The organism is Sulfurimonas sp., assembly GCF_041563035.1.
Classification (GTDB): Bacteria; Campylobacterota; Campylobacteria; order Campylobacterales; family Sulfurimonadaceae; genus Sulfurimonas.
The window spans coordinates 57,672-115,342 of sequence record NZ_JBFFNS010000006.1; the positions used below are offsets into that span (position 1 = coordinate 57,672).

Here is a 57,671-nt window from a genome sequence, read left to right on the forward strand (position 1 = left end):
GCAGAGAAGGCTGTGGAGTATCTTACCTTGGTTCTTCAAGAGAACATATCTCTTCGCCATTCAATAAAAAAGCAAAGAGAGTATCTAAAGTAAATACAGAGTTTTCCAATTTTAAGACTGTATTTATACAGGGTGCAAACCCACTATCTCAGATGCCGGACTCTTTAAGGGTTAAAAAATCTATATCAGATACTCAAAATGTAATCTATTTTGGGCTATATGAAAATGAGACAAGTGAAATCGCTGACTTGATTATTCCGGCCAAGAGCTTCTTGTCAAAATATGATGTTAGAACATCATATTCTCATAATGCCATGATGTTTATGGATAAAGTTACTGAGAGCGAGACAGGGATAAGCGAATATGACTTAAGTGCTTATCTTTGTAAGTATTTCAACATTGACATAGAGAGTGAAGAGTTTTATCTAAATCATTTTAAAGATTGTTCAGTTGAAAAAGATGATGGCATCTGGCATGTAAAGCAAAGAGAAGAAGTTCCGTATCAAGATGGTTTTGATACTGATGATGGGGAGTTCTTATTTTTGGATGAGTTTGAAAATAACTTAGAAAAAACTGATATGCTTCACCTTATAACTATGAAGAGTGATACAAGTCTTAACTCCCAGTTTAAGCGTCAAGAGAGCGTCTATATAAACAGTTCGCATGGACTTAAAGAGGATGAAGTAGTAACTATATCTTCTGCAAATGGAAGCGTAGAGCTGAAAGTAAAAATAAATGATGATTTAAGAGATGATTGTGTGCTTATATTTAGTGGGACAAAAGGTGTTAACAACTTAACATCTTCTAAACACTCTTACGAAGGCAAGAGTGCGATCTATCAAGAAAACAGGGTAGAACTTACTAAAGTCTAGTTTCTACTCACCATCTTCACGTGAGTAACTGAAAGTTGTTTCACCTTCAGCTTCTTTCTCTACAACTGGAGTTTCTTCTTTTACAGTATCAACATTTTTCACAACTGCTGTCTCTTGTGTTTTTGACTCTGCTCTTATCATATCTTCTTGAGGCTTTTGTTGCTCTTTTTCAATACTTGGCTGCTCCTTCTTCTCTTCAACTACAGGAGTATTTTCTTTTTTAACAGCTTCTTCCGGTTGAACATTTTTTTCCGATGGAGGAGTATAAAATGGGCTGTCCTCTTCAAACCCGATTTGCATGTTTGAACAAGCAGTAAAGAATATAATTGTAAGTATTAGAGTTAGTTTGTATGCTAGTGATTTCAAGAAATGCCTTTTTATTTGTTTACGCCATAGTATAAGATTATATATTAAAAATTGATTATATAAGATTGTTAATCATTTATACTATAATACATAAATAATTTTAGAGGTATAAATAATGAGTAATATAAAAGAATTAGATAAAAAATATGTTTTACCTACATACGCGAGAGCAGATGTAGAGTTTGTTAGTGGAAAAAATGCAAGATTAGTAGATTCTGATGGTAAAGAGTATATAGATTTTACTTCAGGTATCGGTGTTGTAAGTGTAGGTCATGCAAATGAAAGAGTTAACAATGCTATCTGCGAGCAGTTATCTAAAATCACTCATGTTTCAAACCTTTATAACATCGCGCCTCAGGCAGTTGCTGCACAAAAAATAGTTGAGACAAGTGGCTATGATATGCAGTGTTTCTTCGGCAACAGTGGAGCTGAAGCAAATGAAGGCGCAATCAAGATCGCTAGAAAGTTCGGTGAGAGAGACGGTGAAGTTAAGAGATATAAAGTAATTACTCTTCAAAACTCATTTCACGGTAGAACTATTACTACAGTTAAAGCTACGGGTCAAGAGGCTATGCACAACTACTTCGGACCATTTCCTGACGGTTTTGTATATGCTGATAATATAGATCAGGTAGAGAGCCTTATAGATGATCATACTACTGCAGTAATGATAGAACTTGTTCAAGGTGAAGGTGGGGTTCAACCACAAGACAAAGCCGAAGTTCAAGCTCTAGCGAAGATGCTAAAGTCTAAAAATGTACTTCTTATAGTTGATGAAGTTCAAACGGGTGTTTACAGAACTGGGGAGTTCTTGGCATCTAATCTTTATGAGATAGAGCCTGATATCATCACTTTAGCAAAAGGTCTTGGCGGTGGAGTTCCTATAGGTGTTGTTATGACGTCTTTAAAAGGCGTGCTTAGTGCCGGTGATCATGGTTCTACTTTTGGTGGAAACTATTTAAGCACAACAGCTGCTTGTGCTGTTATAGATGTTTTAAAAGAGTATGCAGAGAGCGGTGAGCTTGCAAAGACTACAGACTACTTCCAACAAGAGTTAGAGAAGTTCTATAGTGCACACAGAAGAATGTTTACATCTAAGGTAGGTATCGGTATGATGTGTGGATTACGTGTAAAAAATGCAGATACTTTGGCTCAAATAATCTCAAATGCAAGGGATGAGGGTGTTATGGTTTTAAAAGCCGGTAGAAACACTCTAAGATTTTTACCACCATTAACTATTACAAAAGAGGAAATAGATGAAGGTTTCAACTCTCTTAATCGCGCTGTCGCTTCTTTGTAGCACAGCTTTCGCGGCAGATGAAAAAGATCAGCCGCTAGATGCATATATCTCTAAAAACAAAAAAGATCAGTTCAAGTATGACTATGACAAAGTAGAGGCTGACAGTTCTAAACTTCGTGACTCATGGATAGCACCGCTAAACCTGCAGTACAGCTACTCAAAAAGTAATCCTTATACTGATGAGCAGACTTCTGAAAATGCCGCTTTGAAAATGGATCAGCCCATCTTTCAAAGTGGAGGTATCTATTACGGCATCAAGTTTGCGGAAGCTTCAAGGGTCTATTCAAACTACTCTGTAGAAGTTGCAAAAAGAAAGCTGGTAAAAGATGCTATCTCTCTTTTGATGCAGATAAAGCAGATGGACTTAAAGATAGAGCGTCAAAAGCTTCAAATAAAAAACTCTACTATAAGTTTAGAGCAGAAAAAAGAGCAGTATCTAAGCGGTCAACTAGACTCTGGCTTTTTAGATAATGCTATTATCGAGAGAAACTTTGTCATCCAAGCTTTGTATGACATAGAGACAAATAAAGAGAGACTTATCTCAAAGTTCAATGCTATTAGTGACTTGTCTTATACAGAGGCAAAAATTCCGCACCTAGATATGTTAAATGAAGAGCAGTTCTTAAAGTACAACATAGTGCTGAATATGTCTGAGAGTGACATAGAAAAAACTAAGTACAACAAAAATGTAACTACTGCCAAGTACCTTCCTCGTGTAAGTCTGACAGGTGGTTATAACTGGAGTAAAAGTGACAGTGCGTTTCAGTTTGGATCACATGAGAAAGATTATTATGACTACGGTGTAAGGGCATCTGTGCCACTTGACATAAACACTTTTAGAGACATAGAATCTTCAAGAATAGATTACTTAAAGTCAAAACTTGTTATTGAGGATAGAAAAAGAGAACTTCGTGCACTGTTTGAACAGGTAATGCAAAATATCGAGAACTTTGAGAAAAAGAGACTGCTTAGTATAGAGAACAGAGAGCTGTATGAAAAACTTTTATCAGAGACAAAAGATATGTATAGTGCGGGATATAAAACGAGTTATGATGTTGACTTGCTAGAGAATTCAGTTTCTATACAGATGATGGACTTGTCTATCTTTGAGATAGACAAACAGCTAGAACTCTTAACCTTGTATGAGATGTATAAACATGAAATTTAGCGAGTATATGGGTGAATGGCTATATGGAAAAAACGGCTACTACGCAACTTATAAAAACATAGGAAAAGAGGGTGACTTCTACACTGCTGTAAGTACGAGTAAGTTCTTTGGCGGAAGTGTGGCAAGACACATCATCTCTTTAGTAGATGAGGGCTTTTTAGCAAAAGATGGAGTCATCTGTGAGATTGGTGCTCACCATGGTTACTTTCTTGCTGACGTAATCGAGTTTATATACACTCTGAGACCAAAACTACTAAGCACTCTGAAGTTTGTCATCATAGAGAGGTTTGATGACCTTCAAGAGCAGCAGAGAAACTATTTCCAAGAGTCATTTGGAGATGTGGTGAGTCTAACTCACCATAATTCCCTAAGTGAGTTAAAGTGTAAAAACGCCTTTTTCATTGCAAATGAGATATTTGATGCATTTCCTTGTGAGCTTTACTACAAAGGTAAAACAGGAAGAGTCGAAGGTCATGACGTGAAGTTTGACGTAGACAATGACTGGGTAGATGCGAAAGCCAAGAAGTACAACAAAGACAGAGGCGAGATAGCCATAGGCTATGAAGAGTTCGCAAAAGAGATGGCTGACTCATGTGAGAAGTTTGAGTTTATGAGTTTTGACTATGGTGAGATGGTAGCTCGTCCTGACTTTTCTGTAAGAGTATATGCAAAACACAAAGTCATTCCATTTTTTGAAGAAGACATAAACCGCGAAGAACTGTTTGGAAAGTCTGACATAACTTACGATGTTACCTTTGAGCATGTAAAAGATGCATACGCAGATGCAGGAGTAGAGTTTGTAGAGTTAAAAGCTCAGATGGTAGCACTTGTAGATATGGGCATACTAAACCTGCTAGAGATGCTAAAAGATAACGCAGATGAAAAAATCTACGAACAAGAACTTCAAAAGGCGAAGATGCTGATAATGCCGAACTTCTTGGGTGAGAGATTTAAGATGATACGGTTTAGGAAAAATAGAAACTAATATCAATATACTATGCATTCCAACTTAGGAGAGTTGGAACGAGAAATATAAACTCTAAGTATGATTTTTAAAGAGTATAAGATAATTGTAAATTTATTACAGTATACTTCCACTTCTTTTATTGATAGGGAACACTTTGCTATAAATAAAGAACTAATATAGCCGATTTATGTATTATTAATTTTAGTATAGGTAACATGTATATAAGTGTATGACACTTAGAGTTTATTTTTAGTGAATTCTGAGTGACATATTTTGTTGGTATGTCCATATTACGTTTCAAAAACCATCGGAGTCCGTTTCAAGGCGTCAGGCTGGGGTTTGTTCATCAGTCCACACCCGTAAATTACAGTAGTTTTTGGTCTACTGTACTACTTCATCCATAACAAATAACGTTTTTAGATTTATTGTTTTGTCTTTGTGAACTCTTAATTTTACTAGTTTTACTAGATTCCTATTATATTTTTTATAAAATTTATAAACAACCTGTGACCCACCAGTTCTTCTTTCCGGAACAACTTCTTTTTCTATAGAATCAAAATTTTTTAGTATGTCAGGAATATAACATAAATAATGATGAGCTTCAGGATGCCTATTATATACATGACGAATATCATTACAATGAATGTAGCAGCTATAACCTTCTAGACTTAATCCTACATGTTGATTAACTCTTTTAATACATCTATTATGTACTGGAAATGTAATATAGTCGCTAGAATATTTATCTGCTAATGCTATTTTCATTAAATCACAAATTAACTCTTTTGGCATTTTCTGCATTTCCCTTCTAGTCTGGACTATATATATTTTTTCTATTCATAGTTTGTCTTTAAATATATAAGAAGATTATATCTTTATGAATATTTTGTTTTCATAAATTTATAAAATGTATAAATAATTTGATTTTGATGGAGAAAATCAAAGAATATCCCTATAATACGTTGTTTAGTGCATATTATTTCAGGTGTAATTTAGCATAAATTTCTTTTGAAATGTTTCACGATGTTTCACAGGATGTTGATTTAATCTTTTAAGAGTTATTATTTAAAAATTACACCCCATGGGTTGAATCTCCATTTCCGATACAAGCCCTTACTATCCTTAGTGGGAATGAATACTATTAGTTGATTTGGTTTTCATTAACTCCTAGATGTTGAGATAATTTACAGCCTTATTCCTACCATTTTCTTTGGCATTGTAAAGTGCTAAGTCAGCATCCTTATAAACACTGTCAAAGTTGTCATTTTCAAAATCATCTAATATTTTCATTCCAATTGAGACAGTTAAAATAGGCTGATTTTTATTTCCCATATGTTCTATATTCATATTTGTAATTTCTATACAAAGTTTAGCTATAAAATTTTCAACTTCATCTACATTTTGACCTGTAATCAATCCTCCAAACTCTTCCCCACCTAAACGAAATACTAGGTCTTCATGTCTTTTAAAGTATGTTTTCATTACTTGGGATATTTTGACTAAAACATCATCTCCTGCTTTATGTCCATATGTATCATTATATTGCTTGAAAAAATCAATATCAAGGATATAAAATGCGAGAATATGTTTATGTCTTTTTGCATGGTGAAATTCACGTATATATACTTTATCAAGATGACGTCTGTTATAAAGTGAAGTAAGAGGATCCGTTATTGTGAGTCTCTCAAGTTCGCTCATATACTCTAGTTCATTATCATGAAGTTGTTTGAGTTCCTTATGAACCTCTTCTTGTGATGTCTCAACCGAATAAATAGTGTAAACAAGAATAGTAGATGCTATTGCAAAATGAAAGAATGAAGCCATATTCCATTTTCCGTTTTGCCAACTTCCTACACCAGAATATGCTAGATAAAATACAAAAATATAATAAATAACGATAAGAAAAAAACCTTTTTTATGTCCCATTGTCAACATAATAAAAAGTGGAAAAAAAATACTCCAAATCAAACCATAGTTACTGTTTTTATCCATAACAATAAAGAGAATTGTAAAAATAAAGAGTGTAAGTGCACTTATGCTTACGGCACTGTTAAAGTCATTATATTTTCGTAAAGAGATAAACGCTAAAATAAATGCACCTAAGGCTGTTGTATCAATAATTACATTGGAGGGTTCTTGACTTATAAAAAAGTGATAAACAGCCAATAAAGAAAATATCGCTAATGTTATAAGAAGTAATTTACTTAGTAAAACTTGTTTTCTAATTATTGGAATATCAGTCTCATAACTAATCTCTTGTGTAAACAATGACCTCAAATAGTTGTTTTTCATAATAATAATCCTCAATTAGATTAGATACATTTTACAAATATACATCTTAGTATAATAACATTATTCTTTCCATCTAATAAGATATCTTTAATGCAAGTAGTTATAGAATGGATATAGACTATTTTAGTATTGAGGAAATAATGGAAGCATCTAAAGAGTTGTTAAGATTGTGCGGTTATGCGCAAAACTCGAGTTCACTTCATAGGGTTGAACAGATAAAGAAAAATTATTCTGAATTTGATAAGATTGTAGTAGCACTGCTTGACCTTGAACCTTATTTGAAACATAGTGACTTTTATATATCGCTAAAAGATGATTTTGATTTCATAGAGATTAGAAATGATTCATATGATGAAGATGAGTTACTTATGTTAGATGGAGATATCGTTGTTTGGGCGAACCAGCACAATATTGAGTTTTTAGAAAACCCTGATAATGTGTCTATCTTAGGATTTAAACATAGTGCGTAAAAATATGCAAGATAATAGATAAGGAAACATATGAATGAAATAAAGCTTTCAGTAGAAGATAAAAATCTCGAAACAGTGTTAACTGTATTAAATAGTTTTAATGATAAGCTGATAAGTAAAATAGAGACTACACCTAAAGAATCTGTTCGTGCATGTGATATACCTAACAATGCTAAGGTGACTGAGAATTATTACACACCTGCTTCTATTTTAGATGGGATAAATGTTGATGAAAAAAGGAAGAAGCTTTTTTCATTTGCATTTATTACATTGATCTTGTTATCTATAACCGCTGTATATTTTGAAGTTTACGATCAAACTCCTGTACCTCCTTTTTTAAGAGTTATCTTAGCCACTTATTGGTCCTATTCATTAGTTGGAATCATCGTATCAAAACGAGGAAGCGATTATTGGGTATCTAAACTATATTTTAATGTTTCAAAGTAAAATACTGTAGATGCACTACGTCATAGGTGATGTTCACGGAAACTACAAAACACTCTTAGCCTTAGTACAGAAGCTTCCCTCAGATGCTACTATTGTCTTTGTCGGTGATCTTGTTGACAGAGCCGGGGAGAGTGCTGAAGTTGTAAAGTTTATCCGTGATAATGCTCACCTGTGTGTTATGGGAAATCATGAAGAGATGATGGTTACTTTTGGAAAGCTTTTTATAAACAACTATGAAAACGATAGATCACTGCCATCTCACAGCATTTGGTTCTCAAACGGTGGGATAGATACTCTTTTGTCTTATGGACTTATATCTTTAGTAGATACTGGATGTAATATGCACACATACGGCTATAGTCAGTTAAGTGCTTACTGTGTAGAGAGCGGTGAGACTGTAAGTGTGCAAAGAGTGCAAGATGGATATAAGAAGGTAGTGAAAAAAGACACCTCTTTTAGATAAAAGAGCTATTTATACTTTTCTGTACTTATGAAAGAAGTTGTACATTGTCGGAAGGTAGAAAAGGTTTAGTATAGTCCCCCACAAAAGACCAAATCCTATGGTAACTGCCAAAGGCTGAAATGTCACGGCTTGTGCTGTTGCAAAAAATATCAAAGATGATAGACCTATAATAGTCGTAATCGATGTTAGTATGATAGGTCTTAACCTTCTTGGAGCAAGGTCAAATATATCATCTTTGGTCTTTGCATTTTTTATAGTTGCCATCATAATAATCCCATCATTGACAATAACTCCGGCAAGTCCTAATGCACCGATTAGAGATGGAAGTGATATATTCAAGCCCATGATAAAATGTCCTGCATAGACACCAAGAAGAGAAAAAGGAATAACAGACATAACTATAATAGTCTCTCTTATGGAGTTAAAAAGGTAAAGTATAGATATAAAAATAAGTATGATCGCAAGTCCAGATGCTAAAATCATATCAGTCTGCATAGCCATTTGTTGTTCTCGCTCCCCTTTAAACTTGAGTTTTATACCTTTTACTTTTTTTAATTTTTCAATAGTTGGAGATAGCTTTTCTAAGACCTCTGTTGCTGTTGCTATGGAAGGATTTACATTCGCAAATACATAAAAGTTAGTTTCGCCATCATCCTTAACAAGTCTCTCCAAAGACTCTACTTTCTCAAACTCACATATATCTTTTAACTTTACATAGATGCCATCTTTAAGAGGAATCTCAAGTCTTTTAAAACTCTCCAAGTCATCTTCAATGTTGAATGATTTGACTTTTACATCTACAAGTTCGTTGCCGTCAAAGATAGTTCCTACTTTCCTTGTGAGATATAGGCCTGAGATATATTTACCAAGAGAGCTTTCTGTAATACCTAGATCTTCACCATAAGAGTTTAGTTTGAGCTTTATCTCATCAAGTCCTGTTTTAACGTTGTCACCAGAGTACTTTATGCCGTCTATTTTAGAGAAACTATCTTCTATCTCTCGTATGGCTTTCATGGCCTTTTGGTAGTCTTCACTTATGACTCCTATGCGAATATCAGCTTTTGTATGCCCCATTTTATTTTCAACTACCATTAGATTGCTCAGGTTAAACTTTTGCTTATAGTTTTGCTCTTTTAGCCAAGCTCTAAGATCTTGGGATATCTCTTGTGATGACTTATCCCTTACTCTACCAGTAGGATCATAATAAAAAGTAAGATAAGGCGTAATATATTTGTCTACAAAGTTTAAAGCTTTAATCTTCTGGAGTTCTATGGAGATATATCCGACATAAGGGTAGACTTCGGCAGAACCTGTAGCACTTCTTCTGTAACCGGCAGTAGAACTAACATGTTTTACAAAAAATCTGTCTCTCTCTTTTAAAATATTTTTTTCCAAAGTCTGAACTATCTCAAGTGACTCTTCCAAAGTAGTTGTAGGTTTAGCCTTAAATGTAATCTTGATTGATGAAGAATCAAAGGGCTGAAACATCTGAAATTTTGAATTTTGAACTCCGTAGTAAATCAAAGCAGGCACGATTACTACAAATGTAAGCAAAAAAGTCTTTTGGTACTTTACAAGTTGTTTGAGAACTCTTAGGTAGAGTGCATTTACTCTCTCCCATGAGAGAGTTCTTGATTTTGAGGAGAGCGTATGTGAAGCATGAATAGGTAAAAATATAAACGACTCTATAAGTGAAGCGATAACAAGTGCAGAGAATGCTATAGGTATAAGCTGTATGATCTCTCCGAGTTTTCCACTTAACATCAGTAGCGGTATAAATGAAAATAGTGTTGTCAAAGATGCAATTGTTACAGGCTTTGCTACTTCTTTTGTACCTAAAAATGCAGCTTCTCTTGGAGAGTAGCCTTTCTCTATATATTGTTGTATGTTTTCACTCACTACAATAGCATCATCTACAATAATACCAATAGCGATAAGTACACCAATAAGAGAATTTATGTTTATGCTATATCCTGTAAAGTAGAAGTATATAGCGCCCATAACAAAAGATGTAGGAATCCCTAATGCAATAATAAACGCTATGCGAATATTTATAAGTATTGCAGTTAGCACTGTAATTAGAATGATGCCAAGCAGGATGTTTGAGATAACAATATTTAGTCTGTCTTTTATTACAGTTGAGCGGTCTAGTCTAACATCAAAGTTAACACCATCGACTTTCATTTCCGATATAACTTTTTTAATGTTCTCTGAAATTTTTAGTGCATCACCTTTTGGATTTTGTGAAACTGCGAGCGTGATAGAGTTGTTTCCATTCATACTTGCAAGAGTAGAAGCATCTTCATACTTTTTAGTTATCTTAGCTATGTCTTTTAGCTCGATGCGTTGATCGTTTATATTTAAGATAGTATTTTCAAGCTCAACAGATTGCTTTTTGTCATTATGAGTAGAGATGTAGTACTGCTGTTTGAGGTTTTCTATCTTGCCAAGAGGAAATATATATGAAACTTCTGAAAATACACGAATTACTTCATTTAGAGAAATATTGTAAGCATTGACCTTTTTCTCATCTATCAACACTTCATAAAAAAGTTCAGAATCACCAAATATGGTTACATCTGATACATCTTCGATAGAAAGTAGTTTGCTCTTAAACTTTTTTGAGAGTGTTTTTAACTTTTCTCTGGGTACTTCATCCGAGAGCATAGAAACATGCATAATGCTTCTAGAATGTGCAACTCCACGTATAATAGGTTCATCCATATCACTTGGAAGGTTTACTCTTATCAAAGATACAGCATCTTCAACATTTGTGATAACTTCTGCTTTTTCTGCTCCCTTTTCAAGCTCTAGAATTATCGTAAATCTTCCTGGAGATACTACTGATGTTACCGTATCCACACCAACAATGTTTTTTACTTCATCTTCGATCTCTTGTACAGCCATTTTATTTAGTGTATCTACAGAAGCGCCACTATATGAACCTCTTATTGTTACAGAGTTAGGCTCTATTGTTGGAGATATCTCTTTTGGAATCTGAGTGTATGCAAAGATCCCAATTCCAAAAAGTAGAAAAAATAGAATATAGTTGATTTTATAGTTATCAATAAAAAAGCTTAACACTCTTTCAAACAATTGTTTATAAACCGCCTATCATCTTAATAAGCTCTTCGGGTCTATTAGAGTTTTTAATAGCATTCTCTTTTGTAATAGTTCTTTTTTGCAGTAGTTCTATCAACTGTTGAGTTTGAGTAGTCATATTTGTTTCTTTTTGGTTCAGTTGCATCTGTGAGTAAATTTGATGAACTTTATCTTCACGTATCTGATTTTGAACTGCCGGATTCGTTATAAGAATCTCTTGTGTTGCAACTTTACCGCCACCGACTCTAGGAATGAGAGTTTGAGATACAACGGCAACGAGAGAAGAAGCTAGCTGTGCTCTGACTTGAGCCTGCTCTTCACCATCAAAAACATCTATAATACGGTTAATCGTACCAGGTGCTGAGTTCGTGTGAAGAGTTCCAAATACCAAGTGACCCGTCTCAGCCGCTGTAAGAGCTGCACCGATAGTCTCAGCGTCTCTCATTTCCCCGATAAGGATGATGTCCGGATCTTGTCTAAGTGCATATTTCAGTGCAGCAGCAAAAGAATCAGTGTCATTTCCCACATCTCTTTGAGAAAACAGAGATTTTATGTTTTTATGAACAAACTCAACCGGGTCTTCAACAGTGATGATGTGTCGTCTCTCAGTTAAGTTTATTTCATGAAGCATAGACGCCAGAGTAGTCGACTTACCACTACCTGTTGGACCAGTTACAAGAATAAGACCTTTTTCTTTTTTGATAAGTTCTTTGAAAATAGGAGGATTGCCATATTCATCAAGTGTTGGAATATCTATAGGAATCATACGAAAAGCACAACCAATTCCACCAATAGTACGATAGTAGTTAGCACGAAAACGTCCAATATTTTTCAGCTCAAACGAGAAGTCGAGCTCATTAGCATCTTCGAAGATTTTTTTCTGCTTGTCTTCTATGAGTGAGTAAGCCATCTCTTCAATGTCTTTAGCATTTAAGACAGCTAGATTTAGGGGACGTAGTTCTTTATCGATTCTAATCTGAGGTTCACTACCAACAACAAGGTGTAAATCACTTGAACCATAGGCTAAAACACTCTTTAGTAGTTTCTTGATATCAACTACTTTTTTAACTTCTTCAACTGCTTCACTCATAATAAGACTCTCCTTAATTACTCAATAATTTTTGGAACTATAAAGAAATGATCACCGCTTAGAGGTGCATTCTTAAGTATGTCGTCATTAACACTGGCATCACATGATGGAGTGTCTTCTCTAGTAAAAGTACCCTTGTCACTCATAGCAAAATTATCATCAACACCATCAGTATTTAGTTCACTTAAGTTATCAACAAAGCTTACGATTTCAGATAATTGAGTGATAATTTCCCCTCTTTTATCATCAGAAACTTTTAAAAAAGATAGTTTTTCTAATTTAGTTAGTAATGCGTCATCTACTTGCATATGTATCCTAGTTATTATAATTTATACGATTGTAACAAAAAAAATCTATGTGTTTGATGAAACTTTAACAAACTATGCGATATTATTTTGAACTTTTTGAAATTATATAGTAAGTAAGGAATATTTTTGAGTATTAAAAATGATATAGCAATGGTAAGAGAAGAGTTGAATTCTGAAGAGAAGTTTTTTGAAAAAGCTGTTATTACAGAGAAGTTTATAAAAAAATATAAAAATTTAATGATTGGTGCAGTGGTTGCTTTAGTTGTCGCAGTTGGAGCTAATGTAGCTTATAGCATTAATAAACAGAGTCAAATAACAGCGGCAAATGATGCCCTTGCTACTTTAAGTAAAGATGCAACAAATTCTGAAGCACTTTTAACACTAAAGAGCATCTCTGCAGAACTGTATGATGTATGGTTATACTCTAATGCAGTTGCTAAAAAAGATATGGTTACTATTAAAGAACTAACGAACTCTTCAGCGGTTATGATTGGTGATCTTGCAAAGTATGAAATGGCACAAGATGCAAAAGATGCAGCTTCTTTAGATTCTTATGCATCTGCACAAGATGCCGTATATAGAGATTTAGCTTTAGTACAAAGTGCAATTATCCTAATGAGTAATTCAGAAATTGAAAAAGCTCATGATAAACTAGCTAAAGTATCTCCTCAATCTTCAATGAGTAAAATAGCTAACGCATTGCTTCACTACGGAGTAAAGTAATATTTTGAAAAAATTATCTCTATTATCTGCGATTGTATTTACTCTGCTGTTTTCAGGGTGTAGTTCTAAGGAAGTCTATAAGCCAAAGCTTGTAAAAGATGACTGGGCATTTCATGGTAGCTCTACTGAGAAAATTGTAGATGTTTCTTCAGATGTAGCAATGCTTGAGAGTAGAAAAGTACTTTTAAAAGATAAGCTTATCGAGACTAAGATTGAAGAGTCGTATAGACTTCTTGGCAGCAGTGATGGTTGGGTTCTAAGCTCTACTATAGATGGTCAGCTTATTATAGAGTTTATAGAAGATAAATCTATGAAGAAGAAGTTTAACCTGAAAAAGACTATTGCCGGTGCAAGTATTAAAGATGATATCTTAGCTGTACTTTTTGCTGATAATGAAATGGCACTTTATTCTATATCAGAAGAGAGTCTTTTAGTTAAAATTCAGGGCAGTACTCCTATAGTAGTTGACTCTAGAATAGTAAACCCATATTTTATGAATGACTTAGTTCTATTTTTAACTCTTGATGGAAAAGTTGTAATCGTAAACTCAAAGCTAAAAAAGAAACTAAGAACAACTATTGTATCTTCAGAAGATAACTTTAATAATATTATTTATTTCAATGTAGTGGATAACAAACTAATAGCAGCAACGGGAAATAAACTTTTGTCAATGGCTGCAAAAGAGGTTAGAGTCAGCTATGAGATTCGAAATATAGCTTATTCAGGAAAAGATATCTTCATCACTACAAAGCAGGGTGAGGTTATATCTCTGACTCCAGATTTGCAGGTAAATGCAAAAGTGAAGTTTCCATTTGCTCATTTTTTAGGTCTTATAGTTCATAATGACAAAGTATACGCATTGGAAAAAGAGGGTTATCTTATTGAGATAACAAGAGACTTACTTAAATATAGCGTATATGAAGTAGACATAGAGGATGGCTATATCTTTGTAGCTGATAAGATGTTCTACATTGATGATGAGTATATCTCACTTGAACAATGAGCTAGAGGCTTTTATAGAATACATAAGTGTAACAAGAGCACTTAGTAAAAAAAGCGTCGAAGCTTACAAAGGTGATCTCTCATCTATAGAAAATGAGTTACAAACTTCTCTCATAAACCTCGAATCAAAACGTGTTCTTGAGTATTTATCAAGATATAAAAACAAAAGAACACTCAACAGAAAACTATCTGCTATCAACGCTTTTTTTGACTTTTGTCATAAGAGTCATTTCAGTGAAGAAAAAACAAAATACAAGTTTGCAAAGATTCCGAAACTGCTTCCTAAGTTTTTGTCTTTTAAAGAGATACAAAATTCTCTTGCTTTAATAGACAGAAGCTCATGGCTTGGTCTTCGTGATTATGCTCTAATTATGTTTCTTTATGCTTCTGGAACACGTATTAGTGAATGCCTGGCATTAAGGGGAGAGGACATGGAAGATGGTTGGCTGCATGTAAGACATGGTAAGGGAGAAAAAGAACGAATAGTCCCTATTGCTAAAGTCGCACTAGAAGCTATAAATGCTTATTTAGTTGAGAAACCAAAAGATCATGAATATATTTGGTGCAACTATAAAGGTGATTCACTAAGTAGAATATCAGCCTATAAGATAACGCAAAAGTATCTAGGCGTTTCTCCTCACGTTCTTCGTCATTCTTATGCAACATCTCTTATCTCAGGTGGAGCTGACCTTAGAGTTGTACAAGAACTTCTGGGACATGCTTCACTGTTAACGACGCAAATATATACACATATACAAAAGCAAGATTTGAAAGAGACAGTTGAAGTATGCCATCCTATGGCATGATACTAAATAGATGAAAAGAAATAAAAAATTTAAGGGTTATATCGATGAGTAGACATATAAAAAATAAAATCTTATCAATACCATTTCTAAAGTCACTATTTCTTATTCAAAACGAGTGGCATCAGCATGGTGTCTTTCTTCACACACTTCGAGTTACATACTATACACTCAAAGCCAAAGATTTTAAACTTATACCTGCCGCACTTTTACATGATATAGGTAAGCCGTTTTCTGCTTTTAAAAAAGATGAAGACGATATAATATATGGTGAATACAGCTTTACAGATCATGAAGAAGTAAGTTACCAAATCATAAAAAAATGGCCTTTTATAAGTGAATATACAAAAGATATTGTTCGTTATCACTATCTTATCCGTGATATAAAAAAGAGTAAAAAAGAAAACTATGCAAGATATGAAATCAAAAAAGCTATCTGGGAATCTCTAAGTGACGAGATGCATGAAGAGTTGGAGAGGTTTTTGCTTTATGATGATTTAGGTAAGGGAAAAAAGAGGAGATAGATGTGTGATATTATCTAACACTATCGTAACAATTTTATTGTAAAATAAATTATAAAACATCACAAACTTTGATTTTTCATATAAAAGTATATATTTAATCTATTTATTTTCATGTACAATATAGTTTTTTATATGTAATATCTCTTGTTTTTCAGCTTTATTTATGATATTTTCTATGAATTATCAAATATTATCCGGAGTATTGTATATATGATTAAAAAATTTATACCGTTATTAGTTATACTTGGTCTAGTTGTCCTTATTGTAACTATTTTCCTTTCAGTTGCATCTCAAAAGCAGATGATAGTTATCAAAGAGGGTAACACCAAAAAAGTGCCTTTTGAGATGGTTGTAAATAAATACCAAGATAGTGACTGTGGAATGGTCATAGATAATATGGACTATATTTCGCAGGTGATCTCACCAAGTGGTAAGACTTGGTTTTTTCATGATCACGGTGGTTTTGTGAAATGGCTTGAAGATAAAGAGTTTATAGATTCATCTATCATCTGGGTTATGAGTAGAGATACAAAAAAGTGGATAGATGGAAGAAGTGCTTTTTACTCTTTGACAGATAAAACCCCAATGGGTTATGGATTCGGTGCGTATGAGAAAAAAGCTCCTACGCATGTAGATTTCGATACAATGCGACTAAGAATGTTAAGAGGAGAAACTCTTAATAATCCACATATAAGAAAACAACTCTTAGGACATTAGTAGCATTAGATGGAAACAGTAAATATATTAACAATTATGAGCATAGCTTTTTTAGGATCTTTTGGTCATTGTATCGGTATGTGTGGTGGAATAGTCCTGGCATACTCTACAATCAAGATTGAGCCTAAGAGTTCCAAGGTCTCACAAAGTGTTGCCCACTTGCTTTACTCATTTGGCAGAGTTCTGACATATTCCATCCTCGGTGCAATGTTTGGAGCTCTAGGTGGAGTAGTTACCTTTTCAAACAATGCCAATGGTGCATTGCTTATTTTTGCCGGTATAGCTATGGTTTTAGCCGGATTATCTTTAATGGGTAAAATTAAATTTTTAACTCTTATAGAACACTCATTTTCTTCATCAACACTATATAAAAATGCCTTTAAAAAAGTTTTAAACTCAAAATCAAATCTTAGCTTTTTTGTTCTAGGTATGCTAAACGGTCTACTACCTTGTGGTTTTGTATATTTCTTTGCTATTACCGCTGCCAGTACTGCTGATCCTGTTTATGGAGCTTTAGTAATGGCTATCTTCGGTATTAGTACTATTCCGGCTATGTTTGGACTTGGATTTCTAGCCTCTCTTACATCTGCAACCAGTTTTAGAAACATGATGATGAGTCTTGCATCTATAGCGGTCGTCCTTTATGGGGTGTATACAATCTATAATGGATATGACTATATTACAAATCCTCAAAAATCTCTAACAGAGTGTCATACTTAATTTCTGCACAACAGCTACTTCTTCATATTAAGTTTTATTATATATAAATAAGTGTAATATTAAGTAAAGAGGTGCTGTATGAAGGGTGATTTTAATAAAAATTTCTTAAACATACTATTTACTATTATTATACCTATTCTCATGATAGTGGGTGTTTTTAGTATCTATCTTTTTGATAGACTCATAGATGAGAAGAAAGACTTTCTTTTGGAAAAGTCTGTTGCAATAGCCAGTATGATTTCTAATGTTGCAAGTTTTGATAGAAAGTATTCAAAAGAAAAAGAGTTTGGGAATATATCAGAAGCTGCAACAATATCTCAAGTACAAACAACATTTCAATCCCTTGATGATGGAGCCCTTCAATTAGAATATTTAGTGGGTGTCATACGTGATGAACATATAGATTTTATTGCTTATTCCGGAGTTAAACCATCTTCTGTTAAATTAAAAGATTCTTATCTTGCTATCCCAATGAGAAGAGCAGTTTCAGGTGAAAGTGGGGTGGGAATAGAGATTGATTACAATAATGAAATAGTTCTTGCATCTTACTGTCCTATAGAAAACACTAAATGGGGGCTTGTTGTGAAACAGAACTATTATGCTCACACTAAACCTCTTTATCAAACTGCGCTAATGAGTACTATTGCTATAGTTTTACTGATACTCTTTTTATATATTATTTTAAAAAAATATGATGCTAAAAATAGAAAGAAAATTGAATATAGTGAACATAGATTTCAACAGCTTGTGGAGAGTAGTGGTGACTTTATATGGGAAGTGAACTCGTATGGAGTCTATAGTTATGCTAGTAGGCAAGTAGAAGATATACTAGGATATACACCACAAGAGGTAGTTGGCAAAACACCTTTTGATTTTATGAGTACAGAGGAGGCAAAAAAAGTTGCCGTACAGTTTATGAAGTTAATTGAAAAAGAGGAAAATATTGTTAATTTAGAAAATGTAAATATACATAAAAATGGGCATGAAGTATATCTTCAAACCAGTGGTACTCCTTTTTTTGATGACAAAGGAAACCTAAAAGGTTATAGGGGAGTAGACAGAGATATTACACATTTAAAAGAGAAACAAAAAGAGATAGAACATCTTGCTTTTTATGATACTTTAACAGGTCTTGCTAATCGTAAAAATATAAATGATAGGATATCTCAAGAGATAAACTATACTATAAGAAATAACTTTGAATCTGCACTTCTTTTTCTTGATCTGGATGATTTCAAGCAGATAAATGATAACTATGGACATGATCATGGTGATAAAGTCTTAAAAACTGTTGCTCATAGGATTTTAAAGTCTATAAGAAGTTTTGACATCGCCGGAAGAATAGGCGGTGACGAGTTTGTTATATTGGTTCGTGGTACACAAGAAAATAGCGAAAACTCTTTAGAGCATCTAGAAAGTTTGCTTATCAGGATTGTAGATGAAATCAATAAACCTATAGTATTTGAAAAGGTTTCTCACCATGTAGGAGTAAGTATAGGTGTTGCGATTTTACCAAGAGACGGCAAGAATCTTGAAGAGATTTTGAAGTCTGCAGATCGTGCCATGTATGAAGCAAAACATCTTGGAAAGAACCGTGTCGTATTTCATAAAAAAGTGATATAATAACTTTAAAAAAAGGCTTGTGTATGAAAAGCTCGATTGTCGATAGTATAAAGTCCCTCCCACCGCTTTCAAAAACAATTATAGATATTAATAAAATTTATGCGAACAAAGAGGCTTCTATACATGATTTGGCAAAGGTAATTGAACACGATCCCATGATTGTGGCAAATCTTTTAAAAGTTGCAAACTCACCGCTTTACAGCTTTGGTAGAGAGATAAGAAATGTTGCACAGGCAGTAGGACTGTTTGGTATGGGTATGACTCGTACTATTGCTCTTGGAAACTCGGTTAGAAAACTTTTAAATGTAGATATGCAACCATATGGAATCACCTCTGATAAGTTCGCAGACATCTCAAGTATGCAGGCTGCTTTTATCCATAAATGGTATAAACAAATTGATAAAGAAAAAGCAGATAAGTTATATCTTAGTGCATTTTTACAAGAGACAGGAAAAATACTTATTGCGAGTGCTATCATTGAAAATGATGAGACTATTAGTTTTAAGTCAGAGATTGAGAATTCAAACAATTTAGCAATGGTTGAGAAAGCTTATATGGGAGTTACTACTTCTGAGATAACTGCAGAAGTCTTTGAACATTGGGGATTTGATACAGAGTTTATAGAGATGATTAGATTTGCAGACAATCCAAAAGATGCACCTGATGAGATAAGAGAGTACTCTACAGCACTAAACATAGTAAAAACTATCATTCCGGTAAACCAGCCACTCTCCGAGAGATCAATTAACTTTGGAATGAAGGTAGCAGAAGATGCAGGATATCAAAAAAGTATTTTAGAAAGTGTTATTGAAGAATTGACGGAGAGTCCAATAGAGACTTTAGAGGACTAGAATGAGTAAAACAGTTACAGTAATAGATACATTTGGATTTTTCTTTCGTAGTTTTTATGCTCTCCCACAACATTTAAAAAATAAGGACGGTTTTCCAACTGGACTCCTAACAGGTTTCACAAACTTTATATCAACTCTACAAAAGCAGCACGATAGTGACTATATTATCTTTGCTATAGATACTAAGGGCAATACTTTCAGAAATGAGATAGACCCGAACTATAAAGCAAACCGCAGTGCTCCACCTGAAGAACTTACTATGCAACTACCCATTGCAATAGAATGGATAGACAAGATGGGCTATAAAACATTGGGTCAAGTCGGTTTTGAAGCAGATGACATGATAGCAACTGTTGTAAAACATGCAAAAGACAAAGGCTATAACGTTAGAGTAGTATCTCATGATAAAGATCTTTATCAGCTTATAGATGATGGAAGAATTGTTGTAGTAGATGCTATAAAGCGTAAAAGTATGGATGAAGATGCCTGTTTTGCCAAGTATGGTGTCACTCCAAAGCAGTTTATAGATTATCAGTCTATTCTTGGAGACAGTGCGGATAATGTTCCAGGTGTTAAAGGCATTGGAAAAGTTGGTGCTGAGAAACTTTTAGTTCAGTATGGAGATCTTGATAATATATATGCCAATATAGATGAGATTAAGCCTCCTGGGATACAAAAGAAGTTAAGAGAATCTCATGAACAAGCATATATGTCAAAAGAACTTGTAACGTTAAAAGATGATGTTTTAGATGAGTTGGATTTTGAAGAGTATAAAATGGACGTAGAACATCCATTTTTAAATATATATGATGAACTTGTAAAGTATGAACAAAACGCAGTTCTTAGAGTGCTTCATGCTAAAAATATGGTTTCAGAGGAGGCTCAACAAGAAGCAGTTGTTAGAGTTGAAGATGTCAAAGAGAGTAAGAATCTAGACTTCAAGACTACTTTGATTACAGATGCAAAAGTATTAGAGAAAGTCTTGGACATGCTAACACCTGAGAGTGTTGTTGCTTTTGATACTGAGACAACCGGACTTGAATATGAAAAAGATAAATTAGTAGGATTTAGTTTCAGCTTTAACGATGAAGAAGCATTCTATGTGCCGTTTGCACACTTTTACCTTGGAGTGCCGGATCAGATTAGTAAAGAGGACGCAGCTGTAGCTATTAAAAAGATATTTAACTCTAAAGTTGTGGGTCATAACATCAAGTTTGATCTTCACTTTGTTAGTAGATTTTTAAATGATGACACTCTTGAGATATATGCGGATTCTATGATTTTAGCGTGGCTGATAAACCCAGAGAGTGCTCTTAGTCTTGATAAGTTATCTGACAAATTACTAGATCATACAATGGTTGCTTTTAAAGAGACTGTAAAAAAGGGTGAGACATTTGCAAGTGTGGAACTTGAAGATGCAGCCAAGTACGCAGCCGAAGATGCATATATCACTCTAAAACTATTTAATCTTTTAAATGAAAAGCTTCGCCTTCAAAATGCAGAGCATCTCATAGAAGAGTCACAAACAGTAGAAGTACCTTTTATAAAAACACTTTTAGGAATGGAAAAAGAAGGCATAAGCGTGGATGCTGAGTTTTTAGAGAAGTTTTTGGTTGAGGTTAAAGAGACTCTTGCAAATTTGACTAAAAATATTTATCAATTAGCTGGAAGCGAGTTCAACATCAACTCAACAAAACAACTTGGTGTGATTTTATTTGAGCATCTAGGACTTCCTGTTGGTAAAAAAACTAAGACTGGTTACTCAACTGATGAGAAAGTTCTAAACTCTTTAAAAGACAAGCATGAGATAATTACTTCTCTTTTAGAATACCGGGAAGTTTATAAGCTTTACTCTACTTACATAGAACCGCTTTTAAAACTTAGTCGCGAAGATAAAGATGGAAGAATCCATACTTCTTTTGTTCAGACAGGAACAGCTACAGGAAGACTAAGTTCAAAAAATCCAAATCTTCAAAACATACCTGCTAGAAGTGCTCTTGGTTTAAAGATCAGAGAAGCGTTTGTAGCTTCTGAGGGTAAAAAGCTAATCGGTATAGATTACTCACAAATAGAGCTTAGACTTCTTGCTCACTTTTCTCAAGATGCTGTTTTAGTAGATGCATTTAGAGCAAATAAAGATATTCACTTACAAACTGCAATTGCACTATTTGGAGAAGAAGAAGCTCCTGCTAAAAGATCAGTAGCCAAAACTGTAAACTTTGGGCTTCTTTATGGAATGGGACAGAAAAAACTATCTGAGACTTTAGGCATCACTACAAAAGAAGCTAAAGAGATTATAGAAAAATATTTTGAGTCATTTCCAACTGTTAAGACTTACTTTCGCTCAATTGTAGAGAGTTCTAAAGAAAAGGGTTATATAGAAACATTACTAAAAAGACGTAGATACTTTGACTATGAAAATGCTTCACCGATGTTTAGAGCAGCTTATGACCGAGAGTCAGTAAATAGTGTATTTCAGGGTAGTGCGTCTGATCTTATAAAGCTATCGATGAACAAAATAGCAAAAGTTATAAAAGAAGAAAACTTAAATGCAAAAATGCTTTTACAAATCCATGATGAGCTTATTTTTGAAGTAGAAGCATCTGAAGCCCAGATACTTGGAGAGAAGTTTCAAAAGATCATGGAAAGCATATATGAGTTAAATATTCCACTAGAAGCAAGTATGAACATAGGAGATAACTGGGGTCAACTTAAGTAATAGATAATATAATATGCTATAAAATATAGCGTTAAAATATATTATAAAGAATTTATCTATGCAAAAATATGTGGCAAAAGCAGCAGTTGACCGTATTTATGATAACTCTAAAAATGGTATTATAGGTCATGTTGCAGTACTATTTTTAACTTCTTTGCTTTTTTGGAATAAAATACCGCCATATATTATTGGGCTCGGTGTTGCATCTCATATGTTCCTTATACTAAGACGATCTTATCTTCGATATAAATACTTTAAAATAAAAGAATCCATAATTGATTTAGAAGAGATTAATTCTTGGATGCGGAAGTATAGAAGGTGTATGTTCTTTAGTGGTCTAGCCTTTGGTCTCATGATATTCTTTTTTCAAGAACTATTCGCAGAGTATCACTTTTTAATCTTAACTATTCTAATCGGACTAAGTGCGGGTGGTCTATATACTCTTGGTGAAGTCTTTAGTATATATGCTTCTTATGCCTTAGCTATGCTTCTTACAGCACTATCATGGATGTTGCTTCAAGATGCCTATGTTTATACTATTGGTTCCATTCTCATTGTTATTGCTATTTATTATTATTTATCTATGGCACATCGCTATTCAAATAACTTTGAGCAAATAATAATAGAACAGCATAGTGTACTAGAGTATCTTCATAAACAAGAAGAGATGCAAAATGAGCTTCTTGACCAAAAAGATATCTTAGAGCATCAAGCAACACATGACACACTTACCGGCTTACCAAATCGTACTCTTTTTAATGACAGACTTGAACAAAGTATTCAAAAAGCGAAAAGAAACGGTACTAATATTGCGCTGTTCTTTATAGACTTAGACCATTTTAAAGAGATAAACGACTCTTTGGGTCACCATATCGGTGATGAAGTTTTAAAGGTTGTGACAAGTAGGTTAAACTTGGTGATTCGTTTAGAAGATACACTGGCCCGCCTTGGAGGTGATGAATTTACTATCATCATGGAAGATATTAACAATGTACAGTATGCGATACTTTTCTCTGAAAAAATACTTAAAGTATTGGTAGAACCTATCTCTATAAATAGTCAAAAACTATATCTATCAAGCAGTATCGGTATAAGCCTCTTCCCTCAAGACTCTACAGATGCGAACAACCTTTTAAAGTATGCAGATGCGGCTATGTATAAGGCAAAGGCTGAGGGAAGAAACAACTTTCAGTTTTACTCAAAAGAGATGACAGAGTTAGCATTTGAGAGAGTCATAATGGTTGCTAGTCTAAAGCAAGCTATTAAAAAAAGAGAATTTATAGTCCATTATCAGCCACAGATAGATGCAACAAACGATAAACTTGTAGGAATGGAAGCTTTAGTAAGGTGGGAGCATCCGACTTTAGGTCTAGTTTCTCCTGCAAAGTTTATACCTTTGGCAGAAGATACAGGACTGATAGTTGATATTGATGCACTTGTTATGGAGATGGCAATGGAGCAGGTATCTATGTGGCATAGTATTGGATTAGACCCAGGTGTTTTATCTTTGAACCTTGCTATGAAGCAGTTGAATCACGATAGTTTTATCATAGTCTTAAAGCATGAAATGAGTAAATATGACTTTAAAAGTGAGTGGTTAGAGCTCGAGATTACAGAAAATGATGTTATGAAAAGACCAAAAGAGGCTGTAGTAAAACTCAAAGAGGTTAGCGAATTGGGAATTAAAATAGCTATCGATGATTTTGGTACCGGCTATTCATCTCTTTCATATTTAAAAAGATTACCGATAGATAAATTAAAGATAGATCAATCATTTATTCGTGATATACCAGGTAGTGAAGATGACAATGCTATTGTAAAAGCAGTTATAGCAATTTCAAAAAGTTTAAACTTGGATGTTATTGCAGAAGGTGTTGAGATTAAAGAGCAAAAAGATTTTCTTTTAGAAAATGGCTGTAATAAGATACAAGGATATTACTACTCAAAACCACTCCCAGCCGATGAGATGCAGAGGAAGCTTAAAAAGTTTACTCTATAAGTGTAGCCGCAGGTTTACTAAAATGAAAACCTTGTGAGTATTCTATACCTAAGTCTTCTATGATTTTTTGAACTTCAGCGTTGTGCACAAATTCAGCTATACATGGAATGTTGGCATTCTTAGCAAAAAACACTATAGCTCTTGTTACTTCATAACTCTTTGAGTTTTTATAGATGTCTTTAATGTACTTAGCATCTATCTTTAAGAAATCAATATCCAGGTCAAGTACTCTTTCAAAGTTAGAATACTCAGAACCAAAATCATCTATAGCTATAGAGTAACCTCTGTTTTTTAGTTGAGTTAGTTGTCTTACATGACTCTTCTTACCAGTTGCACTAACGCCTTCTAGTATTTCTAAAATAACACGATTACTTTCTATCCCGTATTCTAATTCTTTGTCGTTTAGATACTCAAGAAGATAGTTTTTACTCAAATCGTCTTCTGTAATGTTTATAGAAAATGTGTAGTTGTTAGATGCCATAAACTCAAAACTTTTGTCTATCATAGCTTTAGTTATCTCAGGTAGTAGACCTGAGAGATGAGCAGGTTCTAAAAATATATATGGGGATATTATCTCTCCATCATTCTCTATTCTTGCAAGAACTTCATACTTTGTGATCTCATTAGTCGTGTTATTTCTAATACCTTGAAAATAGGGGATAACTCTACCTTCACTAAGTGCATTGTGTAAAATGTAGTTTGAAGCTATAAAAGATTCTCTTTGTGAGTGATCTATGCTGTCTGAATCTTGATTGAAGATATAGAGATTATTTTTACCGCTCTCTTTAGCTTGTTTTAGAGCCAAAGCGCTGTTTCTTAACAGGTTCTTCTCTCCACTCGCAGCACCATATGTAAATGAGATATTTAAAGTAATGTTATCGATTATAACTTCTTTGTTATAAAAGTAGTCTTGAATATCTGAAGTCTTTTGTTTTATATCAATATCTTCATCATAAAGAAGGGCAAACTCATCTGAATTGATTCTACATGTACTGTTTGTATTAAAATCATTTTGAAGTATATTTGCAAGCTTGATAAGCAGTTTATCTCCTACTTCAAAACCATAGGCAGTATTTATATAACTGAAGTTATTTACATTTAAAAGTAAAAGAGTCTTCTGTTTATCTGTTTTTAGAAGCTGTTCAAGATGTGTTTTATTACAAAGCCCGGTAAGCGAGTCTTTATAAGCCATGTCTTCTACTTGTTTTTGACTCTTTTTAAGTTCTGTTAGATCGCTAAATACAGCAAGATAATTATATTCTTTATCATGGTCATCATATAGAGCACTTACACTCATCCATTGTATTATCTCTGAGCCATCTGCACGTTTGTTGATTATTTCTCCGGCCCATTTAGATTCACCATGGATGTTCTTCCACATATCAGCGTAAAATTTCTCATCATGTTTTTGAGAAGCTAAAATATTTGGATTGTAACCAAGAACTTCTTTTTCTGTATAACCATAGATCTCTTCAAATGCTTGGTTTACTTCTACTATCTTGTTTTGCTCATTTGTAATAATCATACCTTCAGCAGCATTTTGAGCAGCAGTAGCAAATAGTTTGATGCGTTTTTCAATGATTCTGTTTTTAAGTATGATATTTACAATAGAAGCAGCAGTTTGGAGGAGTTTTTTGTGAAATGAAGCAGGTAGTCGATGTTCGAATGAAGATAAGGCAAAAGAGCCGATGGCTTTGTCATCTTCATCAAGAATAGGCATAGACCAACATGCGCAGAGATTAAAATCAACAGCAATATGACGAATATCTTTCCATCTTGGGTCAGTAAAGGTGTCTCTTACATACTGAGGCTCATTATGAAAAACAGCATTTCCACATGAACCGCCATTAGGACCAGGTTTTAGATTTGCTAGAAGATCATGACCAACTTGTGGTACTGATGGAGCAGATACTACACTCATAAGCCCTGTAGCCTTGTCAACCAGCATAATAGAAGCTACTGAATTTGGCAATAAGCTTTCAGCCAATACACATAAGTGAGCCAGAATATCTGTACAATAACCTCTTGAAGCTATCATACCAAGTATAGTTTGTTGTATATCTAGAATATTATTATACTCATCTGGAGTAATAGTTACTTCATCAAGTGAAACATCTTCTAGAGTTTTGCAAGAAAGTTCTTCTTTCATAATGACTGCTTATAGTTTAATGTAGAGATTGTACCCGAATAATGTAAAATGAAAGTAAAATATTATGATTTATTTGTAGTTTTATATATAAAACTGAAAACTTCTGCGACGGCTTTATATAATGCAGCCGGAACTTCCTTGTCTAACTCAACTTTTGAGAGAAGTTCCATGAGGTCTTCATCTTTTTTTATAGGTAAGTTATGAAGTTCGGCTATTTTTATAATGTTCTCTGCACTTTTACCTTTTCCCTTGGCAATAACGCGAGGTGCAGATTCTTTGTCTGTGTTATATCTTAGTGCGGCTGCTTTTTTCATGCTTTTATCTCAAATCCTACATTTATTCCATCAGACATCTTTTCTGAAGGAGCTTCATAAGGTGACGTAGGAGCTTTTTTTGTTGCATCTAGCAGACGTATCTCTCTTGGTGTTATGTGAGCTTCTATCAGCGCTGAGCGAAGAGAAGAGATGTTTTCTTTTATGATCTTTTTAAACTCCTCATTATCAGAATGTATCTGAATATTTATCTGATTCTCTTCATATAAAACCAACCTAAGACTTAACTCTCCATACTCTTTGAGTTTGAGCTCTATATCACAGTAAAACTTATCTTCTTCGCCTTTTTTAAGGTTTATATTTCCTTGTTCTAGTGCATCCCATGAAAAAGGAAGATATAGTGATGAAGAGTTTGATAGATGTGACATAAGTTGATAGTAGTCTATTTGAAGAGCCAACTTATCAAGGTTTTTTAGTATCTCAGCCTGATTTGGATGCGAAGACTTAGCTACTTCATTACTAGTTTGAAGTAGAAGTGATTTAAGGTCATTTGCCAGTATCTCTTTTATGTTATTTTGAGCAGATAGATTTTGTGCACTAGCCATAGAGTTTAGTTTGTTTAAAAGCAGTCCAATATCTTTTGAAAAAAGAGGATCAGCTTTGCTCATTGAAGCCCTTAGAGGTTGCATTGCATTTTGGAGTTCTTGTGCCATCTTTTTATCTGTAAATTGTTCCAGAGTTGTGTTTGGTGCAATTTGCAGTATTTTTACTAAAGCATCTAGCAAGCCTTTAGCCTCAGGAAGTGCACTTTTGTTTAACATGGGAACTAATTGTTGCATTGTCTCTTGAATAGCCGAAAGTTTGAAGTTTTCAGGAGTCAAGAGTTTTGGCTGCATCTGATGTTGAAGTTTTTCCAGCAAGGTATTAAACGTCTTAGTAGTTGTAACATCACCTTCTTTTATGTTTGTCTTAAGGGTATCTACAATCTTTTCTAAGCCTTTTACAAGTTGTGTCAGGGCTTTTTTATCATCAGTCATAGTTTGTGTCAAAGATGTGTTTGAAGCATTTTTCAATGTTTCGCTATTTAACATAGTCTCTATATGTTTACCCAAAACTTTTACAGGATATACAGAACTCTTCTCAACTAAAACCTGTAGTGCTTTTAAAGTGTCTTTTAGTTCCACTTGCGGGTTTTGTGCATTTTTAAGTTTTGATTCTAAAAATACTCCTGAGTCAGTTATCTTAGACTTTAGCGTACCATCATTACCCAGCTGTTTTATGTCTGTAAGAAACTCTTTTAATACTTTTTCTATTGGTAGTGTAGTTTTAGTTTTGTCTGATATCGAGCTGTTTAGTGAATCTTTTAAACTTGATAGGTCAACATCTTTGATGTTAGACTGCAGAGTTCTCAAAACTGTATCTATACCTTTGCTTAATTGAGCCAAGGATTGAGTTGAAGGAGGATTTACAGGATTTTTAAGTGCTTCGTTATTTATAAGGTTTTTTAACTCAGTCCCTAAAGACTTTACTGGAAATGAAGGACTCTTATCAACTAGAGTAAGCAGTGATTTTAGTGTGTCTTTTAATTCACTTTGATGAGTTTGAGAACTTTGAGCATTTGTGTTTTTATTTGAAGTTGCAGGCTTGTCATTTGGCATTAAATCACTAAGTTTTTTCATATCAGAGATGAATTTGCTTAAGATTTTTTCCATAGGAAGAGGATCTTGATTTGCTTTTATTGAGTTTAGAAGTTCTTTTATAGTTGTAGACACATTGCCCAAGTCTTTAAGAGTGGGGTTGTTCTTTAAAAGTTGTAAAAGTACTTTGTCAGATGCAGAACTTTTAGCACTCTCATTTAGGAGTGAGTTCACAACTGACTTTAAGTCTTTGCTTTTTGTAAGAACTTCAAGTTCTTTGGGTGTTGCACCTTTAAGAACCTCTTTTAAAGCCTTATTTGTGTTAGGTAAAATAATATCTAGTTGCTTATTGCCTGAGATGTTAATCATAAATTAGTATAGCATTAATTGGATTTCATATTTATGAGTTTATATTCCTCGATAAACTCTTTAGCGTTGTCTCCACGTAAAAACTCTGCAAGACCTATAAGCCCATCTACAAGGTAACGAGTGTTATAACCTTTGAGTTTGAGGTATGTACGAGCCATGATAGCTCTGTCTTTATGAGGACAAGCCGTGACTATAAGTTTTGATTTGTCCAGTTCAGCTAAACGCTTTGGAAGTTCATTTATAGGGATGTTTATCGCATAAGGCATGTGCCACGCTTCGTACTCTTCTTTAAAGCGGATATCTATAAGCTGCGCAGTTCCTCTTTCAAGCATCACTGAGAGTTCAACAGATCTTATCTTCATATCTTTACGCTCTTCGTAGGTAAAAGAGTTTAAGTATGCGTCATAGCTTTGTGCCCAGAGACTTAGTGTAAAAAATATTAGTATTAAAAAAACTCTTTTCATAGTAAAACTCCAAAATAAAGTAATAAATATTCTATCATATCTTTAATCAAGTCCATAATAAACATGGTGTGATATAATCACAACATGTTAAAACAGTATAAAGAGGCTATAGAAAAAAGCAATATCATCTCCAGAACAGATATAGATGGCATCATCACATTTGTAAATGATGAGTTTTGTAAGATCTCTGGTTACTCCAAAGATGAGCTTATCGGTAAAAACCACAACATCGTACGACATCCAGATGTGCCTGCTTCAAGATTTAAAACTCTATGGGACACAATACTAGAGAAGAAAATCTATAAAGATACTGTTAAAAACCTCGCAAAAAATGGCTCCACTTTTTATGTAAACACAACCGTAATCCCCATACTAGACGAAGATGATGATATAGCTGAGTTCATCGCCATTCGCTACGATGTTACAAAGGAAGTTTTTTACAAAGAGCAACTTCTAAAAAAAGAAAAAGAGCTAGAAGAGTTAAACAAAACACTTGAACAGAGAGTCCAAGATAAGACAAAAGAGTTAGAAGAGTTAAACAAGACTCTTGAGCAACGCGTAGAAGATGAAGTCTCTAAAAATGAAGAGAAACAAAGAGTGATGTTCTCACAGTCACGTCAAGCATCTCTAGGTCAGATGCTGGCAAATGTTGCTCATCAGTGGAGACAACCGCTAACAGAGTTGAACCTTGCTATGTTTAGTATGAAAAAAGCAGCACTTGATAATAAAACAGAAGAACTAACAGAACTTTACGGTGAGAGTAAGAACATCATAAAAAATATGTCTCAGACTATAGATGACTTTACAAACTTCTTCAACCCTCAAAAAGAGAAACATCCGTTTAATATAAGTGACAGTATAAATGAATCTTTAAGTCTTTTAGACAAAATGCTCGAATCTGAGATGATAAGTGTTAAGAGTGACTTTGAGGAGTTAAGAGTTCTTGGAATCTCAAATGAGTTAACTCAAGTAATCATAAACCTTATAAAAAATGCTAAAGATGCCTTTGTGACTAACGGAATCTTAATCAGAGAAATAAGCATAACAACTAAAAAGGAAGATGACTTTGCCCTTATAGAACTTCAAGACAATGCTGGTGGAATCTCTAAAGAAAACATAGACAAGATTTATGAGCCATACTTTACGACGAAGCACCAGAGCAGTGGAACAGGACTTGGTCTTTTTATGTCAAAGATGATTTGCGAGCAGGGTATGGATGGTCACTTAGATGTAAGAAGCAAGAAGGGTATAACAACCTTTAGTATAAAGATACCGTTGGTTAGCAATGAGAGATAAGTCCTTAAAAAGCCTACGGGTACTTCTTGTTGAAGATGAAGAAAATATTGCCAGACTTCTAAAGGGTGCCATAGGAGATAGCTTTCACAGCTTTACTATCGCCAAAGACGGTAAAGAGGGTTTGGAGAAGTTTATACAGATATCACCTGACATTGTTATAACAGATATCAATATGCCTAAACTCACAGGTCTAGAGATGGCAGGAGAGTTAAAGAAACTAAATCCTAACGTACCTGTAATAATCCTAAGTGCCTTTAGCGAGAGAGAAAAGCTTTTTAATGCCATAGACGTAGGAGTAGCAAAGTACTTTTTAAAACCATATGATCCAGATGAGATACTAGAGTACATATCTTCCATATCAGATGAACTTGGCAGTAAGACTGTAGAGCTTTGTGACGGTTTTAGTTTTAACAAGACAACTCATGCACTTTACAAAGAGTCAAGGTTTGTAGCATTATCTAAAAACGAGAAGAAGTTTATAACTCTACTTGTTGATAATGAAAATAATATTTTAGACGATGAGACTATTAAGGTAAGCATCTGGGGTGAGAGTGTTAGTGATGAGAGACTTAGAACTTTTGTAAGACGTCTGAGAGGCAAGACCTCTAAAACACTAATCATAAATGTTAAAGGACTTGGTTATAAGCTCAGATTTTTTTCATAGTGTTATCTGTGCATATTTTTCTTAGTCTTGCTCGTAGCCTGAGCTGTTAGCGGGTCATCCGGCCAATAGTGTCTTTTGTATTTTCCGCGCAGTTCTTTTTTTACGTCATCGTAAGTGTTTGCCCAAAAGCTCTCTAAGTCTTGTGTTATTTGCATAGGTTTGGATGCAGGAGAGAGCAAGTGAATCATCAGTTTCACTTTTCCATTTAGCACAGTAGGCGTTTTTTGAGTGCCAAACATCTCTTGGAGTCTAACTGCCAGGATGGGCTTGTCTGCATCTGAGTAGTCTATATAGATATTAGAACCGCTTGCTACTTTTATCTTCGCAGGTACTAAAACATCAAGGGATTGCATCTGCTCCCATGTTAGTAATCCTGAAAGTATGGAGTAAAGATTCAGAGATGCAAGAGACTTTAGAGAGTTTTTGCCTTCAATATAAGGTAGTAACCACTCCTCCATGGTCTCAAGCAGATGCTCATCACAAAAGTCTGGAAACTCACAACTCGTTTTAAGAGCCTTTTGAGCGTTTATAAAGTTCAGGCGATGTCTGAGACCAAGGGAGTCTTTTGTCCATGCCAGAGAGTCTAATCCTGCCTCTCGTATGCCATCTAGCAAAACTTTTGATACTTTTTCACTTGAACTGCTTTGCATCTGAGTCTCATTTATAACTATACTTCCAAAATAGCTTCTTTTTCTTGCCTCGACTCTTTGAAGCTCTGAGTTCCAAGAGAGAGACTCTTTAGTCTCTATGTTTTCTTTTAGGTATAGCTCTATCTGAGACTTGTCTATAGATGCCGCTTTGTAAATAAGTGCATTTTGCCCCAGGGCACCCTCTCTGGCTACGCCATTCACTTTGTCACTTCTGGCATCCAAGTCACAAATAACCAAATACTCAGAATCAAAAAGTTCATCTTCTTGGTGTAGATATGCACCTTTTTTATTTGCCATAAGATATGAGCAACTGTTCTTTTCTCTTCGTTTTGAGACTCTCTCAGGGTAAGCTAGAGCTAGTAGTACGCCTATCATCTCTAAGTTGACATCACTCTTTTGTTTCTTCTCTATTCTAGATGCGCTTTGAAGTAAAAATTTACAATTCCTTATGTCTATGTGAGATGCATTTATGGAGATGCCACAGCTTACATCATGTAAAACAGAAACCCTTTCTCTTATATCTGAAGATCTGTACGATGAGGTGTAGATATCTTTTTCTTGTATAAGAACACACAAAAGAGAAGCTTCATATGAGAGTTTCATATCTTTAGCTTTTATCATCATATGTGCTAGGCGTGGATGCATACCAAAAGAACACATCTCTTTTCCATGTTTTGTTATCTTACTCTTTGCATCTATTGCTCCAAGGTCAAACAGAAGCTCTTTAGCATGTGTCATGGCACCTTCAGGAGGTAAGTCCATCCATTGAAGTTCGCTTATCTCTTCATTTCCCCAAAGAGAGAGTTCTAGCAGCATCTGAGTCAGGTCAGTTGAGAGTATTTCGGGTTTGTCATGTTTTAGAAGTATCTTGCCCTTGTGCCAAAGATGATAACATTTACCGGCACTTAAACGTCCTGCACGACCGGCTCTTTGAGTAGCAGAATCTTGTGAGATAAAAGAGCTTTGCAGTTTGTTCATTCCTGAACTGCTATTAAAAACAGAACTATTAGCAAGACCTGAGTCTATGACTATCTTGATACCTTCTATAGTTAGACTTGTTTGTGCTATGTTAGTCGCGAGAACTATTTTTCTTTTGCCTTTTGGCGGGGCTATTATGGCTCTGTCTTGCTCTTCTTTAGAGAGGTTTCCATAAAGAGCAGATACAAAAATATCTGTGTTGTTACTCTTTTTTAGAATCTCGTTTATAAGCATCTGAGTCTTTTTTATCTCGGCTATTCCCGGTAAAAAGACAAGCATGTTTCCATCGCCACTTTTTAAAACATCTGTTATAAGTTTAGATACGAAAGTTGGAAGTTCTCTTTTTGTCGGCTCTTTTGTTTTAGCATCTAGATAGATGCTCTCAACTGGATAAGAACGACCTTCACTTTCAATGAGTGGAGCATCTTCTAAAAGCCCACAAATAGCATGAGTGTTAAGAGTCGCGGACATGACAAGAAGTTTTAGATCTTCTCGTATAAGTGATTGCGACTCCAGCGAAAGTGCCAAAGATAGATCAGCATGGATGCTTCTTTCATGAAACTCATCAAAGATGACTAAAGCAACATCTTCCAAACTTGGATCAGCTTGAATTTTTCTGGTTAGGATACCTTCTGTGACTATAAGAATCTTTGTCTTCTTGCTTTTTACAGACTCCATCTTTATCTGGTAGCCGATTCTCTCTCCTACTTTCTCACCAAGAAGCTCTGCCATACGAGATGCACAAGAGCGAACTGCCAAACGACGAGGTTCTAACATGAGGATGATTTTATCTTCGAGCCAAGGCTCATCCAAAAGTGCAAGAGGAAGGGCAGTAGTTTTTCCGGCTCCAGGTGGAGCTTGAAGAACTAAACGGTTAGAAGTCAGAAGCTCTTGTTTTACTTGAGGTAGTACTTGGTTTATAGGTAGGTTTTGCATAGTGGAATTATACTAGAACTTTAGAAGGTTTGTTTTTGCTCCAACACTGTGATGTTTTCCATCTGAATGTGCACCGATGCGAGTGGCGGAACAAGCTGTAAAAAGTGTTATGATTATTAGGCTAATGCTTAGTATTTTCATATGGAAAGTATATCAAAAGCTGAAGATACTTTCTATCAATAATATTCTTAGACCAATTTAACGAAAGTTAACCCTATTTATCTTCGGTTTGTAAGTCGGGTCTTCACCTGCTACCGTCCACAGCTTTTTAGCAAGTGCACTGACTGAGTGAGAGAACTCTTCATCTATGGGTTCTAAAAAGTCTACATCTCCAAAGTTAGTTTTAAGTAGATTTTTTTCATATTCAAACCCCGAACTCGTCGGTTCTAGTTTTAGAGCTTTGCCAGTCTGTAGGTTTGCCAATACCCATAGAGCCAAGAACTCTTCAGAGAATTTGTTAAGGATGGCTTCAGAGAACTCTTCGAAGTTTTTATAACCGCTTTGTTCGTATATCTCTATAATAACTTCAAGAGTCTTATGCAGATGAACTAAGGGAACCATTGAAAATAGCATACGTCCGATGCTCTGTCCAGTTGTGTGAACAGCACCGATGAAGACTCTAGCACCTCCATCTGTATCTCCAAAGTTGTTAGTCTTTAGACCGACTAGACCTATGTCTGTGTGTCTGTGTCTTCCACAACCTTTGATACACCCGGAAAAGCCGACTGTGATGCCATGCTCTGCTATCTTGCTCAGAGGCAGGTATTGAGTCTCGTTTTTGATACTCCAAAAAGAGTAAGGACAAAGATTACCCGCACAAGCGATGATAGTAGAACTCTCTTTTGGAGATGCAAACGGAGTGGAAGCATCCGGGAGTCCTAAAAGGTAGATGTTTTGATCAACACCGATTCTTATCTCAACATTGTTCTCAGAGGCAAATTTAGATATATCTTTCATCTCCTTCACACTCAGACGAGCGAAGTCTGTTTGGTAGCAGTAAGAGTAAGTTCCATCTTTTAGTTTTTCGTTTGGTGAGAAAAGTTTTTTATCCAGTTGCAGCTCTCCGCCTGACTCAAACGGTTTGCCGTACTCTTTTTCTATATGAGCTTTAAGGTGTTCTAGTCCAATATCTTCTATAAGATAAAACAGACGTGTTTTAGAACGAGAAAAGCGAGAACCGTGCAGGTAAAATGCTTCTGTAAAAGCTTTAAAGAAATCAAAGACTTCGCTTTGGAGTAAAAAGATATCTGTATCTTGAGCTATCTCTGTGTTTTTACCGCCCATGTAGACATTGAAGCCGTAAACACCGTCTTTTTTTGCAAGAGCAAAGTATAAGTCATTTGCGAAAAATGATGTCACACTGGCACTATTTCCAGATATACCGATAGATACACGACGAGGAAGCATCCCGACATAACGAGGATTTTTGATGATGTACTCTTGCATCTGCATGATGATAGGGTAGGTCTCTATCTCACAGTATACTCCGCGTCCATCAAAGGCATCTGTTACGATATTTCTGATATTGTCACCGAAGCTTTGCCATGTTGTAAGACCGTGCATGTTGAACTTTTTCCAGATCTCTAAAACATTTTCTTCATCTACACCGTGAATCTGTAGCCCACCTCTAGCTGTAGTGATAACAGTAAGGTCATACTCTTCTACTACATCAGCTATATAAGAAAATTGCTCGTGAGTAAGCATTCCTGCAGCTATACGAAGTCGTATAGTAAACTCATCTTCTAAAAAGTCCGTAGTAAAGATACCAAAGTCTTGAAGAAATAATCTATCTCCTTCTCCAAGATTTTCAAAGTCAATGTTTTCAAAATCTTTAAAATAGTCTATTGGTCTTAATCTGGCTTTGTATCTCTCACGTTTGTTTAGTTTTGGTTCTAGTTCTTCTGTCTGCATGAAAATCTGCTCCGATATTTCTAATACTTCATTTTACCTAATAATTATTATAAAAAAATTGATATATGTTAACGCCAGACAATATTTAGATCATTTGACAAAAGAGATGAATCAAAAGACTTAGAAGCAGGACCGATATCTGCAATTGACTCTCCTGTATCTAGAAACGTTTGTATGTAGTAGTTTTTATCATAACCTCTGATTACTAAGTCTTTTATGATGGCATTAATGTCATCAGCATCTAGCAAATCATAGTGAAGAGTTGTTCGAACTTCATAATCTATGAAGTTGTCTATAAGTAAGTCTAGTGTTTTTGAAAACTCACTGTACTTGTTTGAGTGTGTGATTTGTATGAACTTATCTTTTGGTGCTTTGTAGTCAAGTGCTACAAAGTCCAGTAGTTCTAGTTCAAGTAACTCTTTTACCTGCGAAAAATAAGTTCCATTGGTGTCTAGTTTTATCTTAAATCCAAGTTTTTTTACGGCTTGGCAGAATTCTACTAAGTCATGCGAGCTTGCTTCTCCACCGGAAAGAACTACAGCTTCTAGAAGATTGACTCTTGTTTCTAAAAACTCTAAAACATCATCAATGGTATAGCTTCCACTTTTGGCAAATACTATCTCTTTGTTGTAACAGTAGTCGCATCTCATGTTACATCCGCTAAACCACACTATACAGGCTAGGTGGTCAGGGTAGTCAACATGAGTAAACTTTGTTACATCGTAAACTAGTTTTTTAGCACTCAGTGAATTGCTTTCGTTGTTTATGCTCACCAGTTTTTCCTACATTGAAACTCTCAACAGGTCTATGATACCCCATAACTCTTGTATATACAATACATTTTTGTCTTTTATCTTTTAGTAATGCTAATGCTTCATTTTTACTCATAATATTTTCCTTTGTTTTGGTTTTAATTTATGAAATTTCTAGTTTCAGGTTTTCTTGCTCGTGAATCAGTTCTTCATCACATTTTGGGCAGTACTCATGCTCTCCTGAGATGTATCCGTGTTTCGGACAAACTGAGAAAAGAGGAGTTACGGTTATGTATGGAAGTCTAAAGTTAGAGATAACATTTTTGACTAATTTTCTACACGCCTCAGTTGAACTGACTTTCTCTTGCATGTAAAGGTGTAGAACTGTTCCTCCGGTGTATTTACACTGAAGGTCATCTTGAAGTGTAAGTGCTTCAAAAGGGTCATTTGTTAGATCAACAGGAATCTGAGATGAGTTAGTATAGTAAATATTTTCATCCATTCCAGCTTGTAAAATAGAGTCACCATATCTTTTCTTGTCTTCTTTGGCAAATCTATAAGTAGTTCCCTCAGCAGGTGTAGCTTCAAGGTTATAAAGGTTTCCAGTATCTTCTTGAAACTCAACCATTCTATCTCGCATATGGTTTAAAATCTCAGTTGCAAACTCTATTCCTGCTTCTGAACTAACATCATAAGCATCTGAAGTAAAGTTTCTTATCATCTCATTGATACCGTTTACCCCAATAGTAGAGAAGTGGTTTTTAAAGCCCGGAAGATATCTCATAGTGTATGGGAAAAGTCCTCTGTCGTACATCTCTTGTATGAAAACACGCTTTTTCTCTAAAGTGTTTTTTGCATGCTTCATAAGCTGGTCTATACGAATCATAAGAGCTTCTTTATCTCCTTTGTAAAGGAAACCTAGTCTAGCCATGTTTAGTGTAACAACCCCGATACTACCAGTCATCTCAGCACTTCCAAAAAGACCACCGCCACGCTTTAGCAGCTCTCTAAGGTCAAGTTGAAGTCTACAGCACATACTTCTAACGTGTCCAGGCTTGTAAGCTTCTTCGTTTTCTACAAGGTTTCCATCAGCATCTCTTTTGTACTGAGAACCTATGAAGTTTTGAAAGTATGAAGAACCTATCTTAGCAGTGTTCTCAAAAAGAATGTCAGTGTTTTCACCATACCAGTCAAAATCTTCTGTAATATTTACAGTAGGAATAGGAAATGTAAATGGCTGACCAGTTTTGTCACCCTCAGTCATTACCTCATAATAAGCTTTATTGATAAGGTTCATCTCAGGTTGAAAGTACTTATATGTCATTTCTCCAAGAGAGTTACACCCTCTTGTTTTTGCTTCTGTTTCTAGTTCACTGTCAAGAAGGTTCTTAAAAAGGTGAAGCTGTTTAGAAGTAGGGAACTGGTCTTTAAGATCATCTGGAACTGTCCAGTCAATAGTTACATTTGTAAATGGAGATTGTCCCCAGCGTGCCGGTACATTTAAGTTGTATATAAAACTTCTAACAGCTTTTTTGATCTCTTTGTACGGAAGCTTGTCACGAAAAACGTAAGGAGCTAAGTAAGTGTCAAACGATGAAAATGCCTGAGCACCTGCCCACTCACTCTGTAAGATGCCAAGGAAATTAGCCATTTGTCCAAGAGCTTCACGAAAATGCTTAGGAGCATCACTCTCAACTCTACCGCGAACACCGTTAAAACCTTCATCTAAAAGTACACGAAGACTCCAACCGGCACAGTAACCCGTAAGACAGTCAAGATCATGGATATGATAGTCACCGTCTCTATGAGCATGACCTTCTTCTTTTGAGTATATCTTATCAAGCCAGTAGTTTGCTATTACTTTTCCGGCAGTGTTGTTTACAAGACCAGCGTTTGAGTAACCTGTGTTAGAATTTGCTTTGATTCTCCAATCACTTTTGTTGATATACTCTTCTATAGTCTGCGTTGAGTTGATGTACGTTGTGTCATCATCAAGCATACTGTCTCTTTGCATTTTGTGCATATGTCTATAAAGGATGAAAGAGCGCATTACGTCAAAGTATCTTCCTTTGTATAACTCTTTCTCAATGGCATCTTGAATATCCTCAACAGCTACAACACGCTTACTTTTAAGACGATCTAGAACATTAAAAAATATAGAGCTATCGTAAGTAATATTCTCACTCTTAAATGCTTTTTTAATTGCGTCTTCGATTTTAAAAGATAAAAACTCTTTGTGCGTACCGTCTCTTTTTAGAATATTTTCAACCATAGTTATAGACTCCCTTTGAATGTAAAGTGAATTTTAATAGAAGATGAGTTAAATATTTATAACAAAATGTGTCACTTATGTGTCACTAAAAGCTCTATTAATTGCTATAGGGTATAATTGCGCATGATGAAAAAAACAGAAAAAATTTTAGAAATTTGGCATAAGCATTTTGAGAATGAGGAAAAACAATATTCTGAGTTTGAAAGTTCAGATATTGAGTACTTTGTAGGTTGTATGTTGTATAACCATTTTAACTTCTCTACGGCTCTTGATACGATGAAGACTATAGACCTTGCATATGATTTCCTAGACTCTTGCGATGAAGAGTATGATGAAGTTATGGCTATAGTAAAGAGCATAGAGTTTGATGATGAAAAAGATAGTATAGAGTTTTTACAAAACTTTATAGCCCAAGCGCAGAAGAAATATAGTGGCGATGAACTCTATTTACTAAATCGTTTAGCCTATCACATGAATGGAGTGGCAGATAGATATAGAAGTGGAGAGGAAGCTAAAAAAGTAGACTTTACAGCTCCTGCCAAAGCAAATGCAAATCCTCTTTTGAGATAAGTATGGAAAAGTATCTTATAACCTCACGAGAGTTTTATACAGATACACCTGCAATCTTTCGTAACATCGTGCATGAACAATTCACTCAGCACGAACCCACTTATGCTCTCTACAGAGATAAATCAAATCCGAACTATGATGTTCAGGCAGCTCATTTTGTAGAAGTATGCAATCAATTTGGAACTATAAAAAGTTTTATACATAGAGATGTAAAACTGGCAAAAAGCTTGGAAGCGACTGGTGTACATCTAACATCAACTCAGTTTGATGAGATTCAAAAAGCTAAAGAACTTGGTCTCGAAGTTATTATCAGTACACATACTCATAATGAAGTCTTAAAAGCTAAAGAACTTGGTGCAGATGCAGTTACATATAGCCCTATCTTCGCATCCCCCGGTAAGGGTGAACCAAAAGGTATCGACGACTTAAAAGAGCTTCTGCAAAAGCATGAGGTAAAAGTCTTTGCTCTTGGCGGGATAGTTGAAGAAGAACAGATTAAGGCTATCGAAGAGACGAAAGCTTACGGATTTGCTTCTATTAGATACTTTTATTAGTATCTACTGTTTCTTCGTCTTTTTTAGCAGGTTTCTTTTTCTTGGCAAAACCTGCACCCTTTTTTACTTTGGCTGTTAGCTCTAAAGCTTCGATAATTTCACGAAAATCCATACCCTCTTTATGCATAGCAGCAAAACATGTAACTATCACTGCTATTGTATTTGGAACTTCACCTTTTTGTTTATAAGACTGAAGGTTTTTATCGCTTACCTTTATGAGTTTACTAAACTTAGGCAGGCTAATCTCAGCATCTAGTAGTAATTTTTTAAAATCAATAAATGTCATAATAATTCTTTGTAATCTTTTTGTAACCATAATTATAGCAAATTTGTTGACATAAATATATATAAAGTGTATAATTACTATAATTTATTACTAAAAGTAAGTAATAAGTCATAAAATAACCCTAAAAGGATCCACAAATGGCAAAAGAGTTAAAGAAAAAAGTAACTAAAAAAGTTGCAAAAAAACCAGCAGCTAAAAAAGTTGTAAAAAAGAAAGAAGCTAAAAAAGCTGATAAGAAAAAAGTTGCTAAAAAGAAAGTAGCAAAAAAGGTAGAGAAAAAAGCTGCTAAGAAGAAAGCTGCAAAAAAAGTAGTGAAGAAAAAAGTTGCTAAAAAGAAAGCAGCAAAGAAATCTTCAAAAAAATAGTAACATTAGATTTTTAGCTCTCCTGCTAAATAACCGCTAGCGAATGACCATTGGAGGTTATATCCTCCACATGGTCCGTCTAGATTCATAACTTCCCCACAAAAGTACAATCCATCTATAATTTTACTATGCATTGTTTTAGGATCTATTTCTTTTAAAACTATACCGCCACGTGTGATCATCGCCATTTTAAAGCCGTCATGCCCAGTAACGCTAAGCGGTGTCCACGCAAGATGGTTTATAAGTTTTGCTCTTTCTTTGCCTGAGACAGCTTTTAGTTTTGCATCTGGATCAACCGCACTGAGTAGGCATAATTCTAGGGCAAGAGGAGTTGGAAGTAGGGTAGATACAAGTTCATGCATGGTTGAGTTTTGGTTTTTAAGAGCTTCATCCTTTAGATGCTTTGTTATCTGTTCTTCGTTCATCCCCTTTGTAAGGTTTAACAAAATTGGAACTTCACCATATTTACTTATAAGTGGTGTTATCTCTCTTGCAAAGTCTAAAACTACAGGACCTCTGATTCCGCTTTTAGTAAAGATAAGATCACCGGAAGCTTTTAATTTTTTATGTTTTTTGATATCTACACGAAGTTCAACTTTAGCTATGGTGTCTGCACGACAGTTTCCAACCCACTCTTCTTTAGTTTTTAGTGGCATCATCGCCGGATGCAGCTCTGTAGTTTTGTGTCCAAGTTCGTGAACAAGAGAGTATCCATCTCCTTCGGCACCTAAAACAGGATAGCCTAGGCCTCCGGTTGCGATGATAATATTAGGAGCTAGAAATGTGTTAGTTGATGTTTGTACTCCAGTAACGTGATTATCCTCGTTAAGTAATTTTTCCACTTTTTGTGAGCATAAAACTTCGATGCCGACTCTTTGCATCTCGTTCGTCAAACCTGAGATAATAGTAGAAGAGCTATGTGAAGTTGGAAATACTCTAAAACCGTCAGGTGCATGAGTCTCAACTCCGATCTCTTTAAAAAACTCTATGAGATTTTTATGATTAAACTTTTTTAGAGCATCTTGCATAAAGCGGCCGTCTCGTCCAAACTTTGCCATGAACTCTTCATTTGAGAGAGTGTTTGTAAGGTTACAACGGCCACCGCCAGTTGCTTTTAATTTTGCACCTATTTGAGATAGTTTTTCAAGTAGAAGTACATTTTTGGCATCTCTAGCAGCTCTTATGGCAGCTATCATTCCTGCTGCACCGGCTCCAACAACGATAAGATCATAGTTTTTTGACAAGAGACATCCCTTACTTACTAGCATATTAATAAGTGCAATTGTAGTATAATAAAGTTATGAAAAATCTAATTTTAATATTTTTAACTATTTTTATCTTAGCCGGATGTAGTACGAGTTCTTTGAGATTAAACAAAGATAAAGAACTGGTTTTGAAGTATAGTTCGAGTGACTTATTACTTACAAATAAGATTATTGATTCAAGTTTTTTAAACTTTAAAGACCTTTTTGTGACGATATATAAACTAGAAGATGAAAACGGAAGAATTCTTTTTTATGAAGATGCAAGAACAGCTATGAATTTTGAGTTTAGACATCGTGGACTATATACGGTTATGTATGTATTTGATGATAGAAAGAACTACAATGTTGTCTATAGAAGAAATAATCTAAAACTAGTGCAGTTCCCACTAAAAGACAAAACATACTTAAATGTCATGATTCAAGCGAGTGACTCGCAAATATACTCATATGCTTACGGATTTTCAAACAAAGAGTTTATGGAAATAGCAAATAAAATAAAAGTAAAAGATAGCGATACAATAGAAGGGTTAAAGCATGAAGGATTGGTGCTAAATGACTCATCAAAAGCTCTAAGTAACTGGAATGATAAACTGGTCTTTTTTACACCGCTTATCAGTCCACTTCGTTCGATTGGTGGACGTTGAAGACATATTTTGGAGACAGGGAAAAATGCTATAAGTGTTACCGACCTGCAAGTTCATGTATGTGTGAGCACATTCACAATGTTAAGACTAAAACAAAATTTGTTATACTGATGCATCCAAAAGAGTTTAAAAAAGTAAAAAATGGAACAGGGCATCTGACTCATTTAGCTTTACAAAATTCTGAATTATTTGTTGGTGTAGACTTTTCAAACCATCAAAAAATAAACGAGATTATAGAATCATACGATAGTTATGTTCTATATCCATCCAAAGAAGCTCTAAATATCAGCCGTACAAATCCGCATAGCAAAAGAGATATGGCAATATTTATCATAGACTCTACCTGGTCTTGTTCAGTGAAGATGTTAAGAGAATCTAAAAACCTTCAAGCTCTAAGACATATGAGTTTTGATTCTGTAAAGTTGTCACAGTTTAAGATAAAACAGCAACCTGCTGAGTTTTGTCTCTCAACTATAGAATCAACTCTTAGTGTATTGGAATTGTTGAATAAGTATGAAATAGAGAATATAGAGAAAAATGATTTAGAAGAGTTTTTGAACCCTTTTGAGCAGATGATAGAGTATCAGCAACAGATAATTGCTAATCCTATAAGTAACGCTGTAAGGTTTAAACGACGAAGCGAGATATAAAATAATGCAGATTAATACTTATCTTTATAAAAACGGTTATTGGGATGATGTACTAGATGCTAGTATGGACTCTGAAAATACGATTATCATCATGTTTGGAAGTATCAATGTCTTAAAAGTTAAAAAGGGAATTGATGACATAGTAGAAACATTTCCAAAAGCGACTGTAGTAGGTTCTTCTACTTCTGGTGAGATATATGGCAGTGAAATATATAATGATTCTCTCAGTGTCTCAATAATGCACTTTAACAAAAGCAGTTTCAGAGTAGTTGTTAAAGATATAAGTGAGCATAACTCATTTGATATTGGAAAAAATATACTAACCGACCTACCAAAAGAAAATCTAAAATCAATCTTTCTTTTAGCGAATGTTTTAAATGTTAACGGCTCAGAACTTACAAAAGGTCTTAGTACTGATGTGCCAAGTGATTGTGTCATAACCGGTGGTCTGGCAGGGGACGGAGTTGAGTTTAACAAGACATGGATTTTACTTAACTCTCAACTTATGAAAAAGCAGATTATCGCTGTTGGACTCTATGGAGAAGATCTTCGTGTTGAATATGGATGCAAATGTGGTTGGTCAAGATTTGGGCTTGATAGAAGGGTGACTTACTCACAAGACAATGTTTTATATACTCTAGATAATAAACCTGCATTGGAACTATATAAAAGATACTTAGGAAGTCATGCTTCAGCGCTTCCTGCATCCGGATTATACTTTCCTTTGATGCTTTTAGAGGAGGGTTCCACTACTCCTACACTTAGAGCTATTAAAGCAATAGATGAAGAAAAAAACTCCATAACACTTGCTGCAAGCATCCCACAAAACAGTATTGTTACATTTGCAAAAGCAAATTTAGATGATTTGATTATGGGAGCTCAAGAGGCTGCAGAGAGTCTCATAGAAAATTATGATGGTAAACAAAAAGCTCTTTGTATCGCCATAAACTGTATAGCTAGAAAAATTGTGTTAAAACAAGAAGCAGAAGATGAAATAGAAGTAGTCCATGACACTTTAGGAGAAAATGTATCGACAATTGGTTTTTACTCTTATGGTGAAATATCTAAAATTGAATCTGGTGGTTGCGACTTTCACAATCAATCAATGACGCTTATGTTGATGTATGAGGTAGAAGATTATGACTGAAGATAAACTACTAATAAGACAGCTTAAAAAGGCTGGTATCAGTTCCTTTGAATCACTTGATGAGAACTCTTTTAGTATGCTTCTTAAATATGTTGAACAATCGTACAAAGATAACAGTGAGACTCGCCGTATAATGGAGCATTCCCTAGATATCGCTTCACAAGAGATGCGAGAAGTTGTAGATGATTTGGAAAAAGCGCACAGAGAAGTTGAGAAAAAAGATAAGCTAATGTTTCAACAGTCACGTTTTGCTCAGATGGGTGAAATGATAAGTATGATAGCTCACCAGTGGAGACAACCTCTAAATATGATAAGTGTAACAACTGCATCCATACAGTTTGATGTAATGCTTGATAAGATAGAAAAAGAAAAACTGGTAGGTTCTATGGAAAGCATAGCAAACTACTCACAGCATCTAAGTGATACTATTGATGATTTTAGAAACTTTTTTAGACCAGCAAAAGAGATGCAAAGAACCAGTTACTGTGAAGAGGTAAAGAGTGTTTTAAACATCATAGGAGACTCTATTACAGCTAAAAATATAGAGATCATTAAAGATCTAAACTGTAAGAGTGAGTTTAATGTATATTCTAATGAGCTAAAGCATGTAATTATAAATATAATCAAAAACTCTGAAGATGTTCTTGTTGAAAACAATATAGAAAATCCATATATTAAAATAAGAACATACAAGCAAGATAAAACTAGAGTCTTAGAAATAAGCGATAACGGTGGTGGGATATCTTTGGATAATATTGAAAAAATATTTGATCCTTATTTCTCTACAAAGATGAAAAGAAGTGGAACCGGTTTAGGTCTTTATATGAGCAAAATAATTATTGAAGAACATTGCGGTGGAAAACTTGAAGTAGCTAATAACAGGGATGGGGCTGTTTTTAAAGTCATATTGTCTCATTAATAGAAGTTTAAAATTGTTATGAAGATATCATAAATGTGCTTCTAAAATTCACTTTCTAAAATATAACATAAATTATAAAATTAATTTATAACCATTTAATAAATAAAAGTGTACCATAACTCTATATTAATAAAAAAAACCACGGAGATGTATATGAAAAAAATGATTTTGGCTTTAGCTGCAAGTTCAATACTGGCACTAGCAAATGAAACTACAGTTAACGCAACAATGAGTCTAATGACACAGGGAATGAATCAGGTTCAAGCTGGTTTTTTATATAGTAATAAAAATGATATCGCTGCTGGTATTGCAGTACTAGAAAATGCGAACGCTATCTTTGCAAATGTAGATGTGTCTGTTTTTATTAAAAACAACAATAAAGTTCAAGTTACTCATAACATCAACAAAAATGTAAGTGAAAATATTAAAGCATTAAAGAAAGCTGTTGCAGCAGACAACTATTCAGATGCTACAAGAGAGTATGGTGAGCTTACTGCTAACTGTATCGCATGTCACAAAATAGTTAGAGGCTGGTAACCCCTACTACTTATTAAACAAGTGAAACTCTAAAGAATCAACTTTAGAGTGGTCATTTGTATTGTTTATTGTCAGTAATGTTATTTATTAAACATAACTGAGCCAAGTCTAACCATGTTAGACCCGCACTCAATTGCTAGTTCAAAATCCCCACTCATTCCCATAGAGCAAATCGTCGCTCCATCTAGGTTTTTGTAAATTTCATAAGTAGTCTCAAAACTCTTTTTAATAATATCTCTATCGTCGCTATGAGCACCAATACTCATAACACCCTTTAGGTTTATATTTGGGCACTCTTTTTGAATCTGAGCATATGCATCTGCCGCTACCTCAGGCATAAAACCGTGCTTTGATTCCTCTTTCGCAGAGTTTATTTGCAGTAGTGCATCCAGAGTCATATCTTTAGCTTCAAGCTTCTTTTGTAGCTCTTTTGCTAACTCCATAGAATCAAGTGCATGAAACAGAGTAGGATTAATATCCAGTAGGTTATTTATCTTATTTTTTTGTAAGTTACCTACAAAATGCCACTCCAACGGAAGGTCTTCAAGTTTTTCAGCTTTTAGCTTTAAGTCTTGAACCTTGTTCTCACCAAATGCTCTTTGACCAATGTTGTAAAGATCTGCTATTTCATCAGAAGTAGAGTACTTGCTAATAGCTACTGTTTTAACAATGTGATGACCACTAACTTTTAGTCTAGCAGTCTCAACTCTTCTAATCACGTTATCTATATATATTTTATATTCTTCTTGTGTCATTTAATTTCCTTTTCGAGTAAATCTTTTTCTTTGACGACTTATCCAATCAATCTATTAATATCGTTAAAGAGACCTAGTCCCATAAGTGAAAAAAGTACTACCCATCCTGCGATAGTCAGTTTTATGATTATAGCTTCACTAGCTTCTCTTCTAAAGATAAACTCGTAAAGGTTAAACATAATATGTCCACCATCAAGAGCCGGAATCGGCAAAAGATTTAAAACTCCTAAGTTCACTGATATGAGTGCCGCAAAAAATAGTACGCTCATCCATCCTGCGCTCGTTGCATCTGATGTCAGTTTAACGATGCTAATAACTCCGCCAAGTTCTTTAGCAGGGACTTCTCCGACTATAAGCTTTTTAAGTCCCGTAAATATCATTGTAGATGCAAAGATAGTCTGCTCTGTCGCATAGCTAAGTGTCTCAGAAGGACTGAGTTCAAGTTTATGTGAAACTCCTGCACTGCCTATTCCTATCATCTTTTTCTGGACTAGTTCGTTGAACATATTTTTAGTCTCTTTAATGCTGGGAGTTAGAGTCTTAAACTCTATAAAACCATCTCTTAAAACTTCCACGTTTAGAGAACCATCAGAGTGCTCTATGATCTTTGCCATCTCTTTCCATGTAGTGATAGCCACACCATTGATAGACTTGATAGTGTCGTTTGTCTTTAGTCCTGCAACTTGTGCAGGTGAGTCTTTAACAACGTCTCCAATAACAGGAGATAAAATATTTGGACCACCAAGAGCGATAATAAAATAAAGAACAAATGCCAGTACAAAGTTAGCAAGAGGTCCTGCAAAAAGGATAAATATTTTTTGCATAGGAGTCTTAACATTATAACTGTCTTCATCGTAGCTTTTTTTAGTAGGATCAGAATCATCTTGACCCTTCATACGCACATATCCACCTAGCGGAATAGCAGAGATACTCCACTCAGTACTCCATTTTTTAAAGGTAAGCATTCTCTTACCAAAACCGATACTAAATACTTCTACCGAAACACCCATCATCCTAGCCGCAAAGTAGTGACCTAGCTCATGAAAAAATATAAGTGCCGATAGGACTAATAGGGATACTAAAAAACTCATTAAATCTCGTCCTTAAGAAGTGCTTTTCTAAAGCCCCAAAGATACTCTAAACCAGAGTAGACAGTAAGTGCTACTGCAAACCATAAAAGCTCATTACCCATAGGCCAGTGCATAAGTAAAAAACCGATAGCTATCATCTGTGCCACCGTTTTTACTTTGCCCGCCCATGAAGCTTTTACATCAAGTCCTTCACTAACTGCAACAGTTCTGATACCTGTGATAAAAAGCTCACGAACAATGATGATGTAGATTGCCCAAGCAGAAGCCTCACCTATCATCATAAGGCCTAAGAAAGCTGCTAATGTAAGCATCTTGTCAGCAAGTGGATCTAATATACCACCAAGCATAGTCATCTGATCCCATTCACGAGCGATATAGCCGTCAAAAAAATCAGTTGCAGATGCTAAGACAAAAAGTAGGGATGCAAAGTAGTAGTTCCAAGTGATATGGTAACCGTTATCTGTAAATATTTCCGGATTTAAAATTACCCAAAACATCAACGGTGCTATAAGTATGCGAAGTGATGCTAAGGCATTTGGGAGGTTTAACAAAAAAAGTCCTTGAATTTATAATAATGTGATTTTATCTTTATTTTGCTAAATTAATGCTCAAAAAATTAAACAAGTATTTTTTACTTCTTGTTTGTTTCAACGATTTAAAGGCATAGGACTAAATAGAGCTTGATTAAGCGTTATGGTATTGAAAGTTATTCCGTCCTTTTTCTTTTGCCTTATACATCGCTGCATCTGAAAACATTAAAAGATTTTTAGAAGATAATCCATCATCAGGGTAGATGCTAATACCTATACTGCTAGATATATAAAGTGTGTTTTCCCCAATAACAACCGGATGTGCCAGTTCTTCTAATATTTTTTTTGCTGAATGTGAAGCATCTTGCTCACACGTTAGATTTTCAATAATAATTGTAAACTCATCACCGCCTAATCGAGCGACGGTATCTTCAAGTCTTATTGCGTTAGTTAGTTTTTTGGTTACAGTCTTTAAAACTATATCTCCAATCTCATGTCCAAAAGAATCATTGATCTCTTTAAAGTGATCAAGATCAAGAAAAAATAGAGCAATTTTAGTGTTTCTTCTATTCGCTTTATTAATGGCCTGAGATAGTCTGTCTTGAAATAAAACACGATTTGGAAGTCCCGTTAACGAATCATGATGCGCCCGATGTTCTAGAATGTCTTTTTGCTTTAATAGAGTCAGTTCCATCTCTTTTTGTTTTGTCACATCAGCATAAGAACCAAGGACTCCTACTATATTGCCAGATTCATCTTTCAATGGAGTTTTGGAAGTAGAAATAATAATATTTTTACCAAGATTGTTTGTTAGATTTTCTTCATAGTGAAGTTTTGCTCTCCCTGTATTCATAATGTTTGTATCATCATCTATAAAAAGTTGTGCTTGTGTATTAGCCCAAGGCATATCAAAATCAGTTTTTCCAACAATATCATCAATGTTCTTTAGTTGTGCATCTTCTAAAAATAATGAATTTGCTCCAAGATAATATCCTTCTTTATCTTTCCAAAATATTCTGAATGGGACAGTATTGATTATATTCTGTATTAGGCTGTTTTGACGTTTTAAATCTTTATTTAAAATATTCATTTCTGTAGTCTCAAAGCCATAAGCTAGTATGTTGTTCACATTCCTTGAACCAATGAAATTTAGTAAATAATATTTATCATTTATTTTTACTGTAGTACTTTTAGTTTTGTTATTATCAATAATATTATAGATATCTGCTGTGCTGATATCCGGAAAAACATCTGATATCTGTTTAATATTTGGGAGCTTTATTTTTGTGGCTTCATTCTGAAAAACAATATGTCCACTTCTGTCAAAAGCAAAGATTGGCTCTTTATTGTATTTTGGAAAATCTATTAAAGATGCAGCTTTCAAATTAATTTGATCTAACTTATTTTTAAGAGCAATATTCTCTTGCAGAATAGGATTATTATTGTTTTCTACTTCATTAATAATAGGGGCATTGTCTTTTCTGCACCATTCATTCCAGCCAGCAAAATAAATTCTAATATTTTGATATCCAAGTCTTCTTAAAGCTATATAGCTGTTTGAAAGTCTTGCCCCTTTAAAACAGTACAAAACAATATTATCGTTTTGTTGTATATTCTTTTTTTGTAGTTCATTGTTTATTTTATGAAGAGATTCTACACTCAACATATCACTGGTAATAAAGTTATACCACTCTATCCAGACTGAATGGGGGATTCTTCCCTTCTTTGGAGCAAAATCAATGCCGTAAGGAGATGAACTAATACCAATCCATTCATCTTTGTCTCTAACATCCAGTTTAATAATTGAAGGATCGTCAATCAATGACAGCATCTCATGATAATCTACAAAAAGCTCTTTATCAATATTCGCAGTAAATATTTTTTGTGTATTTTGTATGCTTTTTTTAGTGGTCTTAAAACCTGAATCAACCCACTTTAAATAGCCTCCATCCAACACCTTGATATTGTTTTCGTCATATCCGAGATATTTTAAAATAGTTAACCCTCTTGGAGACTTTAAAGTAAATTTATCTTCATAGAATACTACAAGTTCGTTCTTACTTACACCAGCTTTAGAGAATAATATTTCATAAAATTTTATAAAATCTTCTTTTTCTTTATCTGTAGTAATTCCTTCCGGTAAATATGTAAATACTTCTGGAAAATTCACAGCTGATTCTATATGTCCATTATTATATTCAGATACTGTTCTAACATCTATTACAATAATCTCTTTAGAGGTATTTAACAAGTTATTTAGTTCTTTTGACTTCAACATGAAGTTTATATTATCTTGCATCTTAACAACCAATAAGCAGTAGAATATCCGCAATAGCTATTGCACCTAAAAATGGATTCATTTTCTACCTCTCTTAAAAATATTTTAATATATGATAACAAATTGCTGACGGAATGGTGACGGAAAATCTGATTTAAAATCAGATATAATAAATTTTGATTAAGGAAAAAAATAAATGTTAAGACTTTTACCACTTTTACTGCTTTTGTCTGTCTTTGTATTTGCCGATTCAAATATCCTTGTTGGCAAAAAAGATAAATACAATCACTTTAGTGTCTCTTACGTAAAAGATAAAACCTCTAGATTAACTATCGAGGAGATATCAAGAAAAGAGTTTAAAAAAACTACTCAAAATAATTTTGCATTAGGATATATAAAAGGTAAAGCTTGGTTCAAGTTTAGCATAGAAAATAAAAGTTTAAATGAAAATTTTATTTTAAGCCTAAATGAAAGCTTTTATGAAGTTGCGAACCTCTATTACTATGACAAAAATTGGATAAAAAAATCAAATGGAGTTTTTACACCTATAGAAAAAAGGGATATAAAAACAAATCATTTGGCTTTCGACATAACATTGAATCCAAACGAAAAAAAAGTATATTATCTTGAACTAAAAGGAAAATATGCTTATTTCGGAAATATTGAAATTTATGAAAAATCATATTATTACTTTGATAACAGTATGGGAATAAATACACTTTATATTTTTATACTTGGAATCATATCTATTATTGTACTTTTTAATTTCTTTTTATATGTCAAGACCAAAGAAAGAATATACATCTATTATGTAGGGTATAGTTTTTTCAATATTATTTATCTTTTAAATATAAGTGGGCTATTGGTTTATGTAGACCTGCAAAAGTATATATACGAATTACAGCTTGCCGCTTCTTTTATGTTAGGTTTTCTAGTGTATTTTTCCATTGAATATCTTGAAGTGAAAAAATATCTCACAAAATATCATAGGGCACTTAAACTTTTAGCCCTTCCATTTTTCATATTTGGAGTCTTAGTAGTTTTTTCATATCAACCTTGGAATCAACTTATAAACAACTATGCAGGATTAGTTTGTATCTTGCTTATAGCTATATCAACTATTATTTACTTTAAAGGTCATAATAAAACAAAATATTATATTTTTGCTATGTTGCTGTATTTTACTTTTATAGTATTGTTCACGTTTATGGTTAATGGTACTTTTGAGTATACAAACTTTACAAGATATGGCTTTTTAGTAACTTCTGCTATAGAGATTACTATATTTTCATTTTTGCTTGCCAATAGATATAATGAGATAAAAGAAAATACACAATACTACCTTGAACTTGAAGTTGAAAATAGAACAAATAAATTAACATCACTACTAAAAGAAAGAGAATTGCTCCTAAAAGAGGTTTACCACAGAGTGAAAAATAACTTTCATATGGTTATAGGGATGCTTTGGTTTCAAAGTAGAAAAAAAGGCAATAACTCTCAAGAATTTAAAGAGTTGATAAACCGTATAAAATCTATGTCTATGATACACGAATATCTTTATGACGCTAACAACTTGGCTTATATAAATACAAAAGATTATCTAGACAAGATTATTTACAATATATCCAGTGGTTATAAGAATATAATATTTGATTCTGATATTGAAGATATAACTATAGAGTTTGATCATGCTGTATCTTTAGGTGTAATCATAAATGAAGCTATTACGAATGCCGTAAAACACAATATAAATATTGATTCTCTTTGTATTAAAGTCGTAGCAGTAAAAAAGGGAAACAGAATTTATTTAAGTATTGAAGATAATGGTGCAGGTTTTGATGATATCAAACAAAAAAAAGGTATAGGCATAAAACTTATAGAACAGTTTTGTGGAAAACTGCCAAAAAACAAGTATGATTTTTCCTTTAATAACGGTACAAAATTTGAACTTCAATTTGCAACAGGAAAGTAGATTTTGAAAAATAAAGATTTAAATATATTAATAGTCGAAGATGAAGTTATAAGTACACAGTATTTGATAGATATTTTGGAGTCACTTGATTTTACAGATATCTATGATGCAACAAATATGGATGATGCTTTAGATATAGTAAAAAATTATAATATAGACATAGTTTTTATGGATATAAATATTCAAGGATCAACAGACGGTATAGCTGGTGCCAAGCTCTTAAATAAGCACTGTTTTTTACCTATCATTTTTACAACTGCTTATGGAGATTCTGATACTATATCAGAAGCAAGTGATACGAACGCATTTGGATATCTTATTAAACCTTTTGAAGCGAATGAAGTTGAAGCTGCATTATCAATAACTTTAAAAAGAGTTGAATATTCTATGAATAAATCAAATTATGAAAATACAGCAAAAAATGATGTCGTAGACCTAGGAATGCAACAAAAATATGACTTTTCAAATAAAACATTTTATATTAATAATATAGCTATTGACTTAACAACAAATGAGCTTGAGGTTTTATATGTTTTTTCTAAAAACTTAAACCAAAATGTCTCTTATGATAGATTAAAAGAAAGTGTATGGAACAATAAAGATATATCAAACTCAACGATACGAGATACCGTATCAAGGTTAAAAAGAAAAACTCCAAATTTATATATTGATAATATTATAAATTTTGGATATATTTTAAAAAGGTAGGATGAACCCACCTCTTTTGCATCAGTGATTTACTTTTCTACTTAAAGCTTTTTCAACAGATGCTATTTTAGTTTTTAGTCTGTTTTTCGTATTTTTACGGATATCAAATTTTAAAGATGAGTAGACTCTTTCGCAGTCACTTAGTTGCTCGTAAGCCAGTTCAATGATAGCTAAGGCTTCTTTCATCGTGTCTGTCTCAATTACCGTACCCATTGGTGTCAGTTTATAGGACACACCTGACTTGTCTATGGCATCTATGATCTTGCTGACCTGAGCAGAAACAGAAGAGCCTTCTCTGCACTCATCTGAAGTCGGGAACATTGCAAATTCCAATAGTACGCTCATTTGTAACTCCTCTTAAGATAGTGTGTCGTACATATCAACACGACCAAACTTTTGTGCAAGCATAGGAGCTGTCACACCTCTAGCATTAGCAATAGACTTATCAGCACCTCTATCTACAAGAACTCTACATAGCTTTGGCATATCATCCATGATAGCTTCCATAAGCGGAGTCCAGCCAACACCGTCAACTTTGTTTATATCTGCACCGCTGTCAAGTAAAAAATTTACCATATCAACTCTGTCTCTTCTGATAGCTATATGTAAAAGTGTCCAGCCATATTTGTTTTGGATATTGATATCATCAAGTTTAGCAACTTCGCTTTTAAAAAGTTCCAGGTCATTATCGTAAACTATCTTTTCAAATATTTCAAAAGTATCTATGTTTTGCATATTTATTCCTTTTATTTTAAGTAATTATTATAAGTGTTCGTATTATACATATGAATATTCAATGCTAACTTAATCGGATAATTATAAACAATAATATAGAGATATATAATATGAATAATTATTCATAATTTAAAGGTAATATCTAGACTATAAAGATTATTTAGACTATAATATAGTTAAATAACAGGAGAATTTGATGAAAAAATCAATCGTATTATTAGCTATCTTAGGTTTAAGTTCATTAGCAATGGCTGATGCATATCAGAAGTGTGTAGTTTGTCATGGTAAAACTGGTGAGAAAGCTGCACTTGGCGGTAAAAGTAGAGTTATTAAAGATATGAGCAAAGCTGATATTGTTGCTTCTATGAAAGGCTATCAAGCTGGAACATATGGCGGAGCTATGAAAGCAATGATGGTTGAACATTCAAAAGGTCTATCTGAAGCTGATATTAATGCTATTGCTGAGAAAATTGGTAAATAATTTTTAAGAAGAGTTTCCACCTCATATGAGGTGGAAATTATTTGTAACTTATTGGAAAGAAGTTCCACCGTCTACAACTATAGTTTGGCCAGTTAACCAAGAAGAGCCATTTTCACACAAGAAAAGACATGCACCTGTAAGGTCTGTAGCATCTCCCATACGACTTAGCGGAGAACGATTTACAACTTCTTGTTTTACTTCCTCATAATTTGGAAATGCTTTTAGTGCATCTGTATCGATAGGACCACCGCTTACAGCATTAACACGGATGTTTTTCTCACCAAGTTCAGCAGCAGCATAACGAACCATCGTCTCAACAGCGGCTTTATTTGTACCATGACCAGCATAGTTTGGAGTGTAGACAAGGTTACCAGTAGAACTCATAGAGATGATAGAACCACCACCAGTTTTTTCCATTCTTTTAGTAGCCTCTTGAGCACCAACTACAAATGCTTCAACAGTAGCAGTCCAGATGTTACCAAGACCTTTTGGTTTAAGTCTCATAAACGGAGCAAAACCACCAACTACAGCACGACCAGAAATAATAGCATTTGAGATGAAGTAGTCAAGTCTGTCAAAGTCTTCGTCAAACTCTTTATATACATCTTTGTAAGTAAGAGGCTCTAAGATATTTAGTTTATAAGCACGAGCTTTAACACCGTACTTTGATTCAACATCAGAGATAATCTCGGTTGCAGCATCGGCACTCGAAGCGTAAGTAAATGCCACATCACAACCTTTTTCTGCAAATGCATAAACGATAGCTTTACCGATACCGCGAGTTCCGCCACTGATAAATAAAGTTTTTCCCTGCATAGTCTTTTCGCTCATTCTTATAGTCCTTTAATTTCGTAATTTTTCATAACTTCTTCGATCTTTTTCATATTCTCAACACTTGGGCGTACCAGTGGAAGTCTATACTCTAAGGTATCGATAAGACCGGCAATATACATAGCTGCTTTTATAGGCACAGGGTTTGATTCACAGAACATTACTGCATTTAGTGGGTAAAGCTTGTCATTGATAGCTTTAGCGCCTGCAAAGTCTCCAGCTAATGCTAGTCTAACTAACTCTGATTTTAGGTCAGGCATTAGGTTTGATGTCACAGAAGTGATTCCAGCTCCACCATTTGCTAACATAGGAAAGTCAATAGCATCATCACCAGAAAATACTTTAAGCTCAGGGCGACGAGAAAGAAGCTCAATTGTACGTTCTAGGCTTCCTGTCGCTTCTTTGATACCATATATGTTTTTCACATCATCAAAAAGTCTGATAACTGTATCTGCTTCGATGTCAACAACTGTACGACCAGGAACATTGTAAAGCATAAAAGGGAGATCAGGTACAGTTTCAGCTATTGCTTTATAGTGCTGATAAAGACCCTCTTGAGAAGGTTTTACATAGTATGGAGCTACTGAAAAAATTGCATCTACGCCACATTCTTGTGCATTTTTAGCAGCATTTATAGCTTCTGATGTAGAATTACTTCCAGCACCTGCAAGAACTTTAGTATTAGTTCCTTTACAAACCTCTACAGCTATTTCCATACATCTTTTGTCTTCATCATATGACAAAGTTGCACTTTCACCAGTAGTTCCTACCGGACATACTGCATTCATACCGTTATTGATCTGTCTTTGTACAAGCGCAGCATACGACTGCTCATCAAGTTTCCCATTTTTAAATGGAGTTATCAATGCTGTAGAAGAACCAGTTACTATATTCATTTATTGCCCTTAGTGAAAAATCTTGTGAAGAATTTTTTTATGTATTTAATAATGCGCAATTATATCGAAAAACTATTAAAACTGTATTTTGTTATAACAAAACAACATAAATAATATAGACTTATCTAAATTAATATGATGACGTAAAATAAGTATAATTAATAGTATGGTATTATCACAAAAATATGATAAATGAGGATTTTAACAGACAGTGATGAGAATAAGCAATTTTTTATATAGTGGTTTTGACTTTAATGAGGATGAAGATCTTTTAAAATTTAAATTTAAAATGATTAACTCCATCTTAGTTATTGTCGCTTTTTTTAGTACTTTTTTTGGAACACTAAGTGATCTTGGCATCAACGATATAGGTGTTGTTCACTCAAAAGTCAATTATGTTTATGGCTTTTTAACATTTATGATAATCTTTTATCTTCGTGCATCTAAAGAGAACTATCATACAGCAGCAATTTTTCTTTTGCTCTTTTCTCTTATGGCATTTACTTCTGCTCTTATATTTGTTCCTCAAGATGAGTTTAGAGTTATCTGGTTTTATCTTCTTACTTTTGTAGCTTATATGCTTTTGGGTAGTTTTAGCGGTGCTGTTGTTACTATTACATCGATTTTTATTATTTTTATATCTAACTACTTGATAGATTTAAAACTCTCAGAAGTGGCAATTACTTCTGGTCTATTGGGACTTGTGATCGGTAGCTTTTTATCGAGCATATATACTAATAAAATTGCAGACTATGAGAACTCTCTGCGCGAAAAAAATGTTGCACTGCATCTTCTGGCATCTACAGATGGACTGACAGGCATAATGAACAAAAGATGTTTTGATGAAATAACAAAGAAAGATTTTGAAGCTTCACAGATTCAGTATAAAGACATTTCTCTTATCTTACTTGATTTGGATGACTTTAAAAAAGTAAACGACAACTATGGGCATAAGGTAGGAGATCAAGTCTTAATCTACTTTTCTAAAATAATAGAAGGTATGCTTAGAAAAAGTGATATATTCGCTCGTATAGGTGGTGAAGAGTTTGCAATAGTCTTGTTTGAAACAGATTCTCAAGGTGCTGCCTCGCTTGCAGAGAAGATACGACAAGAAGTAGAAGAATCTCCGATAGAGTGCAGACATGATGTCATAAAAGTAACTACTAGTATAGGTGTAACACAAAACAGAGGAAGTGATGAACTGTTTGAGGATATATTTTTAAGAGCAGATCAGGCACTATACCAAGCTAAAGAGTATGGTAGAAATCAGGTAAGTGTTATTAACTAACTAGATATTCTTTAAAGTAAAGTTCTATTTTTTCTTTTGAGTAAGAACTTTCTTTGTCTCTGATTCTAAATACTTTTTTGTAAAAAATATACTTTTCTATGATGTTCATAGTGTGAAATTTATCATATATTTTTAGTAGAAAGTCACTTTTAATAGATAGGTTTTTAGCTTCTAGTGTTATGAAAATCTTATGCAGGTCTTCTATCTCTTCTATCGTATGTGGATTTATGTCTGAGTTGATTATGTAGTGAATCTCTTCTACACTAAAGTCTTTGTTTATAGACTTTGAATAA

General features: G+C 34.2%; 56 protein-coding genes and 1 pseudogene (2 of these 57 cut by a window edge). 31 read left to right on the top strand and 26 right to left on the bottom strand.

The genetic code is table 11. From position 1 onward, the window contains the following. Positions 1–872: the 3' portion of a molybdopterin-dependent oxidoreductase gene (locus tag ABZC13_RS06075; protein WP_373001372.1), read on the top strand. It extends 868 nt beyond the left edge of the window; the window shows 872 of its 1,740 coding nt (coding positions 869–1,740); its start codon lies beyond the left edge, outside the window; it ends in the stop codon at positions 870–872. A 3-nt stretch (positions 873–875) separates the two neighbouring features. On the opposite strand, the gene ABZC13_RS06080 is transcribed toward ABZC13_RS06075, so the two are convergent. Next, positions 876–1,238: a hypothetical protein gene (locus ABZC13_RS06080; RefSeq protein WP_373001374.1), complete on the bottom strand. Its 363-nt coding sequence runs from the start codon at positions 1,236–1,238 to the stop codon at positions 876–878. Between the two features lie 115 nt (positions 1,239–1,353). Between ABZC13_RS06080 and ABZC13_RS06085 the strand changes: the two genes are divergently transcribed. Genes ABZC13_RS06085 through ABZC13_RS06095 form a run of 3 tightly spaced genes read left to right on the top strand, consistent with a single transcriptional unit; the run spans position 1,354 to position 4,691 of the window. Next, the gene (locus ABZC13_RS06085; protein ID WP_373001376.1) at positions 1,354–2,538 is read left to right on the top strand and encodes an aspartate aminotransferase family protein; all 1,185 of its coding nucleotides are present in this window, start codon (positions 1,354–1,356) and stop codon (positions 2,536–2,538) included. Further along, the gene (locus ABZC13_RS06090; RefSeq protein ID WP_373001378.1) at positions 2,495–3,706 is read left to right on the top strand and encodes a TolC family protein; all 1,212 of its coding nucleotides are present in this window, start codon (positions 2,495–2,497) and stop codon (positions 3,704–3,706) included. The genes ABZC13_RS06085 and ABZC13_RS06090 overlap by 44 nt, the downstream gene beginning before the upstream one ends. Continuing rightward, complete coding sequence (locus ABZC13_RS06095; protein ID WP_373001380.1) at positions 3,696–4,691, top strand: SAM-dependent methyltransferase; 996 nt, start codon at positions 3,696–3,698, stop codon at positions 4,689–4,691. The genes ABZC13_RS06090 and ABZC13_RS06095 overlap by 11 nt, the downstream gene beginning before the upstream one ends. A gap of 363 nt (positions 4,692–5,054) precedes the next feature. Here the strand turns inward: ABZC13_RS06095 and ABZC13_RS06100 are convergent, their stop codons facing one another. Together ABZC13_RS06100 and ABZC13_RS06105 are read right to left on the bottom strand one after the other, a co-directional pair. Beyond that, positions 5,055–5,465: a hypothetical protein gene (locus ABZC13_RS06100; protein ID WP_373001382.1), complete on the bottom strand. Its 411-nt coding sequence runs from the start codon at positions 5,463–5,465 to the stop codon at positions 5,055–5,057. Positions 5,466–5,840: 375 nt separating this feature from the next. Next, positions 5,841–6,965, bottom strand: a complete 1,125-nt coding sequence (locus ABZC13_RS06105; RefSeq protein WP_373001384.1) for a GGDEF domain-containing protein — start codon at positions 6,963–6,965, stop codon at positions 5,841–5,843. Positions 6,966–7,072: 107 nt separating this feature from the next. Between ABZC13_RS06105 and ABZC13_RS06110 the strand changes: the two genes are divergently transcribed. From ABZC13_RS06110 to ABZC13_RS06120, 3 genes are read left to right on the top strand one after another with little or no spacing between them, the layout of a single operon-like run. Continuing rightward, complete coding sequence (locus tag ABZC13_RS06110) at positions 7,073–7,435, top strand: hypothetical protein (RefSeq protein WP_373001386.1); 363 nt, start codon at positions 7,073–7,075, stop codon at positions 7,433–7,435. Between the two features lie 30 nt (positions 7,436–7,465). After that, a complete protein-coding gene (locus ABZC13_RS06115) occupies positions 7,466–7,882 on the top strand; it encodes a hypothetical protein (protein WP_373001388.1) in 417 nt (138 codons plus the stop codon). Between the two features lie 10 nt (positions 7,883–7,892). Next, the gene (locus ABZC13_RS06120) at positions 7,893–8,345 is read left to right on the top strand and encodes a metallophosphoesterase (RefSeq protein WP_373001390.1); all 453 of its coding nucleotides are present in this window, start codon (positions 7,893–7,895) and stop codon (positions 8,343–8,345) included. Between the two features lie 9 nt (positions 8,346–8,354). On the opposite strand, the gene ABZC13_RS06125 is transcribed toward ABZC13_RS06120, so the two are convergent. Genes ABZC13_RS06125 through gatC form a run of 3 tightly spaced genes read right to left on the bottom strand, consistent with a single transcriptional unit; the run spans position 8,355 to position 12,845 of the window. Further along, a complete protein-coding gene (locus ABZC13_RS06125; protein WP_373001392.1) occupies positions 8,355–11,441 on the bottom strand; it encodes an efflux RND transporter permease subunit in 3,087 nt (1,028 codons plus the stop codon). Between the two features lie 4 nt (positions 11,442–11,445). Then, a complete protein-coding gene (locus tag ABZC13_RS06130; RefSeq protein ID WP_373001394.1) occupies positions 11,446–12,537 on the bottom strand; it encodes a type IV pilus twitching motility protein PilT in 1,092 nt (363 codons plus the stop codon). A 17-nt stretch (positions 12,538–12,554) separates the two neighbouring features. Next, the gene (gatC, locus tag ABZC13_RS06135; RefSeq protein ID WP_373001396.1) at positions 12,555–12,845 is read right to left on the bottom strand and encodes an Asp-tRNA(Asn)/Glu-tRNA(Gln) amidotransferase subunit GatC; all 291 of its coding nucleotides are present in this window, start codon (positions 12,843–12,845) and stop codon (positions 12,555–12,557) included. 126 nt (positions 12,846–12,971) lie between these two features. Between gatC and ABZC13_RS06140 the strand changes: the two genes are divergently transcribed. The 10 genes from ABZC13_RS06140 to ABZC13_RS06185 all read left to right on the top strand — a co-directional run bounded on the left by ABZC13_RS06140 (position 12,972) and on the right by ABZC13_RS06185 (position 24,526). Further along, positions 12,972–13,568: a hypothetical protein gene (locus ABZC13_RS06140; RefSeq protein ID WP_373001398.1), complete on the top strand. Its 597-nt coding sequence runs from the start codon at positions 12,972–12,974 to the stop codon at positions 13,566–13,568. Positions 13,569–13,572: 4 nt separating this feature from the next. Beyond that, positions 13,573–14,571: a hypothetical protein gene (locus ABZC13_RS06145; protein WP_373001400.1), complete on the top strand. Its 999-nt coding sequence runs from the start codon at positions 13,573–13,575 to the stop codon at positions 14,569–14,571. Then, positions 14,561–15,376: a tyrosine-type recombinase/integrase gene (locus ABZC13_RS06150; protein WP_373001402.1), complete on the top strand. Its 816-nt coding sequence runs from the start codon at positions 14,561–14,563 to the stop codon at positions 15,374–15,376. The genes ABZC13_RS06145 and ABZC13_RS06150 overlap by 11 nt, the downstream gene beginning before the upstream one ends. Before the next feature lie 44 nt (positions 15,377–15,420). Further along, positions 15,421–15,897, top strand: coding sequence for an HD domain-containing protein (locus ABZC13_RS06155; RefSeq protein WP_373001404.1), 477 nt, complete (start codon positions 15,421–15,423; stop codon positions 15,895–15,897). A gap of 210 nt (positions 15,898–16,107) precedes the next feature. Next, positions 16,108–16,614 carry a hypothetical protein gene (locus ABZC13_RS06160; protein ID WP_373001406.1) on the top strand — a complete coding sequence of 169 codons (507 nt, stop codon included), beginning with the start codon at positions 16,108–16,110 and terminating at the stop codon, positions 16,612–16,614. A gap of 9 nt (positions 16,615–16,623) precedes the next feature. Further along, positions 16,624–17,334, top strand: a complete 711-nt coding sequence (locus ABZC13_RS06165; protein ID WP_373001408.1) for a sulfite exporter TauE/SafE family protein — start codon at positions 16,624–16,626, stop codon at positions 17,332–17,334. Between the two features lie 78 nt (positions 17,335–17,412). Then, the gene (locus ABZC13_RS06170) at positions 17,413–18,957 is read left to right on the top strand and encodes a diguanylate cyclase (RefSeq protein WP_373001410.1); all 1,545 of its coding nucleotides are present in this window, start codon (positions 17,413–17,415) and stop codon (positions 18,955–18,957) included. A gap of 23 nt (positions 18,958–18,980) precedes the next feature. After that, complete coding sequence (locus ABZC13_RS06175; RefSeq protein ID WP_373001412.1) at positions 18,981–19,808, top strand: HDOD domain-containing protein; 828 nt, start codon at positions 18,981–18,983, stop codon at positions 19,806–19,808. A gap of 1 nt (position 19,809) precedes the next feature. Continuing rightward, entirely contained in the window at positions 19,810–22,527 is a 2,718-nt protein-coding gene (gene polA / locus ABZC13_RS06180) for a DNA polymerase I (protein WP_373001414.1), read from the top strand. A gap of 58 nt (positions 22,528–22,585) precedes the next feature. Next, positions 22,586–24,526 carry a putative bifunctional diguanylate cyclase/phosphodiesterase gene (locus ABZC13_RS06185; RefSeq protein WP_373001416.1) on the top strand — a complete coding sequence of 647 codons (1,941 nt, stop codon included), beginning with the start codon at positions 22,586–22,588 and terminating at the stop codon, positions 24,524–24,526. On the opposite strand, the gene ABZC13_RS06190 is transcribed toward ABZC13_RS06185, so the two are convergent. The 4 genes from ABZC13_RS06190 to ABZC13_RS06205 form a co-directional block, all read right to left on the bottom strand. Next, positions 24,516–26,675 carry an EAL domain-containing protein gene (locus ABZC13_RS06190; RefSeq protein ID WP_373001418.1) on the bottom strand — a complete coding sequence of 720 codons (2,160 nt, stop codon included), beginning with the start codon at positions 26,673–26,675 and terminating at the stop codon, positions 24,516–24,518. The two genes, ABZC13_RS06185 and ABZC13_RS06190, sit on opposite strands and share 11 nt — an antisense overlap. A gap of 62 nt (positions 26,676–26,737) precedes the next feature. Continuing rightward, positions 26,738–26,989 carry an EscU/YscU/HrcU family type III secretion system export apparatus switch protein gene (locus tag ABZC13_RS06195; protein WP_373001420.1) on the bottom strand — a complete coding sequence of 84 codons (252 nt, stop codon included), beginning with the start codon at positions 26,987–26,989 and terminating at the stop codon, positions 26,738–26,740. Continuing rightward, the gene (locus tag ABZC13_RS06200; RefSeq protein ID WP_373001422.1) at positions 26,986–28,953 is read right to left on the bottom strand and encodes a flagellar hook-length control protein FliK; all 1,968 of its coding nucleotides are present in this window, start codon (positions 28,951–28,953) and stop codon (positions 26,986–26,988) included. The genes ABZC13_RS06195 and ABZC13_RS06200 overlap by 4 nt, the downstream gene beginning before the upstream one ends. Before the next feature lie 14 nt (positions 28,954–28,967). Beyond that, entirely contained in the window at positions 28,968–29,417 is a 450-nt protein-coding gene (locus ABZC13_RS06205) for a rhodanese-like domain-containing protein (protein WP_373001424.1), read from the bottom strand. 84 nt (positions 29,418–29,501) lie between these two features. On the opposite strand from ABZC13_RS06205, the gene ABZC13_RS06210 reads away from it, so the two are divergent. Then, complete coding sequence (locus ABZC13_RS06210) at positions 29,502–30,713, top strand: PAS domain S-box protein (protein ID WP_373001426.1); 1,212 nt, start codon at positions 29,502–29,504, stop codon at positions 30,711–30,713. Beyond that, complete coding sequence (locus tag ABZC13_RS06215) at positions 30,703–31,377, top strand: response regulator transcription factor (protein WP_373001428.1); 675 nt, start codon at positions 30,703–30,705, stop codon at positions 31,375–31,377. Before ABZC13_RS06210 ends, ABZC13_RS06215 begins: the two co-directional genes overlap by 11 nt. Before the next feature lie 2 nt (positions 31,378–31,379). Here ABZC13_RS06215 and hrpB read toward each other — a convergent pair whose 3' ends face one another. The 5 genes and pseudogenes from hrpB to ABZC13_RS06240 all read right to left on the bottom strand — a co-directional run bounded on the left by hrpB (position 31,380) and on the right by ABZC13_RS06240 (position 38,876). Beyond that, a complete protein-coding gene (gene hrpB / locus ABZC13_RS06220; protein ID WP_373001430.1) occupies positions 31,380–33,941 on the bottom strand; it encodes an ATP-dependent helicase HrpB in 2,562 nt (853 codons plus the stop codon). A 12-nt stretch (positions 33,942–33,953) separates the two neighbouring features. Next, positions 33,954–34,082, bottom strand: a complete 129-nt coding sequence (locus ABZC13_RS06225) for a hypothetical protein (protein ID WP_373001432.1) — start codon at positions 34,080–34,082, stop codon at positions 33,954–33,956. A gap of 57 nt (positions 34,083–34,139) precedes the next feature. After that, a complete protein-coding gene (locus tag ABZC13_RS06230; protein ID WP_373001434.1) occupies positions 34,140–35,852 on the bottom strand; it encodes a nitrite/sulfite reductase in 1,713 nt (570 codons plus the stop codon). A gap of 68 nt (positions 35,853–35,920) precedes the next feature. Beyond that, entirely contained in the window at positions 35,921–36,625 is a 705-nt protein-coding gene (locus tag ABZC13_RS06235; RefSeq protein ID WP_373001436.1) for an anaerobic ribonucleoside-triphosphate reductase activating protein, read from the bottom strand. Continuing rightward, a pseudogene (locus tag ABZC13_RS06240) lies at positions 36,588–38,876 on the bottom strand (ribonucleoside triphosphate reductase). Before ABZC13_RS06240 ends, ABZC13_RS06235 begins: the two are co-directional and overlap by 38 nt. Before the next feature lie 123 nt (positions 38,877–38,999). Here ABZC13_RS06240 and ABZC13_RS06245 point away from each other — a divergent pair. Then, on the top strand, positions 39,000–39,446 hold the full coding sequence (locus ABZC13_RS06245) for a hypothetical protein (protein ID WP_373001438.1): 447 nt from the start codon (positions 39,000–39,002) through the stop codon (positions 39,444–39,446). A gap of 2 nt (positions 39,447–39,448) precedes the next feature. Continuing rightward, a complete protein-coding gene (locus ABZC13_RS06250) occupies positions 39,449–40,000 on the top strand; it encodes a thiamine phosphate synthase (RefSeq protein WP_373001440.1) in 552 nt (183 codons plus the stop codon). Here the strand turns inward: ABZC13_RS06250 and ABZC13_RS06255 are convergent. Then, complete coding sequence (locus tag ABZC13_RS06255) at positions 39,984–40,286, bottom strand: hypothetical protein (RefSeq protein ID WP_373001442.1); 303 nt, start codon at positions 40,284–40,286, stop codon at positions 39,984–39,986. The genes ABZC13_RS06250 and ABZC13_RS06255 overlap by 17 nt on opposite strands. Before the next feature lie 137 nt (positions 40,287–40,423). Here ABZC13_RS06255 and ABZC13_RS06260 point away from each other — a divergent pair, with 137 nt between their 5' ends. Then, complete coding sequence (locus tag ABZC13_RS06260) at positions 40,424–40,651, top strand: hypothetical protein (protein ID WP_373001507.1); 228 nt, start codon at positions 40,424–40,426, stop codon at positions 40,649–40,651. 5 nt (positions 40,652–40,656) lie between these two features. Here the strand turns inward: ABZC13_RS06260 and ABZC13_RS06265 are convergent, their stop codons facing one another. Then, on the bottom strand, positions 40,657–41,895 hold the full coding sequence (locus ABZC13_RS06265) for an NAD(P)/FAD-dependent oxidoreductase (RefSeq protein WP_373001444.1): 1,239 nt from the start codon (positions 41,893–41,895) through the stop codon (positions 40,657–40,659). A 56-nt stretch (positions 41,896–41,951) separates the two neighbouring features. Here ABZC13_RS06265 and ABZC13_RS06270 point away from each other — a divergent pair, with 56 nt between their 5' ends. From ABZC13_RS06270 to ABZC13_RS06290, 5 genes are all read left to right on the top strand, one after another. Next, positions 41,952–42,560, top strand: a complete 609-nt coding sequence (locus tag ABZC13_RS06270) for a hypothetical protein (protein ID WP_373001446.1) — start codon at positions 41,952–41,954, stop codon at positions 42,558–42,560. Beyond that, positions 42,557–43,210 (top strand): tRNA-uridine aminocarboxypropyltransferase, encoded by a 654-nt coding sequence (locus ABZC13_RS06275; RefSeq protein ID WP_373001448.1) that lies wholly within the window; start codon positions 42,557–42,559, stop codon positions 43,208–43,210. Before ABZC13_RS06270 ends, ABZC13_RS06275 begins: the two co-directional genes overlap by 4 nt. A gap of 4 nt (positions 43,211–43,214) precedes the next feature. After that, positions 43,215–44,357 carry an FIST signal transduction protein gene (locus ABZC13_RS06280; RefSeq protein ID WP_373001450.1) on the top strand — a complete coding sequence of 381 codons (1,143 nt, stop codon included), beginning with the start codon at positions 43,215–43,217 and terminating at the stop codon, positions 44,355–44,357. Beyond that, positions 44,350–45,276, top strand: coding sequence for a sensor histidine kinase (locus ABZC13_RS06285; protein ID WP_373001452.1), 927 nt, complete (start codon positions 44,350–44,352; stop codon positions 45,274–45,276). Before ABZC13_RS06280 ends, ABZC13_RS06285 begins: the two co-directional genes overlap by 8 nt. Before the next feature lie 153 nt (positions 45,277–45,429). Then, positions 45,430–45,813: a cytochrome C gene (locus tag ABZC13_RS06290; RefSeq protein WP_373001454.1), complete on the top strand. Its 384-nt coding sequence runs from the start codon at positions 45,430–45,432 to the stop codon at positions 45,811–45,813. Positions 45,814–45,893: 80 nt separating this feature from the next. Here ABZC13_RS06290 and ABZC13_RS06295 read toward each other — a convergent pair whose 3' ends face one another. The 4 genes from ABZC13_RS06295 to ABZC13_RS06310 all read right to left on the bottom strand — a co-directional run bounded on the left by ABZC13_RS06295 (position 45,894) and on the right by ABZC13_RS06310 (position 50,488). Then, positions 45,894–46,568, bottom strand: coding sequence for a YggS family pyridoxal phosphate-dependent enzyme (locus ABZC13_RS06295; RefSeq protein ID WP_373001456.1), 675 nt, complete (start codon positions 46,566–46,568; stop codon positions 45,894–45,896). Positions 46,569–46,606: 38 nt separating this feature from the next. Next, positions 46,607–47,659 carry an RIP metalloprotease RseP gene (gene rseP, locus ABZC13_RS06300; protein WP_373001458.1) on the bottom strand — a complete coding sequence of 351 codons (1,053 nt, stop codon included), beginning with the start codon at positions 47,657–47,659 and terminating at the stop codon, positions 46,607–46,609. Continuing rightward, a complete protein-coding gene (gene pgsA / locus ABZC13_RS06305) occupies positions 47,659–48,210 on the bottom strand; it encodes a CDP-diacylglycerol--glycerol-3-phosphate 3-phosphatidyltransferase (RefSeq protein WP_373001461.1) in 552 nt (183 codons plus the stop codon). Before pgsA ends, rseP begins: the two co-directional genes overlap by 1 nt. 133 nt (positions 48,211–48,343) lie before the next feature. Continuing rightward, on the bottom strand, positions 48,344–50,488 hold the full coding sequence (locus ABZC13_RS06310) for a diguanylate cyclase domain-containing protein (RefSeq protein WP_373001463.1): 2,145 nt from the start codon (positions 50,486–50,488) through the stop codon (positions 48,344–48,346). A 175-nt stretch (positions 50,489–50,663) separates the two neighbouring features. Between ABZC13_RS06310 and ABZC13_RS06315 the strand changes: the two genes are divergently transcribed. Further along, on the top strand, positions 50,664–52,439 hold the full coding sequence (locus tag ABZC13_RS06315) for a 7TM diverse intracellular signaling domain-containing protein (protein WP_373001465.1): 1,776 nt from the start codon (positions 50,664–50,666) through the stop codon (positions 52,437–52,439). 3 nt (positions 52,440–52,442) lie between these two features. Continuing rightward, on the top strand, positions 52,443–53,147 hold the full coding sequence (locus tag ABZC13_RS06320) for a response regulator (RefSeq protein ID WP_373001467.1): 705 nt from the start codon (positions 52,443–52,445) through the stop codon (positions 53,145–53,147). Positions 53,148–53,168: 21 nt separating this feature from the next. Here the strand turns inward: ABZC13_RS06320 and ABZC13_RS06325 are convergent, their stop codons facing one another. Next, a complete protein-coding gene (locus ABZC13_RS06325) occupies positions 53,169–53,492 on the bottom strand; it encodes an MTH1187 family thiamine-binding protein (RefSeq protein WP_373001469.1) in 324 nt (107 codons plus the stop codon). A gap of 12 nt (positions 53,493–53,504) precedes the next feature. Then, positions 53,505–53,882, bottom strand: coding sequence for an ankyrin repeat domain-containing protein (locus ABZC13_RS06330; RefSeq protein WP_373001471.1), 378 nt, complete (start codon positions 53,880–53,882; stop codon positions 53,505–53,507). Between the two features lie 196 nt (positions 53,883–54,078). On the opposite strand from ABZC13_RS06330, the gene ABZC13_RS06335 reads away from it, so the two are divergent. Then, on the top strand, positions 54,079–54,363 hold the full coding sequence (locus ABZC13_RS06335; protein ID WP_373001473.1) for a cytochrome c: 285 nt from the start codon (positions 54,079–54,081) through the stop codon (positions 54,361–54,363). Between the two features lie 48 nt (positions 54,364–54,411). On the opposite strand, the gene ABZC13_RS06340 is transcribed toward ABZC13_RS06335, so the two are convergent. Both ABZC13_RS06340 and dapA read right to left on the bottom strand, forming a co-directional pair. After that, the gene (locus tag ABZC13_RS06340; protein WP_373001475.1) at positions 54,412–55,194 is read right to left on the bottom strand and encodes an enoyl-ACP reductase; all 783 of its coding nucleotides are present in this window, start codon (positions 55,192–55,194) and stop codon (positions 54,412–54,414) included. Positions 55,195–55,196: 2 nt separating this feature from the next. Beyond that, positions 55,197–56,090 (bottom strand): 4-hydroxy-tetrahydrodipicolinate synthase, encoded by an 894-nt coding sequence (gene dapA / locus ABZC13_RS06345; RefSeq protein ID WP_373001477.1) that lies wholly within the window; start codon positions 56,088–56,090, stop codon positions 55,197–55,199. Positions 56,091–56,304: 214 nt separating this feature from the next. Between dapA and ABZC13_RS06350 the strand changes: the two genes are divergently transcribed. Continuing rightward, positions 56,305–57,378: a GGDEF domain-containing protein gene (locus tag ABZC13_RS06350; RefSeq protein WP_373001479.1), complete on the top strand. Its 1,074-nt coding sequence runs from the start codon at positions 56,305–56,307 to the stop codon at positions 57,376–57,378. Here ABZC13_RS06350 and ABZC13_RS06355 read toward each other — a convergent pair. Next, positions 57,371–57,671: the 3' portion of a hypothetical protein gene (locus ABZC13_RS06355; protein ID WP_373001481.1), read on the bottom strand. 152 nt of this gene lie beyond the right edge of the window; 301 of the gene's 453 nt are visible here — the last part of the coding sequence; the start codon falls outside the window, past its right edge — the gene reads right to left on this strand; the stop codon is at positions 57,371–57,373. The two genes, ABZC13_RS06350 and ABZC13_RS06355, sit on opposite strands and share 8 nt — an antisense overlap.

What these genes read in the sequence shown, in the direction of transcription:
- ABZC13_RS06350 (WP_373001479.1), top strand. Translation starts at nt 56,305, where the DNA reads ATGAGAATAAGCAATTTTTTATATAGTGGTTTTGACTTTAATGAGGAT.
- ABZC13_RS06245 (WP_373001438.1), top strand. Translation starts at nt 39,000, where the DNA reads ATGATGAAAAAAACAGAAAAAATTTTAGAAATTTGGCATAAGCATTTT.
- ABZC13_RS06185 (WP_373001416.1), top strand. Translation starts at nt 22,586, where the DNA reads ATGCAAAAATATGTGGCAAAAGCAGCAGTTGACCGTATTTATGATAAC.
- ABZC13_RS06270 (WP_373001446.1), top strand. Translation starts at nt 41,952, where the DNA reads ATGAAAAATCTAATTTTAATATTTTTAACTATTTTTATCTTAGCCGGA.
- ABZC13_RS06110 (WP_373001386.1), top strand. Translation starts at nt 7,073, where the DNA reads ATGGATATAGACTATTTTAGTATTGAGGAAATAATGGAAGCATCTAAA.
- ABZC13_RS06105 (WP_373001384.1), bottom strand. Translation starts at nt 6,965, where the DNA reads ATGAAAAACAACTATTTGAGGTCATTGTTTACACAAGAGATTAGTTAT.
- ABZC13_RS06155 (WP_373001404.1), top strand. Translation starts at nt 15,421, where the DNA reads ATGAGTAGACATATAAAAAATAAAATCTTATCAATACCATTTCTAAAG.
- ABZC13_RS06295 (WP_373001456.1), bottom strand. Translation starts at nt 46,568, where the DNA reads ATGACACAAGAAGAATATAAAATATATATAGATAACGTGATTAGAAGA.
- ABZC13_RS06195 (WP_373001420.1), bottom strand. Translation starts at nt 26,989, where the DNA reads ATGAAAAAAGCAGCCGCACTAAGATATAACACAGACAAAGAATCTGCA.
- ABZC13_RS06325 (WP_373001469.1), bottom strand. Translation starts at nt 53,492, where the DNA reads ATGAGCGTACTATTGGAATTTGCAATGTTCCCGACTTCAGATGAGTGC.
- polA (WP_373001414.1), top strand. Translation starts at nt 19,810, where the DNA reads ATGAGTAAAACAGTTACAGTAATAGATACATTTGGATTTTTCTTTCGT.
- ABZC13_RS06225 (WP_373001432.1), bottom strand. Translation starts at nt 34,082, where the DNA reads ATGAAAATACTAAGCATTAGCCTAATAATCATAACACTTTTTACAGCT.
- ABZC13_RS06100 (WP_373001382.1), bottom strand. Translation starts at nt 5,465, where the DNA reads ATGCCAAAAGAGTTAATTTGTGATTTAATGAAAATAGCATTAGCAGAT.
- ABZC13_RS06085 (WP_373001376.1), top strand. Translation starts at nt 1,354, where the DNA reads ATGAGTAATATAAAAGAATTAGATAAAAAATATGTTTTACCTACATAC.
- ABZC13_RS06230 (WP_373001434.1), bottom strand. Translation starts at nt 35,852, where the DNA reads ATGCAGACAGAAGAACTAGAACCAAAACTAAACAAACGTGAGAGATAC.
- ABZC13_RS06205 (WP_373001424.1), bottom strand. Translation starts at nt 29,417, where the DNA reads ATGAAAAGAGTTTTTTTAATACTAATATTTTTTACACTAAGTCTCTGG.
- ABZC13_RS06165 (WP_373001408.1), top strand. Translation starts at nt 16,624, where the DNA reads ATGGAAACAGTAAATATATTAACAATTATGAGCATAGCTTTTTTAGGA.
- ABZC13_RS06130 (WP_373001394.1), bottom strand. Translation starts at nt 12,537, where the DNA reads ATGAGTGAAGCAGTTGAAGAAGTTAAAAAAGTAGTTGATATCAAGAAA.
- rseP (WP_373001458.1), bottom strand. Translation starts at nt 47,659, where the DNA reads ATGAGTTTTTTAGTATCCCTATTAGTCCTATCGGCACTTATATTTTTT.
- hrpB (WP_373001430.1), bottom strand. Translation starts at nt 33,941, where the DNA reads ATGCAAAACCTACCTATAAACCAAGTACTACCTCAAGTAAAACAAGAG.
- ABZC13_RS06095 (WP_373001380.1), top strand. Translation starts at nt 3,696, where the DNA reads ATGAAATTTAGCGAGTATATGGGTGAATGGCTATATGGAAAAAACGGC.
- ABZC13_RS06090 (WP_373001378.1), top strand. Translation starts at nt 2,495, where the DNA reads ATGAAGGTTTCAACTCTCTTAATCGCGCTGTCGCTTCTTTGTAGCACA.
- ABZC13_RS06260 (WP_373001507.1), top strand. Translation starts at nt 40,424, where the DNA reads ATGGCAAAAGAGTTAAAGAAAAAAGTAACTAAAAAAGTTGCAAAAAAA.
- ABZC13_RS06290 (WP_373001454.1), top strand. Translation starts at nt 45,430, where the DNA reads ATGAAAAAAATGATTTTGGCTTTAGCTGCAAGTTCAATACTGGCACTA.
- ABZC13_RS06285 (WP_373001452.1), top strand. Translation starts at nt 44,350, where the DNA reads ATGACTGAAGATAAACTACTAATAAGACAGCTTAAAAAGGCTGGTATC.
- ABZC13_RS06330 (WP_373001471.1), bottom strand. Translation starts at nt 53,882, where the DNA reads ATGCAAAACATAGATACTTTTGAAATATTTGAAAAGATAGTTTACGAT.
- ABZC13_RS06200 (WP_373001422.1), bottom strand. Translation starts at nt 28,953, where the DNA reads ATGATTAACATCTCAGGCAATAAGCAACTAGATATTATTTTACCTAAC.
- ABZC13_RS06310 (WP_373001463.1), bottom strand. Translation starts at nt 50,488, where the DNA reads ATGCAAGATAATATAAACTTCATGTTGAAGTCAAAAGAACTAAATAAC.
- ABZC13_RS06280 (WP_373001450.1), top strand. Translation starts at nt 43,215, where the DNA reads ATGCAGATTAATACTTATCTTTATAAAAACGGTTATTGGGATGATGTA.
- ABZC13_RS06160 (WP_373001406.1), top strand. Translation starts at nt 16,108, where the DNA reads ATGATTAAAAAATTTATACCGTTATTAGTTATACTTGGTCTAGTTGTC.
- ABZC13_RS06210 (WP_373001426.1), top strand. Translation starts at nt 29,502, where the DNA reads ATGTTAAAACAGTATAAAGAGGCTATAGAAAAAAGCAATATCATCTCC.
- ABZC13_RS06335 (WP_373001473.1), top strand. Translation starts at nt 54,079, where the DNA reads ATGAAAAAATCAATCGTATTATTAGCTATCTTAGGTTTAAGTTCATTA.
- dapA (WP_373001477.1), bottom strand. Translation starts at nt 56,090, where the DNA reads ATGAATATAGTAACTGGTTCTTCTACAGCATTGATAACTCCATTTAAA.
- ABZC13_RS06315 (WP_373001465.1), top strand. Translation starts at nt 50,664, where the DNA reads ATGTTAAGACTTTTACCACTTTTACTGCTTTTGTCTGTCTTTGTATTT.
- ABZC13_RS06170 (WP_373001410.1), top strand. Translation starts at nt 17,413, where the DNA reads ATGAAGGGTGATTTTAATAAAAATTTCTTAAACATACTATTTACTATT.
- gatC (WP_373001396.1), bottom strand. Translation starts at nt 12,845, where the DNA reads ATGCAAGTAGATGACGCATTACTAACTAAATTAGAAAAACTATCTTTT.
- ABZC13_RS06250 (WP_373001440.1), top strand. Translation starts at nt 39,449, where the DNA reads ATGGAAAAGTATCTTATAACCTCACGAGAGTTTTATACAGATACACCT.
- ABZC13_RS06255 (WP_373001442.1), bottom strand. Translation starts at nt 40,286, where the DNA reads ATGACATTTATTGATTTTAAAAAATTACTACTAGATGCTGAGATTAGC.
- ABZC13_RS06175 (WP_373001412.1), top strand. Translation starts at nt 18,981, where the DNA reads ATGAAAAGCTCGATTGTCGATAGTATAAAGTCCCTCCCACCGCTTTCA.
- ABZC13_RS06215 (WP_373001428.1), top strand. Translation starts at nt 30,703, where the DNA reads ATGAGAGATAAGTCCTTAAAAAGCCTACGGGTACTTCTTGTTGAAGAT.
- ABZC13_RS06115 (WP_373001388.1), top strand. Translation starts at nt 7,466, where the DNA reads ATGAATGAAATAAAGCTTTCAGTAGAAGATAAAAATCTCGAAACAGTG.
- ABZC13_RS06340 (WP_373001475.1), bottom strand. Translation starts at nt 55,194, where the DNA reads ATGAGCGAAAAGACTATGCAGGGAAAAACTTTATTTATCAGTGGCGGA.
- ABZC13_RS06120 (WP_373001390.1), top strand. Translation starts at nt 7,893, where the DNA reads ATGCACTACGTCATAGGTGATGTTCACGGAAACTACAAAACACTCTTA.
- ABZC13_RS06190 (WP_373001418.1), bottom strand. Translation starts at nt 26,675, where the DNA reads ATGAAAGAAGAACTTTCTTGCAAAACTCTAGAAGATGTTTCACTTGAT.